Here is a 57,172-nt window from a genome sequence, read left to right on the forward strand (position 1 = left end):
CCTCGCGATCTTTTGATCTTTTAAAAAGATCGCGAGGCGAGCTCGCTCCTACAGGCAAATGACAGGATTCTATTCATGGCTTTTGCAGCGCAAATCAAAATCCCGGCGACGTATATGCGGGGCGGTACCAGTAAAGGGGTTTTTTTCAGCCTGCTCGACTTGCCTGACGTGGCTCAGGTGCCGGGCGCGGCCCGTGATGCGCTGTTGCTGCGGGTAATCGGCAGCCCGGACCCGTATGAGAAGCAAATCGACGGCATGGGCGCCGCCACATCCAGTACCAGCAAAACCGTGATCGTCAGCAAAAGCCTGCACGCTGACCATGATGTCGACTACCTGTTTGGTCAGGTGTCGATCGACAAGCCTTTTGTCGACTGGAGCGGCAACTGCGGCAACCTGTCGGCGGCGGTCGGCTCGTTCGCCATCAGCAGCGGTCTGGTCGACCCGAGCCTTATTCCGCGCAACGGCACGGCGGTGGTGCGCATCTGGCAAGCCAACATCAGCAAAACCATTATTGCCCACGTGCCTATCACCGACGGCGCGGTCCAGGAAACCGGCGACTTTGAACTGGATGGCGTGACCTTTCCGGCTGCAGAGGTTCAGCTTGAGTTCCTCAACCCGGCGGCAGAAGAAGAGGGTGCGGGCGGTTCGATGTTCCCCACCGGCAACCTGGTGGACGACCTGGAAGTGCCGGGCGTCGGCACCCTTAAAGTCACGATGATCAATGCCGGCATCCCGACCATTTTCGTCAATGCCCACGACATCGGTTACACCGGCACCGAACTGCAGAACGACATCAACGCGGATGCGAAAGCGCTGGCGCTGTTCGAAACCATTCGTGCGTACGGTGCGTTGCGCATGGGCCTGATCGATAACCTCGACGATGCCGCCAAGCGCCAGCACACACCCAAAGTGGCGTTTGTGGCCAAGCCTGCGGATTACCTGTCGTCCAGCGGTAAGCCGGTGAGCGCGAACAGCATTGATTTGCTGGTGCGTGCCTTGTCGATGGGCAAACTGCACCACGCGATGATGGGCACTGCCGCCGTGGCGATTGGCACAGCAGCCGCCATTCCGGGCACGCTGGTCAACTTGGCGGCGGGTGGCGAATTGCGCAGCGCCGTGCGCTTCGGCCACCCGTCGGGCACCTTGCGGGTGGGCGCACAAGCGCAGCAGATTGACGGCGAATGGACCGTGACCAAAGCCATCATGAGCCGCAGCGCGCGGGTCTTGATGGAAGGTTGGGTGCGGGTGCCCCCGATTTGAAAGAACAATCTGTAGGAGCGAGCTTGTCTCGCGATCTGTTGGGTGGTTAAGAGATCGCGAGGCAAGCTCGCTCTTACAGCTGGTAATTAGAGCGGGCATTCAGACCTGCCAGCCTGACCCTGAGGATGGAACACGACACTCATTCACCCACTTGGAGTCACTCCACATGAGCGCCAACGTCGACCTCAACAACCGTCCCGACTATGACAAGGTCTTGCAGGACATTGCCGACTATGTCCTGACTTACCGCATCACTTCCCAAGAAGCCCTGAATACCGCCCGTAACTGCCTGATGGACACCTTGGGCTGCGGCTTGCTGGCGTTACGTTTTCCGGAATGCACCAAACACCTGGGCCCGATTGTCGAAGGCACGGTGGTGCCGTTTGGCGCCCGTGTGCCCGGTACATCGTTTCGCCTGGACCCGGTCAAGGCTGCGTGGGACATCGGCTGTATAGTGCGTTGGCTGGATTACAACGACACCTGGCTGGCGGCGGAGTGGGGGCATCCTTCGGATAACCTGGGCGGGATTCTGGCGGTGGCCGACCATCTCTCGCAAAAGCGTGTGGCCAATGGCGAAGCGCCGTTGACCGTGCGTGCGGTGCTGGAAGCGATGATCATGGCGCATGAGATTCAAGGCGTCATTGCTCTGGAAAACTCTTTCAATCGCGTCGGCCTTGACCATGTGCTGCTGGTGAAAGTCGCGTCGACGGCGGTCTGCGCCAAGCTGATGGGCGCTGATCGCGAGCAGTTGCTGGCGGCGTTGTCCCATGCGTTTGTCGATGGTCAGGCCTTGCGCACCTATCGCCACGCGCCAAACGCCGGCTCGCGCAAGTCGTGGGCGGCGGGGGATGCGTCGAGCCGCGGCGTGCGTCTGGCGGATATCGCGCTGCGCGGTGAAATGGGTATTCCGGGTGTGTTGACGGCGCCGCAGTGGGGCTTTTACGACGTGCTGTTCAGCCACACCAACAAGGACCTGGCGCTTAAGCCTGAAAGTCAGCGTCAATTCAGCCTGTCACAGCCCTATGGCACTTATGTGATGGAAAACGTGCTGTTCAAGATCAGTTTCCCGGCCGAGTTCCATGCGCAGACGGCGTGCGAAGCGGCTGTCACCTTGCACCCGCAGGTGAAAGATCGCCTGCATGAGATCGACAAAATCGTGATTACTACCCATGAATCCGCGATCCGGATCATTTCCAAGCAAGGCCAGTTGGCCAATGCGGCGGATCGAGATCACTGCATTCAATACATGACTGCCGTGCCGCTGGCATTTGGCAATCTGGTGGCGGAACAGTACGAAGACGACTTCCACGCCGCGCATCCGATCATTGATGAGCTGCGCGAGAAGATGGTAATTGTCGAAGAACCGCGCTACACCCGCGAATACCTGGAGGCCGACAAACGTTCGATTGCCAACGCCATTCAGGTGTTTTTCAAGGACGGCAGCCACACTGAGCAAGTAGTGGTGGAGTACCCGATTGGCCATCGTCGGCGCCGTGCTGAGGGCATTCCGTTGCTGGAAGACAAGTTCAAGGCCAACCTGGCCACGCGCTTTGTCGGCCAGCGCTGCAAGCAGATTTTTGAACTGTGCAAAGATCAGGCGAAGCTTGAAGCGACGCCGGTTCATACATTTGTAGATTTGCTGGTGATTTAACAGAGGTTCTGTAGCCGCTGCCGAAGGCTGCGATCGGTCGCGCTTCTAAGATCGCAGGAAGGCCCTGCGGTCCTTATCGCAGCCTTCGGCAGCGGCTACAGGGAATGTCAGCGCTTCACTTGAAGCGTCGCTCCACGCCTTTTTCGACCAGGATCTTGGCCGAGATTTCTTCTACCGAGAAATGCGTGGAGTTGATGTGCGGGATGTTTTCGCGCTGGAACAGGCTTTCGACTTCGCGCACTTCAAATTCGCACTGGGCGTAGCTGGAGTAGCGGCTGTTGGGCTTGCGCTCGTTGCGAATGGCGGTGAGGCGGTCCGGGTCGATGGTCAGGCCGAACAGTTTGTGCTTGTGCGCGCGCAAGGCCGCGGGCAGCTTCAGGCTTTCCATATCGTCTTCGGTCAACGGGTAGTTGGCCGCACGAATGCCGAATTGCATGGCCATGTACAGGCAGGTCGGGGTTTTGCCGCAACGTGACACACCTACCAGAATCAGGTCAGCCTTGTCGTATTTGTGTGTGCGCGCGCCGTCGTCGTTGTCGAGGGCAAAGTTCACCGCCTCGATACGCTCCATATAGTTGGAGTTATGGCCAATTGAGTGGGATTTACCCACCGAATAGGAGGAATGTTCCGCCAGTTCCTGCTCCAGAGGCGCCAGGAAGCTGGAGAAAATGTCGATCATGAAGCCATTGGCGGTGGCGAGGACTTCGCGAATATCCTGATTGACGATAGTGTCGAAGATTATCGGGCGAACACCGTCTTTTTCGGCGGCGTTGTCGATTTGTTGTACCATTGCCCGCGCTTTTTCCACGCTATCTATATAAGGGCGTGTGAATTTGCTGAAGGTCACGTTTTCGAATTGCGCCAACAAACTCTGGCCGAGGGTTTCGGCTGTGATGCCGGTGCCGTCGGATATAAAGAAAGCAGATCGTTTCATTTGCGCCTTGGGCCTTAAGCTGGTGACGTTTCTTGGATATGATAGGCGCGATTTTGTCGCCCGCAATGGCAGGCAGTGTCACTTATTTTCCAGGTCCAGGCCACAATCGCCGAGAGACTCCATAGACGGAGTGTCCGGCACCCTGAGCTTTTCCAACACAGTTAGTGGAGAGATCACCTTGGTAGAGTACGTAGTTTCCCTCGATAAGCTCGGCGTCCATGATGTGGAGCATGTGGGGGGCAAGAACGCATCCCTCGGCGAGATGATCAGCAACCTTGCAGGCGCTGGTGTATCGGTTCCCGGTGGTTTTGCGACGACTTCCCAGGCATACCGTGATTTTCTTGAGCTGAGCGGCTTGAATGATCAGATCCATGCAGCGTTGGACGCGCTGGATGTTGATGACGTCAACGCCCTGGCCAAGACCGGCGCCCAGATCCGTCAATGGATCATGGAAGCCGAGTTCCCTGAGAAACTCAACGCTGAAATCCGTGCTGCGTTTGCGACCCTCTCGCAAGGCAACCCGGACATGGCCGTTGCCGTACGTTCTTCGGCCACCGCCGAAGACTTGCCGGACGCCTCCTTTGCCGGTCAGCAAGAAACCTTCCTGAACATCCGTGGCGTTGAAAACGTGATTCGTGCGGCCAAGGAAGTGTTCGCTTCCCTGTTCAACGACCGTGCGATTTCTTACCGCGTGCACCAAGGTTTTGACCACAAGCTGGTGGCCCTGTCGGCTGGCGTACAGCGCATGGTTCGTTCCGAAACCGGCACCGCAGGCGTGATGTTCACCCTGGACACCGAGTCGGGCTTCCGTGACGTGGTGTTCATCACTGGCGCCTACGGCCTGGGCGAAACCGTCGTACAAGGCGCGGTCAACCCGGACGAATTCTACGTTCACAAACCAACCCTGGAAGCCGGTCGCCCAGCGATTCTGCGCCGCAACCTGGGTAGCAAAGCGATCAAAATGATCTACGGCGACGAAGCCAAGGCCGGTAAATCGGTCAAGGTCATCGACGTAGAGAAGGCGGACCGCGAGCGTTTCTGCCTGAGCGACGCTGAAATCAACGAACTGGCCAAGCAAGCGATGATCATCGAGAAGCACTACAAGTGCCCGATGGACATCGAATGGGCCAAAGATGGCGACGACGGCAAGCTGTACATTGTTCAGGCCCGCCCTGAAACCGTGAAGAGCCGCACCCAGGCCAACGTGATGGAGCGTTACCTGCTCAAAGAAACCGGCACTGTGCTGGTTGAAGGTCGCGCCATTGGCCAGCGCATCGGCGCGGGTAAGGTTCGCATCATTAAAGACGTCTCCGAGATGGACAAAGTCCAGCCGGGCGACGTGTTGGTGTCGGACATGACTGACCCGGACTGGGAACCGGTCATGAAGCGCGCCAGCGCTATCGTTACCAACCGTGGTGGCCGTACCTGCCACGCCGCGATCATCGCGCGTGAGTTGGGTATCCCTGCGGTCGTCGGTTGCGGTAACGCCACTCAGTTGCTCAAAGACGGCCAGGGCGTGACGGTTTCGTGTGCTGAAGGCGATACCGGTTTCATCTTTGAAGGTGAACTGGGCTTCGACATCAAGAAAAACTCCGTCGATGCCATGCCGGAACTGCCGTTCAAAATCATGATGAACGTGGGTAACCCGGACCGTGCGTTTGACTTCGCACAACTGCCGAACGCCGGTGTGGGCCTGGCCCGTCTGGAGTTCATCATCAACCGTATGATCGGCGTGCACCCAAAGGCACTGCTGAACTACGACGGTTTGCCGCAAGAAATCAAAGACAGCGTCGACAAGCGCATCGCGGGTTACAGCGACCCGGTTGATTTCTACGTCGACAAACTGGTTGAAGGCATCAGCACCCTGGCTGGCGCGTTTACCCCGAAAAAAGTGATCGTGCGTCTGTCGGACTTCAAGTCCAACGAATACGCCAACCTGATCGGCGGCAAACTGTACGAGCCGGAAGAAGAAAACCCGATGCTGGGCTTCCGTGGTGCTTCGCGTTACATCAGCGAAAACTTCCGCGATTGCTTCGAGCTCGAGTGCCGTGCCCTCAAGCGCGTGCGCAACGACATGGGCTTTACCAACGTCGAAATCATGGTGCCGTTCGTACGCACCCTGGGCGAAGCGAGCCAGGTGATCGACTTGCTGGCTGAAAACGGCCTCAAGCGTGGCGAAAACGGCCTGCGCATCATCATGATGTGCGAGCTGCCATCCAACGCGATTCTGGCTGAAGAGTTCCTTGAATTCTTCGACGGCTTCTCGATCGGTTCCAACGACCTGACTCAGTTGACCCTGGGCCTGGATCGTGATTCCGGCGTGATCGCTCACTTGTTTGACGAGCGTAACCCGGCCGTTAAAAAGCTGCTGTCCAACGCTATTCAGGCGTGCAACAAGGCTGGCAAATACATCGGTATTTGCGGTCAGGGCCCATCCGATCACCCGGATCTGGCGCTGTGGCTGATGGAGCAAGGCATTGAAAGCGTGTCGTTGAACCCGGACACCGTACTGGAAACCTGGTTCTTCCTGGCTGAAGGCCAAGCGCAAGCTTGAGTCGTTGAGAGAAGGGGCAGGGCAACCCATCGGTTGCCTTGCTCTCTATACGTGTTAGGGCGAGTTCGTGTTCGGATTCGCCCTTTTTTGTGCAAGAGCATTATGCAAAGCAGCAGTCATTTATTTCCCGTTGCCCTGATCAGCGCTGAGCGTCGGGGTGATTTGAGCGAAGACGTTTATCGCTTGAAACCCGCCAACAGCCCGGATATTTCCGTGGAGTTGGTGGTGACCCGTCTGGGCATGGCCGATGCGGGCCAAGTGCGGGGTGTGCCGGTCATTTTGTTGCACGGCAGTTTTTCCAATCGTCGCTTCTGGTATTCGCCCAAAGGTGTCGGGCTAGGGGCCTTTTTGGCTCGGGCCGGCTTTGATGTGTGGCTGCCTGAAATGCGCGGCCATGGCTTGTCGTCGCGCAATATTCACTGGGCCAAAAACCGGGTAGCGGACTACGCCCGCTACGATTTGCCGGCCATTGGTGCGTTTGTGCGTGAACAAAGCGGGCAAACGCCGCATTGGCTTGGCCATTCCCAAGGCGCTATCAGCCTGGCGGCGGCCCTGGGCGGTGAGTATCTGCAGGCGGCAGACGTGGCTTCGGCGGCGTTTTTCGGCTGTCAGATCAATCGCCGCTACTGGTCGCTGAAAATTCCGCCGGTGCAGTGGGGCGCTTACCTGCTGTTGAAGCGATTTGCGCAGTTGTCAGGCACCCGTCTTAAACGTGGCCCTGAGGATGAGCCGGTCAGCATCGCACTCGAAACCCTGCGCTGGAATGGCTTTATGGGCCGTTTTAAAGACGCGGATCGCGATTGGTGGGCAGGTTTGGCACAAGTTGAACTGCCGGTGCTGGTGGTGGCCGCGGCGGGCGACCGACAAACGCCAGAATGGGCTTGCCGCAAACTGTATGACCAGATGGGCGCCGCGCAGCGCCAGTTTGTGTGCCTTGGGCGCGAGCACGGGTTCAGCTCAGACTTTAACCATGTCGAGATGCTGGCGAGCCCGGCGGCTCAGCAAGAGGTGTGGCCGCGGGTGCTTAACTGGCTGAACCACGCTGAGATGCGTTGATTGAACTCGCTCGGCAAGGCATAGGGGGTTTCAGCGGGTAGTGGTTGCGGCTACTCTATGACGTTCGTGGTGTTTCTGGTCACATTTCGTGGCTGGTTAGCTAATGAGTTCTCGTTGGCGAGTGCGTGGCCTGTTTAACGCCAGCGCTCGTCAGAACGTCTATAACAGTAGTGCTGCCGTTTTTCATCTTGCTGTGCCCACCTTAAACAGGAGCTAGTTCATGAATCACTACCTTACCCCCGACTTGTGCGATGCCTATCCAGAGCTAGTGCAAGTGCTGGACCCCATGTTCAGCAACTTTGGCGGACGTGATTCCTTTGGTGGTGAGATCGTGACCATCAAGTGCTTTGAAGACAACTCGCTGGTCAAGGAGCAGGTTGAACTCAAGGGGGATGGCAAGGTGTTGGTGGTGGATGGCGGCGGTTCCCTGCGCCGGGCGTTGCTGGGCGACATGCTGGCTGAAAAGGCCGCTAAAAATGGCTGGGAAGGTTTGGTGATTTATGGCTGCATCCGTGACGTTGACGTGATTGCGCAAACAGACCTGGGCGTTCAGGCGCTGGCCAGCCACCCGATGAAGACTGACAAGCGCGGCATTGGCGATTTGAACGTGGCGGTGACCTTTGCGGGTGTCACGTTCCGGCCCGGAGAATTCATTTATGCCGATAACAATGGCGTTATTATTTCGCCTTCAGCTCTGAAAATGCCGACATGATTCAGGGCAAAAGCTCATCGCTCTAATCACAAGGACCACGGATGCAAGAGGAAGACAACGCACAATGGGGGCTGGTGTATGCCCTGGTGCTGGACGGTAAGGGCGGTGCTCGCCATATCCCGCGTACTGAGCTGGACACGCTGGAACTGCACAGTCATGAAAGCCTTTGGTTGCACTGGGATCGCAGTCACCCGCAAGCCCAGACCTGGCTGCGCGGTTCCAGTGGTTTGAGCGATTTCAGTTGTGATTTGCTGCTCGAAGAAAACACCCGTCCGCGTCTGTTGACCTTGCCCAACAACGAGCTGTTGCTGTTTTTGCGCGGGGTTAACCTCAATCCTGGCGCAGAACCTGAAGACATGGTTTCGTTGCGCATCTTTGGCAGTTCGCAGCGGGTGATCTCACTGCGTTTGCGAAGGCTGCGTGCCATTGATGAAATGCTCAATGATTTTGAGCAAGGCGATGGCCCTAAAGACCCTGCCGAATTGATCTTGTACCTGGCTCAAAACCTGACGTTGAAGGTCCAGGACTTGATCGGCGACCTGTCAGAAATCGTCGATGACGAAGAAGATAAGATAGATGCCGACGAACGGTATACCCCGGAGCACGGTGCTATTTTGCCGATCCGTCGAAGAGCTGCCGGTTTACGTCGTTTTCTGGCGCCGCAACGGGATATTTTCGGGCAGCTCGCGCGAACAAAAATCCCGTGGTTCAGCAGTGATGTGCTCGATTACTGGAACGAGCTCAACAACAGCCTGACGCGTTACCTGGAAGAGCTCGAACTCACGCGAGAGCGCGTGGGGCTGGTGCTTGAGGCCGTAGACCGGCGCATGAGCGAGCGCATGAGCCGCATCATGTACCGCTTCGGGGTGATCACCGGGATCTTTTTACCGATTACATTTCTCACGGGCTTGCTCGGGATCAATGTGGGCGGCGTGCCGTTCTCTAATAATCCCTGGGGTTTTCCCGTGGTTTGCAGCCTGATGGTGGTGATTGCCGTCGTGCAGTGGTGGTTTTATCGACGTTTGCAGTGGCTCTGAATGGGCGCGAAATGTGACCCGATTAAAGTAGCTTGCGTCTTTCACTGAGATACCGAGAGGTGCATATGCACGATCCGTTTGAACAGTCGCTACGTGAAATGCTCAAAACGCCGTCATCCAGCCGTGACGATGATGCGTGTTTGGGGCGAGTGCTGAAAACCGCCAATCGCCAGGTAGGCGCGGGCGATCTTTTCAGCCTGCCCGGTCGCTGGATGCAAGCGCTGACGATTGCATTGAATAGCGGTTCGGCCCATATTGCGCCCGTTTCGCGGCGCAAACCTGCTGCTCGCCCTGTTGATAAGGCTGATTGAACATGGAACTTGATCTCTGGACTCAGAGCCTGGTCACGGCAATGACTGCCCTGTGGACTAAAATTGCCAACTTCATCCCGAACCTTTTCGGGGCGCTGGTTGTCGTACTGCTGGGCTTCGTGGTTGCCAAACTGCTCGATACCCTGCTGTCCAAGTTGCTTGCAAAGTTGGGCCTCGATCGCCTCATGGGCGGCACCGGCCTGACCAAGATTCTGGCTCGCGTCGGCATCAAGGTGCCGATCTCGATCCTCATCGGCAAAATTGTTTACTGGTTCATCCTGCTGGTGTTTCTGGTGTCAGCGGCGCAATCGCTGGGGCTGGACCGCGTTTCTGCGGCACTGGATATTTTTACGGTTTATTTGCCCAAGGTTTTTGGTGCTTTGCTAGTGTTGTTGGCGGGTGTGCTACTTGCACAGTTGCTCAATGGCTTGGTGCGCGGAGCGGCCGAGAGCGTCGGGTTTGATTATGCAAGTGGCCTGGGGCGTGTTGCTCAGGGGCTGGTCATCATCATCAGTATTTCTGTGGCTATCAGTCAGTTGGAGGTCAAAACCGACCTGCTGAACCACGTGATTGTGATTGTTTTGATTACCGTTGGTCTGGCTGTGGCCTTGGCCATGGGCTTGGGAAGTCGTGAAATTGCCGGTCAGATTCTGGCCGGGATCTATGTGCGTGAGTTGTACCAGGTTGGGCAAGAAGTGCGAGTTGGCGAGGTCGAAGGGCAGATCGAAGAGATCGGCACGGTTAAAACCACGTTGCTGACCGAGGAAGGTGAGCTAGTCTCAATTTCCAATCGGATCTTGCTGGAGCAGCACGTGACAAGCCGCTAATGCGGCAAACCCTGCTAATGTATGCCGCCGTAAAAATGCCTGCTTTGAAGGCTGATACGGTGGCCATTGACCTGACTGTCGGCACGACTCGTTTTGAATAAAGCCCAATCGCTATCCATGCGCTACGATCCCCGCGAGCTCTCTGATGAGGAGTTGGTTGCGCGCGCGCATGATGAGTTGTTTCACGTGACGCGTGCTTATGAAGAATTGATGCGCCGCTATCAACGCACTTTGTTCAACGTTTGTTCAAGGTACTTAGGGAACGATAGGGACGCGGATGATGTCTGTCAGGAAGTGATGCTTAAGGTGTTGTACGGCTTGAAAAATTTCGAAGGAAAATCGAAATTCAAGACATGGCTATATAGCATCACTTACAACGAATGCATCACACAGTATCGAAAGGAACGGCGAAAGCGTCGCTTGATGGACGCATTAAGTATTGACCCCCTTGAGGAAGCGTCTGAGGAAAAGGCGCCGAAACCTGAGGAAAAGGGCGGACTTGATCGCTGGTTGGTGCATGTGAACCCGATTGATCGCGAAATTTTAGTGCTGCGTTTTGTCGCAGAACTGGAATTTCAGGAAATCGCAGACATAATGCATATGGGTTTGAGCGCGACGAAGATGAGATACAAGCGCGCTCTTGATAAATTGCGTGAGAAATTTGCAGGTCTTGCTGAAACTTAGTTCAGTGCAAATGGCTCTACGTGTAGGCAAGGTCTGATAGACTTGCCGCCGAGTTGTCCCCCGGTATGTGGGACTGCTTTACAATCACCAGATGGGGATTTAACGGATGAAACTGAAAAACACCTTGGGCATTGCCATTGGTTCCTTTGTAGCCGCAACTTCGTTCGGTGCCCTGGCACAAGGCCAAGGCGCGGTCGAGGGTGAACTGTTCTACAAAAAACAGTACAACGACAGCGTCAACCACGTTGAAGACGGTTACAACCCAGGCGCCTCGATCGGTTACTTCATCACTGATGACGTTTCGATCAACTTCGCGTACGACAAGACCAACCACACCCGTTCGAACGACGGCACTGGTCACCAGAAGCTGCAAGGTGACAACTTTGGTCTGAACGCTCAGTACCACTTCGGCACCGTAGGCGACGCTCTGCGTCCATACGTTTCCGGCGGTGTTGCTCACAAGAGCATGACCAACGTTGAGGCTGATGGCCACAGCGGTCGCGACAAGTCGACTTTCCTGACTGCTGGCGCTGGTGTTAAGTGGTACATCACTGACAACCTGTTCGCCCGTGCTGGCGTTGAGGCTGACTACAAACTGGACAACGGCCGTTGGGACTACGCTCCTACCGTTGGTCTGGGTGTGAACTTCGGTGGCAGCGGTGGCAAAGTAGCTCCTGCTCCAGTTCCAGCTCCAGCACCAATCGCTGAGCCAGAACCAGAAGCTCCGATCGCTGAAGTGGTTAAAGTTGAGCTGGACGTTAAGTTCGACTTCGACAAAGCCGTTGTTAAGTCTCAGTACCTGCCAGACATCAAGAACGTTGCTCAGTTCATGCAGCAGTACCCTGCGACCAGCACTACTGTGAATGGTTACACTGACAGCGTCGGTACCGATGCTTACAACCTGAAACTGTCCCAGCGTCGTGCTGACTCTGTGCGTCAGGCTCTGGTACAGCAAGGTGTTTCGGCTGGCCGTGTAGACGCAGTTGGTCACGGTAAGGCAGATCCAGTTGCTACTAACGCAACTGACGAAGGCCGCGCTCTGAACCGTCGCGTTGAAGCCGTTGTACAAGCTCAATCTAATTAATTTTAGATAAGCTGCCAGAAAAACCCGGCTCCGGCCGGGTTTTTCTTTGCCTGTGATTTGCCAGGCGGCGCGGCTATAATTGCGCCCACTTTCCGTCACCCTTCGAGTCCATTGCGCCCATGTATAACCTGGCCCGCCAGCTGCTTTTCAAACTGTCCCCTGAAGCCTCTCACGATCTGTCGCTGGATTTGATCGGGGCGGGCGGCCGTCTGGGGCTTAATGGTTTGTTGTGCAAGGCACCGGCGAAGCTGCCAGTGACAGTCATGGGGCTGAATTTTCCAAACCCGGTCGGTCTGGCTGCCGGTCTGGATAAAAACGGCGCAGCCATCGATGGTTTCGCCCAATTGGGTTTTGGCTTTGTTGAGATCGGCACGGTCACGCCGCGCCCTCAGCCAGGCAATCCAAAGCCACGTATTTTTCGCTTGCCGGAAGCGCAGGCCATCATCAACCGCATGGGCTTTAACAACCTTGGGGTTGATCATTTGCTGAGTCGCGTTCAGGCGGCCCGCTACAGCGGCATTCTGGGTATCAATATCGGCAAGAACTTCGACACGCCGGTTGAGCGTGCCGTCGACGATTACCTGATCTGCCTGGACAAGGTGTATGCCCACGCCAGCTACGTCACCGTCAACGTCAGTTCGCCGAACACACCGGGTTTGCGCAGCTTGCAGTTCGGTGATTCGCTCAAGCAGTTGCTCGAAGCCCTACAACTGCGCCAGAACGAACTGACGCAGCGCCACGGTAAGCGCGTACCGCTGGCGATCAAGATCGCACCGGACATGAGCGACGAAGAAACCGTGCTCGTGGCTCAGGCGCTGCTGGAGACCGGCATGGACGCTGTTATCGCCACCAACACCACGCTTAGCCGCGTCGGCGTTGAAGGTTTGGCCCATGGGGATGAGGCGGGCGGCTTGTCTGGCGCCCCGGTGCTTGAAAAAAGCACGCACACCGTCAAGGTGCTGGCCGCTGAACTGGCAGGGCGTTTGCCGATCATCGCGGCCGGCGGGATTACAGAAGGCAAGCACGCGGCTGAGAAAATCGCCGCGGGTGCGAGCCTGGTGCAGATCTACTCAGGCTTTATCTACAAAGGCCCGGCGCTGATTCGCGAATCGGTTGATGCCATTGCAGCGTTGCCGCGCAAGTAACGCGCAGCGCGTGGCGTGCGGGCATAAAAAAGGGCTCCTTTAAGGAGCCCTTGGGCCGAAGCCCGCCGCCTGGATAGGACGGCAAGGTTAAATCGTTGTCGCTTCAAGGTGATGTCGGAAGGTGTCCAGTGTTAGCCGACGGCGTTGATTTCGTTGAGTCTGTGGATGCCCGCAGTGCCAGTCATACCGTCCCAGTTGTCGCCGCGTCCTTCGCGCCAGCCGTTAATCCAGGCTTGACGTACCGACGGTAGAGTAAATGGGCAAAGCTCACGGGATTTACCATGTACGCCATTTTGATATCCGCGCAAAAATGCTCTTTCCAACGGATCACGCTTAAGTCTTCTCATAGGGTGTTTCCCTCACTTGTTGACTGTTTTATTTAGCGTCGACCTTCCAAAGGTCGGGGCAGACTGATCTGCCGTCGGGGGTGCTCGCTGCCGGCGTGGCGAGCCTTTCTGTTGTTGCCTGTGCGGCGACAACCTGAGTCCAGTTCTAACCAATGCACTCCGGTGAGGGAATGATCGTTTTGTCATAAGCACGTAACGAAAATGGTGTTACAGCCATAAGACAGGCTGTTTTTGCTCGTCCGGTTTCGGCAAAAGCCTGACAGGACGAGCGCTTGCAAAGATGATGAGTTTCATTCTCCGTTGCTAATAGCTGCCTGATCCACTCGGGCACTATTCGACGAAGGGTCTGAATATGACCAGTTGTTTCTTAATGAATGACCTGCCTCAGCGTCTAGACTCACTCTGCCTCAGGGTGGGTGTTGTCGCTGAAGTGGAACGGCACAGTTTCGTGCCACGCGAGCGCTCTTCAAGAAAAGCGCTTGATTGAAAACGGAGCAGGCGATGCGTTGCCTGCCCACAGAAAGCTAAAAGCTCAGGAATCCCATGTCGGATCGTAACGAACTCTTCCTTACCTGCCCTAAAGGCCTTGAAGGTCTGCTCCTCGAAGAGGCTATTGGCCTTGGTCTTGAGGAAGCTCGCGAGCACACCTCGGCCATTCGTGGCTTGGCAGATATGGAAACTGCCTACCGCTTGTGTCTGTGGTCACGCCTTGCCAACCGCGTGTTGCTGGTCCTCAAGCGCTTCCCGATGAAGAACGCCGAAGACCTGTACAACGGCGTGCTCGACGTTGACTGGCATGATCACATGGTTCCGGACGGCACCCTGGCCGTTGAATTCAGCGGGCATGGCTCGGGCATCGACAACACCCACTTCGGTGCCTTGAAGGTCAAGGACGCCATCGTCGACAAGCTGCGTACGCCGTCTGGTGAGCGCCCGTCGATTGACAAGTTCAGCCCGGATTTGCGTATCCACCTGCGCCTGGATCGCGGCGAAGCGATTTTGTCCCTGGACCTGTCGGGCAGCAGCCTGCACCAGCGTGGCTACCGTCTGCAGCAAGGTGCTGCGCCCCTGAAAGAAAACCTCGCCGCCGCCGTGCTGATCCGTGCCGGCTGGCCGCGCATGGCCGCAGAAGGCGCCGCACTGGCTGACCCGATGTGCGGTGTGGGTACGTTTCTGGTCGAGGGCGCAATGATCGCCGCCGACATTGCGCCGAACCTCAATCGCATTCATTGGGGCTTTGATGCCTGGTTGGGTCACGTACCGGCTATCTGGAAAAAACTCCATGAAGAAGCCACTGAGCGCGCAGAAATCGGCATGGCCAAGCCACCGCTGTGGATTCGCGGATACGAGGCTGACCCACGGCTGATTCAGCCTGCGCGCAACAACATCGAGCGGGCTGGCCTGAGCCACTGGATCAAGATTTACCAGGGTGAAGTGGCGACCTTTGAGCCGCGCCCAGATCAAAACCAGAAAGGCCTGGTCATCTGCAACCCGCCGTACGGTGAGCGCTTGGGCGATGAAGCAAGCTTGCTTTATCTCTACCAGAACCTCGGTGAGCGTCTGCGTCAGGCGTGTTTGAACTGGGAAGCGGCGGTGTTCACCGGCGCTCCGGATCTGGGCAAGCGCATGGGCATTCGCAGCCACAAGCAGTATTCGTTCTGGAACGGCGCCTTGCCGTGCAAGTTGCTGTTGATCAAGGTCACCCCGGATCAATTCGTGACGGGTGAGCGTCGTACCCCGGAGCAGCGTCAGGCCGAGCGTGAACAGGCTGAGTCTGTGGTCGAAGCGCCCGTGGAGCAGAAGTTCAACAAGAACGGCAACCCGATCAAGCCTGCACCGGTGGTGATCGAGCAACCGCGCTTGAGCGAAGGCGGGCAGATGTTTGCCAACCGTCTGCAAAAGAACCTCAAGGCACTGGGCAAATGGGTCAAGCGCGAGGGGATTGATTGCTACCGCGTTTACGACGCCGACATGCCTGAGTACTCCATGGCGATCGACCTGTATCACGACTGGGTCCATGTCCAGGAATACGCAGCGCCTAAATCGGTTGACCCGGAAAAAGCCTCAGCCCGTATGTTCGACGCCCTGGCGGCGATCCCGCAGGCGCTGAACATCGATAAGAGCCGGGTGATCGTCAAGCGCCGTGAGCGTCAGAGCGGTACCAAGCAGTACGAGCGTCAAAGCGCGCAGGGCAAGTTCACCGAAGTGATGGAAGGTGGCGTAAAGCTGCTGGTGAACCTCACCGATTACCTCGACACCGGCTTGTTTCTGGATCACCGTCCAATGCGCATGCGCATCCAGAAAGAGGCGGCCGGCAAACGCTTCCTCAACCTGTACTGCTACACCGCAACGGCGAGCGTGCACGCAGCCAAAGGCGGTGCGCGCAGCACCACCAGCGTTGACTTGTCCAAGACGTATCTGGACTGGGCGCGCCGTAACCTGTCACTGAACGGTTTCTCGGACAAAAACCGCCTGGAGCAGGGCGATGTGATGGCCTGGCTGGATGCCTGCCGTGAAGAGTACGACTTGATCTTCATTGATCCGCCGACCTTCTCCAACTCCAAGCGCATGGAAGGCATCTTCGACGTTCAGCGCGACCATGTGCAGTTGCTCGATCTGGCCATGGCGCGTCTGGCGCCGGGCGGCGTGCTGTACTTCTCGAACAACTTCCGCAAGTTCGTTCTGGATGAGCATCTGGCCGCGCGGTATGCCGTAGAAGAAATTACCGCGAGCACCATCGATCCGGACTTTGCCCGTAACAGCAAAATCCACCGGGCCTGGAAAATCACGGCCCGCTGATGCAGGCCTAGCTGTAATCAGTCCATAAAAAACGCCCCCTTTCTTGCGATCGGGGGCGTTTTTTTATTGCCTGCCTGACGTTATGGCGCGATGGACACTGCGCGGTTAGCCACGGCTGGCTGGCGATACAGGTCTAGCAGAACCTGGTCGAGAATCGAAGACGCACCCCATGGGCGCGGGTCGTTCAGAATGGCGACCACGGCCCAGGTGTCACCGTTGCTGTCGCGGCTAAAGCCGGAAATGGCGCGCACGGTATTCAGGGTGCCTGTCTTGATGTGTGCCTGACCGTTCATTGCTGTGGTTTTCAGGCGCTTGCGCATCGTGCCGTCTTTGCCCGCGATCGGCAGTGAGCTGATGAACTCGGCGGCGTAGGGGCTTTTCCAGGCGGCTTGAAGCATTTGCGCCATTTCACGTGCGCTCACACGCTCGGCACGCGACAGGCCGGAGCCGTTCTCCATAACCAGATGCGGCGCTGTGATGCCTTTTTTGGCCAGCCATTGGCGTATCACACGCTGCGCGGCTTTGGCGTCATCACCGTCGGCATCGGTACGGAACTGAGCGCCGAGGCTGAGGAACAACTGCTGGGCCATGGTGTTGTTGCTGTATTTATTGATGTCGCGAATGATCTCGGCCAGGTCTGGCGAGTAGGCGCGAGCCAGCAGTTTTGCCCCTTTAGGGACGCTGGCCTGACGGTCCTGACCCTGAATGCTGCCGCCCAGCTCTTTCCAGATGGCGCGCACGGCGCCGGCGGTGTAGGTCGCGTGATCAAGCAAGGATAGATACGTCTGAGAGTTGCAGCCGTCTGCCAGTTGCCCGCTGACGGTGACAATTACCGAGCCGTCGGCTTGGGTGACGGGGTTGTAGCGAACATCACCGGTGCATTGCTTGGCGTTGATGGCCTTGACCTGATTGTCGATGCGAATGCTCGCAATAGGCGGCTCCACCGAGACCAGCACCTTGCCCGAATCGTTACGCGCCACAAAGCGCAAGGCTTTGAGGTTGACCATCAGAGCGTCGGGTTTGACCAGGAACGGCTTGTTTTCGTCATTGCCGTCATCGTTGAACACCGGCAATTGCGGTTGTTCGAAGAAATTGCGATCCAGTACCAGGTCGCCGGTGATTTGCTGTACGCCGTTGGCCCGCAGGTCGCGCATCAACAGCCAGAGCTTCTCCATATTGAGCTTGGGGTCGCCGCCGCCTTTGAGGTACAGGTTGCCCTGCAAAATACCGTTGTTCAGGGTGCCGTCGGTGTAGAACTCGGTTTTCCACTGGTGGGTCGGGCCGAGCATTTCCAGGGCTGCATAGGTGGTCACCAGTTTCATGGTGGACGCCGGGTTCATCGATACATCGGCGTTGAAGACGGTCGGAACACCCGGGCCGGTCAGCGGTAGCAATACCAAGGACAGTGCGTCGTCTTGCAGCTTGTTGGTCTTGAGCGCTTGCTGGACTTTCGGAGTCAGGGTGGCGTTGACAGGGGCGGCATTGGCGCCGAAGGCGAGCGGCAAAAACAGGCTGGCCAGAAACAATGGTCGTAAAGATTTAATCATCAAAAGTAAAACCCTGCAGGCGAGGGGGAAAATAAGAGGGCATGAACAAAAAGTCCCTCGATGGTCATAAAAGTGTTGGCATTATGCCCCAAGGTTATCGGGCTTGTGCATCAGCGTAGGCCAGGGATTGACTTATTTAATGGATAAAACGATGAGTCGCTCACATGCAACCGGGCAGCGCCAGCCTGAAGCTGGTAAAGTGCCGCCGGTAATTACTTAAGAGGATTGTTCAATGGCTACTAATCGTTCCCAGCGTCTGCGCAAAAAACTGTGCGTTGATGAATTTCAGGAGCTGGGTTTTGAGCTGAACCTGGATTTCAAAGAAGACCTGTCGGATGAGGCTGTCGACGCATTCCTTGACGCTTTCTTGAAAGAAGCCATGGAAGCTAACGGCCTGGGCTATGTTGGCGGCGACGACTACGGTCTGGTTTGCCTGCAGAAGCGCGGCTCGGTCAGCGAAGAGCAACGTGCTGCTGTTGAAGCCTGGTTGAAAGCTCGTCCAGAGCTGACCAGCGTTGAAGTGAGCCCGCTGCTGGACGTGTGGTACCCGGAAAAGCCAATCAATCCGGTAGCCTGACGTCAAACATAAAGGCAGCCTGCGTGGCTGCCTTTGTGTGTTTCATACCTTTGCCCGTCCTGGGCGCTGCTTCAAAAATCCATGAGCTGACACTGTATGCGCCTCTCTGCGGACTTAGCCTCGCAAGGCTCGGCAACGACTACGGGCATGGCACAGATTTTTAGTCGTAAATGGCTTTCTTCTTCCAGTCGCCCTCAGCCTCATCGGTTTTAAGGCCTTCAGTCAGTGCGTTGACCTCATCGCTGCTGGGCTCCAGCGTGCTTTGCAGCAGGGCATTGGCGCGCACCAATTGTGCTTCAAACGCTTTGAGTGACTGGCCATACGGGGCAGGGTCGGCCTGTTTGCGCAAATACTGTACGCCGCGCTCATAGGCCAGGCGCGCCTGACCCGGCTGGTTTTGCTGGAAGGCCAACTGGCCAAGGTTATTGAAGAACTCAATATGCAGCACTACCAGCAGGTGACGGATCTCTTTAAGCCAGTGCTTGGCTTCATTGGCGGGCAGTACACGGTCTTTGGCGGCGCGGGTGATCTGGCCATGCAGCGTTTCCAGCAGAAAGCGCACATCTTTGGCCTTGGCTTCAGTCATGATCGGGTTGGGCGGGTTGTTGACCGGGATCGACTCACCTTGCGCAACCAGTGCTTCAAGCTCGGCAACCCGTGCTTTTAAGCTGGCGTCGGATTTTTGCAGCAGCAACAGACGTTGGGTGGCATTGAGTTCAAGGCGGGTTAGCAACAACTTGAGTGCCGACGTCATCAGTTGCCCGGGAAACGTCTCGTTGACTTCACTGCAACGGCGGATACGGTCATTAAGCTCGGTTTTGAGCCGGGCTTTTTCCACCTTGTTGTGTTCCACCATGTGGTTGATGTAGCCGATGGCGATCAAAAGCACGATCCCGGCAACGACGAGCAGGGTGATGATGGAAGGCGTCAACGTTAAAACCTCTTCGGGTGGTCTGCCTGCAATAGAGTGTGCCAGACAATGTTGCTAATAGGCTTGATCTTAAACAGGTGCGTTAGTTCATTGGGGTCAGGCGGTTGGCTATCTATAGAGAGGTCCATATTCGATAGGTGCATTTGGCCATCACTCAAGCCTGATCATCATAGCGCCTTGTAGGAGGCCGGAATATAGGCCTCAGGAGTCATACGTCACACTGTGTAGGAAAAGGCCTAGAAGGACGGGAAGTCATTGATTTCAATAAATTTTCATATTGGGGTTGACGACTTCCAAAACCATCCCTAGAATGCGCGCCAATTGCAGCGTAAAGCGAACAGCGAAACGCATGTAACCAGTGAAGTTGTAGTGTGTCCCCTTCGTCTAGTGGCCTAGGACACCGCCCTTTCACGGCGGTAACAGGGGTTCGAGTCCCCTAGGGGACGCCATTGCGGGAATAGCTCAGTTGGTAGAGCACGACCTTGCCAAGGTCGGGGTCGCGAGTTCGAGTCTCGTTTCCCGCTCCATTTTTAAGCAGCTTCGCTCTCGGGCGGGGTTGAGTGAAAGCCAAAGCGCACACTTCGGTGAGTGCAGTTGGCACTGAAATGTACAGTGTACGTTTCGGGCAACGTCCCCTTCGTCTAGTGGCCTAGGACACCGCCCTTTCACGGCGGTAACAGGGGTTCGAGTCCCCTAGGGGACGCCATTATTGCGGGAATAGCTCAGTTGGTAGAGCACGACCTTGCCAAGGTCGGGGTCGCGAGTTCGAGTCTCGTTTCCCGCTCCATTTTTAAGCAGCTTCGCTTTCGGGCGGGGTTGAGTGAAAGCCAAAGCACACACTTCGGTGCGTGAAGTTGGCACTGAAACGTACAGCGTATGTTTCGGGCAACGTCCCCTTCGTCTAGTGGCCTAGGACACCGCCCTTTCACGGCGGTAACAGGGGTTCGAGTCCCCTAGGGGACGCCATTATTGCGGGAATAGCTCAGTTGGTAGAGCACGACCTTGCCAAGGTCGGGGTCGCGAGTTCGAGTCTCGTTTCCCGCTCCATATTCTTGTTTTAAAGAGTGCTCAGCCACTGTTTAAAGCATTAAAAAAAGAGGCCTTATAGGCCTCTTTTTTTATGTCTGTACTTTTTACTCCCTACCCAAACAGGCATCCGCCCACTCAGTGCACCTCCCGCAGTGAGCGCTTGAGTAGTTGCGCCGCCGGATCGGTCTCAAAGCGCGCTTCGAGCACCCGTATATCGAGGTTATTGGGCAGGCTGATGCGATGGGTCAGCACCAGTGTCATGGCCTCGGTGTCGATGCGCAGGGTGTCGTCTGGCGTATGGTTTTGCGCGACGAATGCCTGGACACCCTCCAGATGTGGGCCGCTTTTGAACTCATGGCTATTTCATAAACTTGTCAAAATCGATGTTGGAGAAAGGAAGAGTCGGACTGTCGAATTGACGCAGAATGTGGAGGTGTGGATCCAGCTTAAGGCGTCGAAGGTTCTCCAATATAACGCTTCCACCCATAACGAGCGCAGGTTCGAAACCGTACATTTCATCGGGCTCAAGCGGGCCGTACTTTTTTATAGCGCGTTCAAACAGCAGTTTTCCGTTGGCGTCAGGGTAGTCGAAGTCATCTGGTTTTCGGGAGCCAAAAAATGATTGGATTGAAGAATCTTGATCATGCAGAGGTTTAGGTTTTAGCTTGTTTTTCAGTGCCAGTATTTCGTTATTTAGACAGGAAGTTGTCACGCTTCTCCCCGTTTTCTCGCCACATAAATAGAGGTTACCAAACGCGCTGCGCGCGATTACGTGGAAGTTATCAATGTTGACAAGCGGTGTCCCCTCAAGCCATGCATCCTTGATGTCTTCATATTCATCGGGATTAACTGTCCATACTCGTCCGTTTGCATACCCTGCCCAGCCTTCTTCACGCCAGTAAGTCATCAAGATGGGAGGGAGCTTGCCGGTCCATTGAGCAAGGGTGGCTTCTGAAACAGGCATGCTGTAAGTGGCTTCGCCAAATTTCTCGATGAAGTATTCGAAATGAGAGTCTCTCATGTTTATTTTCCTTTTTGGCTGATGGCAGATTGTCAGTTCCGTATTATTTACGTCTGAGCCATCACCGCGGGCGACTGCATTGAATTATTTCTAATAGTACTTTCGTAAATACCGTCATTAACTTGCCCGCTGAAAGGCAACTCTTTCTCTGGCAGATTGCGGCGTGTGGGCGCATTAGCGCGGCTTGTGGGCGACCATGCATCGAGCTTGCTATTCCTGACGCCGGAGTTCGTTCAGCTGTTCGAGCGGCAAGTCTATGTGTTAGTACACAGCTGGCACGGCGCATTTTTAATGACTTATGCGCGTAATCGTCCCGGGAGGTCATAAATCGGCAACAACCAGTAATCGACCTCGTGGTTAGTACTGGTTACTGTCCTATTACATCACGGAACTGAGGTCATACGCTTAGTATGCCGGGGTGCCTGCTCTAAGTTGGAGCGCAGCTCTGCTGCTCCAAAAAGAGTTGCGATGGGGTTTCAACAATGGCACAAAGTTTACTCAGGCTTATAAATAACCTTTGTCGGGTATTTATTGCTAACGAGGGACCATCAATTTAATTAGTACCAATCGATTTTTGCATCTTCGCCTAGATGGTTTTTTATCCATGTCTCGCGGCGCTCAGAGCTTTTTCCGAAATCCGAAATATCTTCGTAACCTAGATTTAGACTCATTTTAAATGTGTTTATCAGGTGGAATGTAGCCGAACTCCAAGGTTCACTGGTTTTGTCTTTGTAAAATGAGTGTAGTAATTTGATTTTTTTCTCTAAAGAATCTATGTCGTCATTTATATATCCATATGTTCCTTTGGGTTTCTTATAAAAAATGCTGATGCTCCACGCATCTTCGGATATTTCTGTTCTGATCCATGATTCTTTGAAGTCGTCAGGTATCAAATTTATCAGCTCTTGGCCAATCTCTGTATAGATTTCATCTAAGTCTATGATTTCATGTTTCATAGAGTTGGCTCCTGTGCTATCCGCCGAATTTGTTTCCGAATATTATAAAATCTTGAGGAATCCCGTCTATCCATTGTTTTGCTTTTAATGTGTCCGGTCGTAGGGAATCTTCAGTGTATTTTGGGGTTATTTCTATGGGTACATCTTTCCTATCTTTTAGCATTCGCTCCCAAGAGTTTTCTAATTTTCTATAGGAGCTATTATTGAAATTTCCATTTTGTGCAAAATGGTTTATTTCGTCTAATGGCGTATGCATAAAATCGGGACGCAGCAGGGTGTAATGGCTTCCCGGCCGAGGGTTTGATGCAACGCCTCAATGCGCAACGGATCTTCCGAGGTGCAGTCGGCCAACAGATCGAGCAGCACGTACAGCGTGTCGTCGGCGCATGTTGTTGCGCGACGAATGCCTGGACACCCTCCAGATGTGGGCCGCTTTTGAACTCATGGCTATTTCGTAAGCTTGTCAAAATCGATGTTGGAGAAAGGAAGAGTCGGACTGTCGAATTGACGCAGAATGTAGAGGTGTGGATCCAGCTTAAGGCGTCGAAGGTTATCCAATGTAGCGCTTCCACCCACAACGAGCGCAGGTTCGAAGCCGTACATTTCATCGGGCTCAAGTGGGCCGTACTTCTTTATAGCGCGTTCAAACAGCAGTTTTCCGTTGGCGTCAGGGTAGTCGAAGTCTTCTAGCTTGGCAGAACCAAACAGCGCCTGAATGGAAGGATCGTGATCTGGTAAGGGTTTGGGGTTGAGTTGGTTTTTCAGAGCGAGGATTTCATTGTGGATACAAGTGATGGTGACGCTTGCGCCTGTTGTTTCGCCGCACAAGTAGAGGTCGCCAAAGGCATCGCGGGCAATGACGTGGAAGTTATCTATGTTGACAAACGGTGTCCCCTCAAGCCATACATCCTTGATGTCTTCATATTCATCGGGATTAACTGTCCATACTCGTCCGTTTGCATACCCTGCCCAGCCTTCTTCCCGCCAGTAAGTCATCAAGATGGGAGGGAGCTTGCCGGTCCATTGAGCAAGGGTGGCTTCTGAAACAGGTGTGCTGTAAGTGGCTTCGCCAAATTTCTCGATGAAGTATTCGAAATGAGGGTCTCTCATGTTTATTTTCCTTTTTTGGCTGATGGCAGATTGTCAGTTCCATATTCTTTACGTCTGAGCCATCACCGCGAGCGACTGCGTTAACAGCAGCACCAGTGACCAGCGATACGCCGAATGATCGCCTTCGAAGAGCGGCAGGACCAGGCGGTATTCCAGTTGTCGCCTGAGGATTGTAGAGCTCTTGCCATGTTGCCCGCTGAGCTGGTTTCGACGAGTCGCAACTTGAAGTTGACCCCAACCTCTACACTCATGGTCGCGCAATTTAATTCTTGCTATGTCTTTCTTGCGCTGCTTCTAAACTCAGGTCCAATATTTGCGGGTGAATGTGATTGTCTATGGCCCGACGTATAGTGCCTTTGTATCTACGAAGAGCATAGGCGCGTATGACTCTTATGGGGGCGAACTCCAGCCCCTCTATAGGCGAATGACCAGTGATCACGGGGGTATTGAAGTTGACGTTTTTCTTATCCTTCAGTGGCAGGGTCCATTTTCCGCCATAGTTAAGTCTTATAAATTCTCCGAGATGTCTACCGAATATAACTATCAATTTTTCAATATCCTCTTCGTTCAGTTCTTCGGATATTAAGTCAAGTGATTTTTCGAGAAGCTCTGGTGTGTTGGGAGAGTTTATTAAAGCGATTTTGTGTTTTTTTGCTTCTTCAATTAGCCACTCTATTTGGTCATCCATTGCAAATAAAAAATCATCAAATACTTCGGCGGCCTGATCTTGGTTAATGTTCATTATCTATCCTTAATGTGGAATCTGCGGGGTTGTCTTGTAACTGATTCCGGCCTTTTCTAGCGCATCCAAATAAGGCTTTGAGGCTCCTTTCTCCAGAGTGTGTTCTACCGCCCATCCACCCATCCACCCATCCATCCATCCATTCTTTACTAAGAATGCGTTTTTCTTGGAGGCCATCGAAAACTTGTTCCCTTTTCGTGCAGTACCTCACTTATGTGAGGCGCTCCAGGTATGGATCTTCCGGCACCCATTCACCCTTAGTAAAAGCGGTTATCGACTTGTTGCCGTTATCTTCCCCAGAGAGTCCTGAAACTGCTATTCCATACTTGAAAAAAACTGTAATTCCAACAGTTTTCATGGCCGAAAGATCCGATTTTATTAATGAGTTGTAAGTTGTATTTGATGTGTTCCAGTCGAACTTAATGCCTGGAAGTGTTATGTTTCTAATGTTTGAATACATGCTGATGGATGTAAGGGTGTTATTTTTTTTTGAAAACGAAAGCTGTAGTCCATTGTTGTTCCAATATTGAGTGGTTGCATCGGTGTCTGGGTCGTAGTATGAGAAGTTTGGCTTGCCAAGAATTTTCTCGGCCATAGATGGGGATATTCCAAACTCTAATTCTCCTACGCCTACGTACGGAGAAATTTCGTAATTATTCATTTTATATCCTGGAGTTATGGGGTGAGGTTCTTTTGTCTGTGTGGTGGGCAGTGCAGTTGGCGCGGTTTCTCCCACCACACGCCCCAGCGTATTTGGGCTGTTCGTAGGGCGGCTGGTTGGCCTGACTGAAGGTTCTGCCGGTGGCAATGAGTTGGTCGGGGTTGCCATCGAGGCAGCTGATCATCAGTTCCTGGCCGATGCGCGGTACAACCATGGCGCCCTATAACGTGCACGCCGAGCCATGGGTGACGCGGATCCAGCAAGAACTGTGGTCGTTTTTCTGGCTGTCGCGGTCCCATGGGAATCTGATTATGCCCAGGCCCATTTGTCGCAGTAGATCTCTTCACCCGGCAGGCCTAACACGGTGGAGGTGTGCAGGCTGTCGATGCAGGGTTTGGGCAGCAACGGGGATTTCCACTAGGCGCCCAGCGGATGGCGCTGGCTTTTAGATGGTCGGTGCTTTGGTCGCTGTGTCCAGGTTTCTTGTAGAAGGCATTGACACGATCAATGGTCGAACGTTCAGGCAACGGCTGATGTCGCTATTCTAAATGCTAAGCAGTTCGGGTTTATTTAATGGAAGTCGCTGCACCAAGGTGCGATTTGAGACGATCGCGAAAAATTCGGCGGCGATGCTCCTCAATTTATACCCATGCCCTCTTTGTGCTGATGGGTTATTTTGTCTGCTTAGACTCAAATTGCATCTGTTCTTTGATTTGATCGAACCATTGGTCGAAGATATCTTCAGAGGTTAATGTTCTGTGATTTGTGTAAACAGGTTTATATTTGTATTCGGACTTTAGTTGGCCGGTGTCAGCGTTATAGTGGATCTTGATTTCTGTGGGTGTCGGTTGGCTATATTTGTCTAATTCAGTTTTGATTTTTTAAGATCTTGAATCTCGGTTTCTAAGAGTGCGCTTTGTCTTTCCGGGGATGTGTCGGAATTATGATGGTGCTAAGGAAGATTGGAATCGTTCAAGTTGTGCTTGTGGTAAAGAGATCAATTTATGCCATAAAAAACATCAAATGTATAAATACCCTCTTCGATGGAACAGTATGCGTATATATCGTTTACCTCCTCGTCTACATATTCAAGGCAGAGCGATACAATGTCTGCTTGTGATTCGGATAAAGTATCTTCAAAATCCATTGCCATGAGTTAGGCTCCTAAGGCATGCATAGCGCAGTGGTGGGCTTTGCCCTCAGACATATTCTGAGGGCTTGCCTTATTCGGATTTTATTAATTTTTTTAGCGATAATTCTTTTTTTAATTTATCAGTTACGTCTTTAAATAGATGAATGTTTGGTATGTTGAGAGTTGGAGGGTTTTTGGCAAGCGGGTGCTGCATTAATGGGTGATCAAAAGTTGTGGGGTTATTGAGGTTTGCCCATTCTCTGATTTTAAGAAATGCAAGAATTTCATATGGGAAAAGCATTCGCTCCTCATAATCAAACTCTAGTACATCATCATGTTCGGTGGTGAGAGTTTGTGATAGATGGAAATCAGCCATTTGTGAGATTAGGTCTTGTAAAACGGCTTGGTCTGAGGTGTCCCAGTTCTGAAGCACTCGATCATATGGCGAGATTTTTGTCGGGTACGAATATAGTGATGTATCGATATGTTGTCCGATACTTCTCGCATAAAGCTCTAGTAGAAACCAAAAGTGACCAAACAATTTTCCCGCATCATGTTTTTCATTTTTCTGAAGGTGCAGCAGCGGTGAATCTAAGCCTGTTTTCAAGATGTTGAACCGTGCAGCACATTCATTTTTCCAGCCAGAGATTGCTGCCAGTGAGAATGAGAGTGCTGATACTGCAAGCAGGATAGATCCTCCGCTATCAATGTCGGCCAATGATTTTTTTATCTCCAGCATTTGGCCGTAGTGGAAAGTGGCGTAAGCCAGTTCTTCGTAATTTGGCTCGCCCTTAAATGCAGTATTTTCATAATTTATAAGATGCCAAGTTGCCAGATTTTCTGATTGGTCTCCAAGAATGTATGAAATATCTTGACCATTAAAATAGTTAGTAAATGCGTTCATTGGCTCGACTAGGAAGAGCTCTCTTGGTGTTGGGGTGCTGACCCAATTAGATATCCACTTTTTGATTTTTTTGTCCAGTTTTTTTATGGTTTCAGTCGCATTCATTCGTTTGTTCACAATGCTCATTTTCGTCACCAAGTGGTAGCTCTTGAAGTTCTGCTTCGGTGCTTGCTACATCCTTTTTCGAGGTCGTCTAGAAATTCATAATTTTTCATAGGTTGCGTGAAGCTTGTTCTCTCTTACTTCTTGCAGCCAGCTTTGCGCCTTTCGCGCGTTGCGCATTGCTGTCGGACCTTTTCCGTATTTAGATGGTGACTTTGAATGTGGGGTTCGTGAAGCGGCTACGGCGCAGCCCTTGCATAAGTTCTGTCCTTTCATAAATATGGTCGAACGGTTGGCCAAGAAGCGCGTGGTGAGGCGGGCTTATTATTAGTTGACTGACGGGCTAGTGACCGTGCTGTCAAGGTCCTGTAGCTTGACCGTTTATTCTTTACGGCCGTGTTAGCGCAGGATCAGTTGGGCGTCATTTGCCGATTTTACGGACTTCTTTAGTCTGGCCGGAGTCCAGTGTTTCCATAAGATAAAAATCCTGCAGTTGAGAAATAATGGCAAAATGCTCGGGAGCCTTTAACCGACGCACATTGCTAATATCGGATTTCCCCCCTAATCCTAAGGCAGGAACAAATCCGAAACATTCACCTATGTTTAATTCTCCATATTTATTCGTTGCTTTTTTGAATAAGGCTTTTCCTGAGTGGTCAGTGAGGTCGAGTGATTCATCACTAAGGGAAAATGGCATGAAAACTGTATTGCCAATTAACGAGCTTGTTTCCGCCGAGGAAGTTAGGTCGTTGTTAAATATTTTCCCGGTTAGGAGTTCTATTGAGCCACATCCGTAACGATTGTTGTAAAAGTAGATATCGCCAAAGGAGGAATATGCAAATGCATAACTATTTTCATGGCTTATATCGGAGTCTGATTTAAGAACGAGTTTAAGAATTTTCTGAAGATCCATAGGGTGGCACATCTGGAGTCGTCCTTGTCTAAGAACGCATCGTCCATATTCTTGGTAGAATCCCACTAAATTCTCGGGAAATACTTGTCTTATGTTCTGCAGTTCGTGGCTGTTTAGCGGGGTGGATTTGTCTGGGGTACCATGCTTTTCTACGACGTATTTGAAAAAATCATGCAGCATGTTTTTAACTCCTCAGCATTTTTTTAATTTGACGTGCATTTTGTTTTCGCCTTTGCCTTCTTTAATCATTTCCTCAGCATGAGTTTTTAGGGAGTTAGAGCGCACCCCTTTCCACTGGGGACCAATGGAAGAGTTAACCCCTTTACCACCCATTCCTGATATATCCTTCGGGTCGCCGCCTGCAATTATATCTAGGCGATGAGTTGCCGCAAGATCTTTAAGCTCTAGAGCTAGTTGTTTTTCGGCTGCTTCGCCCCATATATTAAGTTTTCCTAGTTCTATCAATCGTTTCTGTTCAAAAGCCTTTCGTGCATATTCTTGTGCCTTTGGGGCACGTAGCGCTTTGGTACCTCCTGCGTCTTTGATTGCCAAATGCCGCTCAAGCATCTTGTCAGCATTCATTGAGTTAATCGCATCCTCTTGTTCTTTTAGTTGCCTCATAAACTCAGAATCATCTAGATGTTCTGGCTTTTTGAAACATTTCACATCTAATTGCTTGCTACCTTTTATTTTACCGCCGCTTTCTTCATCCTTACTCTCTTGGCCGCGCTTACGTGCCGCCTCTTCCCTAACCTTCCTCTCCGCCGCCTCTTTGGCTGCCTTATCAGCCGCTTCCTTCGCTGCTCTATCCGCCGCCTCCTTCCCGACTTTACCCGAAGCCTCAGCTATCTTCGCGCCATAGCGCGTGGCCTTGCCCGCAGTACCCGCATACCCCACAAACGGTATGGCCGACAGCAGTGACAGCCCAGCGCCTACATAGTCCCCGCGAGCAAGGCTGATGCCAGCGCTGATAATGTCTGCCGCTTCTCCCACCACGGGGATCAGGCCTACCACATCCAGGCCTAGCTGGAGGCCATCGAGAACTTGTTCTCCGGTGATGCTTTCCTCTTGGGTTTCGGCTTCTATCGCCGCATTGGCCTGTGTGGCGGGCACTGCGGTTGGCGCGGTTTCGCCCACCACACGCCCCAGCGTATTGCCGTTTGCATTTGTGCCGCCTTGGCGGCGCATGAGCGGAGCGGGGTAGTCGCGCAGTCCAAGTTCCGGGGCTTTTTCCCTGAATGTTGCGTAGTCGGTGTAGCTGAGATCGCGCTGGAGTTCGAGTTGTTGGTTTTTCCAGACCTGAACCGTAACGCCACCGCCGTTTTCATAGGTCGCCCATTGCTTGCCGCCATGCTCGACGAAGGATTTGCTGATGTTGATCTCTAGGGGCTCGGCCATGTTCTAGACCCCATTCATCCAGAACGTATCGCCATGGCGCACGATCAATTTGCCCTCAGCGCGCACGCTGCTGCTTTTTTCCAGCGGGTAGCATTTGCCGCCGACGGTGTTGCTCTTGATGCCTTTAGCCGCGCCCGCTTGGTCACCTTTGGTGGTGGGCACCAGGCTCATGTCGTAGACCACCACCGGTTTGCCATTGGCGCGCACGGAGTTGGCCACGCCGGTGGCGGTTTTGAGTTCGGCGGTGACGGGGTAGGGCACAGGCGGGATGGCGCTGCCCATCGGGGTTTTGCACACGTCCGGGACGATGCTGATCACCTTCCATTTGGTCTGTTTGCGGGCGATGACGTTATCGGCCATATCAATGCACCTCCCGCTGCGAGCGCTTGATTAGTTGCGCCGCCGGATCGGTCTCAAAGCGCGCTTCGAGCACCCGAATATCGAGGTTATTGGGCAGGCTGATGCGATGGGTCAGCACCAGGGTCATGGCCTCGGTGTCGATGCGCAGGGTGTCGGTGAGCATGGGCAGCGGCAGCAAGGCGCCGTTGAACAAACGCAGCAACACAAACGCTCGATGGCCGGGCATTTCCACCTGCGCGAATCCGCTTGGTGTCAGGTTCGGGTTGGTCAGGTTGAAGAGTTCGATGCGCAGGTTGGGCGGTGGAAATTCGATCTGTTGATCGGTGGGCGCACCGTTCCAGTAGGCGAAGTCAAAGTCATAAGGCAGACCCGGCCAGCGCTCTGCTTGCCATACAGCGTCGTAGTTACCGGCCAGAGCCAGTCGCGGTGCCCAGGCCCGGCCGACCACCCCAAAACCTGCGGGTTGGTATTTGTAGGTGCCGGCCACCTGCATCATTTGCGTGGAGTCGAGCAGTCCATCAGGGTGTTTGGCTTTATCCAGGTGCAACACGGGCCTGTCGATTGCTTCGATTTGCGGCGCGGGCAGCACCCGCAGGGGCGCATCCAGCTTGAAGCCCAACTGCTCCTGGCGTTTCTCGATCCAGCCGCTGCCCAGCGGGTTGCTGTAGCAGACCTCGTTGAGCAGATACTCCGGGCTGTCAGGCTTTAACAGGTGCTCGGGGTTGCGCACCACGCTGCTGCCGCCAAAGGCATATTCCCAGCGCAGCGGAACGCTCAGAACGGGCTGCGCTTGAGTCAGTTGCCAACCGCCAAACAGGCTGTCTTTAAATTGCCGTGGCCCGCTAAAGCGCAACTGCTTGTCCAGCAGATTGCGCCGGGTAGGGGCATTGGCGTGTGCCTTGGCGGCGGCCACGCGTTTCGCTTGCCATTCTTGAAGCTGGTATTCGTTCAACCGTTCGCCGGGGCTCAATGGTTCGGGCAGCGGCACGTCTATGTACTCGTGCGCGACCGGAATGCTCAAGCGCACACCTGCGTTCCACGACGTGGCCGGCAAGCCCTGCGGCGCATGTGCCAGTCCCACCACGATCACATCACAGCGCGGTTTAAAGGGGGCCAGGTCGCTTTCTTCGCTGACGCTGCTGGTCCCTTCTTCACCGTAATAGGCGTCATCGGTACACAACGCCACGGGCTTATCGTCCATGACCTCGGCGCGCAATTGCCCCGGTTGGCCATCCACCGGCAACAACCGATAACCGACCTTCATGGCCAGCACCGGATACTCTTGATCGTCCACACCCAGGGCGCTAAAACACAGCGCATCGAAGGGCGTCAGGTTACGAAATTCCATGACGCCTCCTCAGTTGATATCAACGTCTTTGCCGTTGATCTGCACCGCACCCGTGGCACTGAAATCGAAGGTGCAGCCATTGATCAGCACGGTGCCGTCGGACTTCATCACCAAGGTTGATTTACCCACCGTGACCTTGAATTCATCACCGGCATCAATGCTGTAGTTCTTGCCTACCACCACCGATTTATGGATGCCCACCTGCTCGCTCTGGCTCAGGCCGACGCTGGTGTTCATGGCTGCACCGACACTGGTCTGGTAAGCGGCACCGATGGTCAGCGTTTTGGCGAGCCCGATGGTTTCGGCCTTGGCCAGGGCGATGGTCTCGGTCTTGTTGGCACCAATGGTCACGCTGCGGTTGGCGCCGATCTGGATGGTTTCGTTTTGGCCGACGTCTTCGGTGCGGTGGTCGCCGATAGAAAGGGTTTCGTTGTGGTCCACCCGCTCTGTACGGTCATTCCCCACAAACGTCGTGTTGTCATGCTTGATGTAAACGTTCTTGTCCCGCTCGGCATGGATGTAAACCTCCTGTTGCCCCACCTCATCCTCAAAGCGCAGTTCGTTAAACCCCGTGCCTTTGTGGGTGCGGCTTTTGATGGTCATGCGGGTTTTGTGTTTGGGCAGTTCGTAGGGCGGCAGGTTGGCCTGGCGGTAGGCTCTGCCGGTGGCGATGGGTTGGTCGGGGTCGCCGTCGAGGTAGCTGATGATCAGTTCCTGGCCGATGCGCGGCACGGCCATGGCGCCCCATAAGGTGCCGGCCCAGCCTTGGGTGACGCGGATCCAGCAGGAGCTGTGGTCGTTTTCCTGGCTGTCGCGGTCCCACGGGAAGCTGACTTTGACCCGGCCCCATTCGTCGCAGTAGATCTCTTCCCCGGCGGGCCGACCACGGTGGCGGTGTGCGGGCCATCGATGCAGGGTTTGGGCTGCAACGGGGCTTTCCACTCGGCGTCCCAGCGGATGGCGCTGGCCTTTAAATGGTAGGTGGTGCTGTAGTCGCTGCCGCCGGCTTCTTCTTGCAGGCTGCTGTGTTGTTTGCCGGTGTGTTCAAGGGCGATGCTGCGCCAGCGGTCGTTGAAATCGGGGCGCGGGTGTTCGCTCAGGTCGAAGGCCAGACCGGGTTGCAGGCGGGCATCGTCGCCTTCGAGTTCGGCCATGCGCGCGTCGCTGCGCAAGGCGTGGAGGCGGGTCTTGGTAAAAGGTTTACCCGCCGCATCGCGCTTGTAGCGGCCGGGGTAGTCGTAGCGCTCGTAATCCTTGTGCTGATTTTTCAGGGCCAGGCCGCCATCGGCGGTGTGTTGCTGGTTGTAGCGCGGATGGGTGAAGGTGTAATCGCGCTGCACCTGACGAGAAGTGCGCACCTGCTCGGTGTAACTGAAGCGATGCAGGGCAGGCTCTGCCGAATCGCCGCCGCCCATGGGCTGGTAAAGCACCGGGCAGTCTTTGTGGGTGCCGATGGTGCCAAGGCCGCCAACACGATCGGTGAGGATCAAGGTGTGGCCATCGGTGCGGTGTTCGAAGGTGTAGAGCAGGCCTTCTTCAGCGGCCAGGCGGGCAATAAAGTCGAGATCGGTTTCGCCCGCCTGCACGCAGTATTCGCGGGTCTGGTGATCGAAACAGATCTGTTTTTCGAGGTCGGTGATGCGCTGGCCCTTGAGCACCAGAGTGATGATCTCGGGCACGGTTTTGTACTGAAACATCCGCCAGTTGGAGCGCAGGCCCGCGCGGGCCAAGGTCGGTTCGATCACCGCGTGGTAGCGGGTACGGCGAAAACCGGTGTCGCCCTGACGGAACAGACTGACCAGACCATGGACATAGCGCACCGGCGTTTCGCCGCGCCACACCGTGAACAGCGCGCCTAAATCGAGGACACGATTAAAGTCCACCGCCGGGTCGTGGCTGACCAGGTCCAGGGTTAATTTGAAGGGTTGCGACAAGCCTTCTTCGAGCTTGAACTCGACCACCTCAAAGGCATCGCCTTGCAGGGGCTCGAAGGTAAAACGCAGATCGCTTTGACGGGGCATGGGCGCTCCTGAGGCACGCTACCGCACGCCCCGTCATGGCGACGGGGCGTGCGCTGGCGAACACATAAAACTGCCTGCCAGAGCGGGCAGAAACAGCGGTGGGTTAAACCGGCTTGCGCCAGTCGTCTGAGGCTTCGGTCCCTGCAACCACGTGGCTCCAACTGACCTTGCGGTAGGCCAGGCTGGTCTTGATCAGTTGGGTGTAGTTGGCGTTATCGCTGTCCTGGGCGTGGGGCAGCAGGGTGTGGATTTCGACGACGGTGGCGTCTTCCAGCTTGGTGGTGAAGAAGTGCTCCTGTTTGCCATCGGTGGAGGTGCGGAACCACTTGACCTCAACGGTGGGCAGCATTTCGCCGGTGGCCAGCGCCTGGTAGAGCATGGGCGAGGCCTTGCTCAAAGCACTGGTGAAGATCAGCGGTTTGTGTACCCGTTGCCCCGAAGGCTGGCCGCTTTGCGGGTCGGTGGGGGTGCTGATCAGGTGGTCGACTTCCTGGGCCAGAATTTCGTCCTCATGGCCTTCCACATACACGTTGCCCACCGAGTCGCCGGTAAACGCGCCTTTGGTGATGTGGCCCTGGGTCTGGCCGTGGATGCTGATGTAGGCAGGTGTTGGCATGACAAACTCCTTGTAACGATCAATAGAACAACCCGATGGGGTTGCTACCGTCGGTGTGACGGCATGGGTTTATGGCCCGATAAGGACCAAGGGTTTACAGACGCCCGACGCGGGCGCGCTGAAAATCGGCTACAGCGTGAGAATCCGGTCGAGGGAAACCAGCACTTGCTGGGTGATGCCGTGCAGGCGCACGGCGTACACCGTGTACGCCACGACCAGCACCGCGCCCGCCATGGCCCAGGGTGTCCACAGCGGCCACGCGCGTTTGATGCGGTAGTTGCGCGGGGCGACGTGGGTCAGGGGTTCGGTCAGGCGTTTGGGCGTCTCGCCGCGCAGCGGGCGCAAGAGGCCGTGCAGGTGATTGATGATCCGTTGCAGTTCGTCATCGCCTCGGGGCACGTTGCCGTGTTTGCCCTTGAGGCCCGTGCACAGGCACAGGTACATGAACTCCAGCACGTGCTGGTATTTGGCGGCGTCGGTGGCCATGCGGGCGAGCAGGGTGAAGAACTTTTCGCCGCCCCAGGATTCATGATGAAACACGCTGAGCAGCGAGCGCGTGCTCCAGTTTGAACACCTGCCCCACGGGGTACTCATCACCACTTCGTCCACCAGCAGGCACAGGCTGTAGGAATACGCCTTGAGCGCGCCGGGGTCATAGTCCAGCGAGTTGAGCTCTTCCATGATCGTGCTGATCTGGTTATGCAGGTCGCGGTACAGCGCGTTGATATCGGCATGCCGGTCCAGGTGGCGCAGGCGTATCAGCAAGCCGATCAGGGGCATGGCCGGGTCGCACAACGGGTTCCAGGCCAGGCCGCGCAACTCGAATTCAGGGTCGGCCAGGTACGTTTGCGTTTGCTCTGTGATGACTGGCGGGGCGGGGGTAACCGCGTCCTCAAGCGCTTTGATGGAGGACTCAGGCGTGGTGTCTTCACTCATTTTTTTCACTCCTGATCGCCCAGAACTGCAGCTCCAGTTCCGGGAAGTCGCCGGCGACATGGAAGCCAAACCCGCTGCCCGTGCTCAGGCTCTGCCAGCCAGGGTGATGACGGTCGAGTTCGAAGTAGCTGAAGCCGGCATGGAATGGCAGATGGCGCGGTGCCACGGGCAGCGGGATCAGGGCAATGCCCGGCAACTGCAAGCTCACCAGTTCGCCCAAGGCTTCGGTGGCGCTGATCTTTATCTGTTTGGGCAACTGCTCGCGCAGGGTTTCCAGCGGCAGATTGGCGCGTACCGCGAGGATGAACTCGGCAGTGTCCAGCAGGCGCTTGTCGCCCAGCAGCGCAGTGAGCACGCCGAATTCCTGGGCGACGATGGGCAGCGACACGGCGCGCGGCTGCAAGACGGTCCCCAGCGCCCGGCGCAAGGTGTGCTCCAGGGGTTTGAAGCAGGCCCGCAAGTTGTCGTGCTGGTAGGCCGGGTACTCTTGGGGCAGGTGGCCCTCGTCGGTAAAGGTCACCAGTTCGCCGCAGGCCTGGGCGAAGGTGATGTACAGCCGCTCCGGGTGGACATGGCGTTGCCGGGCCAGGTGCTGGAACAGCGGGTACATCCGGTTGAGGGTTTGCAGCAGGTTGAAATCGGTGACATCGGCCACCCCCGATTGCCCCGACGAGCCGATGCGTTCGGCCAGGTTTTTGGCCCGCTCGCGGATCTGCCCGGCCACTTCACCGAGGTAGCGTTGCAGCACCGGTACGGCCTGCAAGGACACACAAGTGGGGTAAAAATGCTCGTCCATTACCAGGCTGCCGTCCGGGCGTTTATCGAGGATTTTGCCCACGGCAATGCAGGTGAAGGCGCTGCGGTCTTCGTCCTCAAGCATCAGCTTGAGGTTGGGCACGGCCACATTCATCGTGGTCACATCGCCGACTTCGCTGTGGGTGTCACGCACATCCACCTGCTGGGCCAGGTAACGGCTGTTGGCATAGCCTTCGGGCCAGCGTATTTCCAGGGCCTGAGCCGACTTGAGCGGCAGCGTCAGGAACACGGTCTGGTTGGCCGCACTGCTGTGGGTAATTTCCAGCGGGGTGGGCGGCGCCTGATCAGTGGGGATATCAAAGGCGCTGCCGTCGGGCATGATTCCGCGTGCCCGGGTCAGGGCGATCTTGCCAAAGCTCAAGTACTCGCTGTTGAGCGCCAGTTCGCTGAAACCATAGAGCGTGTCGTTGAGGCTGTTGAGGCGTTGCTGCACGGCCGCTTCGGCGGCGCGGGCCTGTTGCTGGAAATGCTGGGGTTTGACAAACAACCCCTCGTACCAAATGACCGGGTGACGTGAACTCATCAGTGGGCTCTCTGCGTGAAAGGGGGTGAAAAGGCATTCATCGGGTTTCCCCTTTGAGCTCAACGCTGGCGGCGTCCAGTTGCACCAGCAGCGCGTATTGATGGCCCTTGGGGTCTACGCGCAGGGTCTGCTTCCACTGGGCGTTGTCGGCGTCGTAGTAGTGGGCGATCACCGCGATAAACCGCGTGTCTTCGTCCAGGCTCTGCGGGTCGATAAATTTGAATTGGCCCGGCTGCAGCAGGTAGTCGTCGGCGCGGATCCAGGTGCTGCCCAAGGTCTTTTTCAGGTCATCCGTCAGCGTCTGGAGACTGGCGTTGCGCAGCAGGCTGTCATCGCTCAGTTGCAGCACCTTGAACCCGATGGGGCTGGCGATGGAGCGCGGCGCTTCAGTGTCTTGCGGGGTAGACAAACTGACACCGGGGGCGTCGTAGTCACCAAAGGGCGAGGCTTCAACCACAGACATTTGTGTGTCCGCGCCGGGCTCTGGCAGGCCCGCTGACTGTGGCGTGACGGTCTCGTGAACGTGATCCAGCAGCGCCTGCAATTGCTCGGTCAGCGCCTGCGGGCTGGCGGCCTCCACGTTCACGGTATAGGGCGAACGAATCGGCGTTTCGGCGGGGCCGGCTCCGGGGATGATCAGGCGCTGATTGACGCTGTGGCTGGCATACAGGCTCAACGAGTAGCGGCTGGGTTGATCATCAGGTCCGCCCACCGGGATCGACGGTGTCCAGATCACCTGGCCGATCTTGCCGAGCAGGGTGCAACCGACCAACGCCAGGCAGCCGAGCAGCAACAGGGCGAAGCGGATATGGCCGCCCATGTGCGTGCTGTCGAGGTGCACGGCGCGGTGGGGTGTTGCGCGCTCGACGCGGGGTTTGTCAGCGCTGGCGTGGGCTGCAAAATCCAGCACGTCGTGCAATGGCGGCGCTGCGGTGATCGCCTCCAGGGCCAGCAGCGGGTCGCTCTCCCGGGCGGGGTCCAGGGGGCGACTCAACTGCTCGAATTCGTGGCAGATGTGCGTGTTTGTGTCTGCCGGGGGCAGAAAAGGCAACGTGTGGGCGTTCCAGTCTTCGAGGCCATCCCGGCGACCGGTGAGCAGTTCATTGAGCGAGCGCTGGCTCAGGTGGCGGCGGTCGTCTGCCAGCTCATGGGCATCCAGGTGCACGGCGATTTGGTAGTCGCCGATGTGTAAAAAATCCCCCTCATTCAACTGCACGGTGGTGCCACGGCCCAAGGGCAGGGCATGGCCGTTGGCATAAGTGTGGCCGCAGTGATCGGTGACGCAGGCGCGATTGCCCAGCCAATGGATCTGGCAGTGGTAGGGGCGAACGCTGCGGCTGCGGTCGTTGAGCCGCCAGTCGCAGTCCGCACTGCCGATGCTGCCGCCGTGCAAGGCAAAACGGTGGGTGGGCTGGCAGCCGTGGAGCAATTGCGCGGGGTTGCTGATGACCAACGTAAGGTTCATGCGCGCCCCCTGATCCGTACCACGGCGGGGTGACGGTGTGCCTGGCACTCGATGAAACTGGTCCAGCCCAAGTGAGTCCCGCCTTCGCGGCGCAGGTTGAACGGCGGCACGTCTTCTTCGCGCAGGCCCAGTTCCACGTAATAAGCCGGTACGTCCCGCGCCAGAAAATCCAGCAACTGGCGCAGCCGTGCGCATTGGCCGCCGCTGGGCAGGAACTCCCGGAAGCGCTTTTGCGACAGGTTGGGGATCACCAGGGTGAATTGGCTGGCGCGTGTGCGGGCACGGTCGCCGATGGTGAAGTTCTCCCCGAGTACACCGTTAAGTGAGCCGAGGGCCACGCGATGGCGCTTGAGCAAGGGCACCGAGCGCGGTTCAAACTCACGGATGTAAACGCCGTGCAGATCAAAACAATGCTCCACAATCCCGCTCACCACTGACGGCGCACGGCTGCGGCTGGCAATCAACCCGGCAAAGCTCAACAGACGCCCCCAGGGCAGCGGTGTCGCGCCGCGCAGGTCGTTGTCATTGAGGCCAATCAGGGAAAACACATAGCGCGAGAAGCGGTCGCGAGCGTTTGCCTGGAAGCGGATGTAGTAGCGATATTTTCGCCAGCTGTGGTGCAGCAAGGTCAGCAGGCGATGATTGAAAAAATCGAGGAACTCGGGGCGAATGCCACGGCCCTGCGCTTGCTCATAGGCCAGGCGGTCCAGGTAATAACCGGGCAGCGGCGAGTCGGCACCCTGCAAGCCCAGAAACGTGGTTTGCACGCGGTAGCGCTCGTTGCCGAGCGTTTCATCGACACGCTCGGCAACGGTCAGGTCAGAGGCCGGAAAGCCCATGCCCGCGTGGCTTTGCAAACGAATTCGGCGACGGCTGGCGTGGCTTGCAGGCTGGGCTTCCAGGTCATCGTCGTGCAGCGCGTGCAGGTGTTCCAGCAGACGATGGAACGAGTAGTTCCGCGCATCGGCCAGGAGCGTGTCGGCTAGATCACGGGTTGTCTGCCGGTCAACAGTGGCCATTCATAGCACTCGTTGTTAGTGGTATTAATCACTTCCAGCATGTGGAAGGAGTTGATGCTTGCGTAGAGCGCGAAGAAGTACGAAAGCACGCTGGCGAACAGGTACAGCTCGCCCTCGCAGAGGAACGCCTGCTGGTCCAGCTTCAAGCGGGTGTGCAGGCCGCGCACGGGCAGGCCCTTCATCAGCCAGTCAATGGGCGTGGTGACGGCTTCGCCAATCCCGTCAAGGCGCTTGCGGGTGGCGCGGGTCTGTTGCAGGTCGTGCAAGGCGGCAAAGTCATAGGCGCGGATCACCGCCTTGAGCGGTTCTGCCGAGAGCAGTGACAGGTAGTTCAGCGACAGGTTGGAAATCAGCGTCCAGTGCAGGCTGGCGTCCAGCACCGGGCGATACGAGCGCGTGGGCGCGATCAGATTGGTGTAGGTGGCAAAGGACGGCGTGGTTTCGGTCGACAGCGACACGTCATCAATGCCCAGCGCCTGGGGTAAATCACGGTTGCTGCAGGTCAGTTCGATGGACGCGGTTTCATGCTCGCCGATGTAGTCGCGTTCATCGCCACGCACAAAGGCTATGCGCTGCTGCAACCCTTCACGGCCGTGGGACTCTTCGATGTGGGTGCGAAAGTACAGCGCCGTGCGGCCCTGGGCGTGTTCGATCTCATGCTGAAAAGACTCAAAGGGCGTGAAGGTGCGCAGCGGGTCACCCTTGTGTTCTTTGTCGCTGGCGCTCCAGCCAGCCACGCGGTCAACACTGAAAATCTCATAGGCGTCTGGGCGCTGCCCGGTGGGGATGACCCGCTGTTCCAGGCTGCGCCCGTCCAGGGCAATGGGTTCGGCGTCGTGGCTGAACAGGTTGACCGCCGGGGCGCAGAACAGGTGCAGGTCGTGGGTCTGCAAACGAATGTCGCCGGGCATGGGCCGGGAGAACTGGAACTCGAAGCGGATCTCATCGGTGCTGATGGCGGGCCAGGCTTTGCCCAGGCGGGTCAGGCTGAAGAAGTGAAAGCGCTGCGGGAACACGAAGTATTCCTGCAAGATCCGGTAGCCGTCGAAGACATTGCGCGGGTAGGGCAGCAACGCCTCTTGCGGGGTAAACCCCGGAAAACCGATGTCTTGGGGGTTCAGCCCGTAGGCGGTGCCATTGACGTACAGGGTCACGCTTTTGAGGTAGTGGGCGATCCACAGGTACAGGGTTTGCGCCGTGGCATTGCCACCGCCAAGGTGAAAATCCAGTTGATCGCAGCCCAGGCTGCTCAGCGGTTGCCGGGTCAAGACGCTGAGGTCGATGCGCACCACCGAGGCTTCACGGCTATGGGCATCACTCACGCACTTGACCGCCAGCGGGTACAGGCTGACCTCGGTGCAGGTGCGAAATTCGCAACTGATGCCGTCCACCGGTTTGGCAAACAGCGGTGTGCCTTTGGGCAGCACCTGGCGCTGGCTGATGGCGTCGGGCAGCGGTTTGAAACGCACGATGGTGCAACTGGGCAATGGCCGCAAATAGTTGGGCCAGAGCATCTGCAGCAGCGGATGCGTCAATTCCGGCAGGTCATCGTCTATCTTCATGCCGAGCTTGGCGGTGAGAAACGCAAAGCCTTCCAGCAGCCGTTCCACATCCGGGTCATTGGCCTTGTCACCCAAAAACTGCGCCAGTTGCGGGTTGTCCTCGGCAAACTCACGGCCCAGCTCACGCAGGTAACGCATCTCTTCGGCAAAGCGTTCTTTCAAGCCCATGGCGTCCCCCTTTATTTAACGCGGGTGTAGCCGTCGCGGCCGTGCATGGCCACGTCGATCAGCACCCTTTCGTCCTTGTGGTTGAGCTGCACCTGGCAATCGAGGCGAAAGTTCAGCTCCAGCGGTAAATCCGGGTCGGGCTGATAGCGCACGCCAACGACCTTGATCCTCGGTTCGAATGCTTCGATTGAGCGGCGTATGTCGGCGCTGATAGCGATCACCAGATCAGAGCTGCCCTGGGCTGCGCCATTGAAGTCGCGCAGGCCCAGTTCAGGGCTGCTTTGCGAGCAGCCCTGGCGGGCATTGAGTACGTGCTCCAAATGGCGCTTGATCGCGTCGATACGCTGGCGGGCCTGTTCGTCCGCGGTGCCCGGGCGGTAGCGCGGTGCGTCAGGCTCCAGACGTTCGAACAGGCTGGCGCGGCCCAATTACTGGGTGTCCAGCCGACCGACCAGTGAGATCTCGAAGTTGGCGCCCATGTACTTGAAGTGCGGGCGGATCGACAGCGACACCTGATACCAGCCCGGGTTGCCGGCCACGTCCTGCACATCAATCTGGGCCGCGCGCAACGGGCGACGGCTGCGCACATCGGCTGAAGGGTTGTCTTGATCGGCGATGTATTGCTTGAGCCAGGTGTTGAGTTCGCGCTCCATGTCCTGGCGTTCTTTCCAACTGCCGATCTGCTCGCGTTGCAGGACTTTGATGTAGTGGGCCAGGCGATTGACGATAAACAGGTAGGGCAATTGCGTGCCGAGCTTGTAGTTGGTCTGGGCCTCCTGACCTTCGCGGGTCTTGGGGAAGGCTTTGGGTTTTTGAATGGAGTTGGCCGAGAAAAACGCCGCGTTGTCGCTGTCCTTGCGCATGGTCAGCGGGATAAAACCGGCTTCTGCCAGCTCATATTCCTTGCGATCAGAAATAAGCACTTCGGTGGGGATCTTGGCTTGCAACTGGCCCAGTGATTCATACAAATGCACTGGCAGATCTTCTACCGCGCCACCGGATTGCGGGCCGATGATGTTCGGGCACCAGCGGTAACGGGCGAAGCTGTCGGTGAGTCGGGTGGCCATCAGAAAGGCCGTGTTGCCCCACAGGTAGTTGTCATGCTGGCCGTCGATGGCTTCGTCGTAGCTGAAGCTGCGCACCGGGTTTTCCAGGCCGTCATAGGGCGTGCGCAACAAAAAGCTGGGCAGGGTGGCGGCGATGTATTTGGAGTCTTCCATCTCGCGCAAGCTGCGCCATTTGGTATGGCTGGGGCCTTCAAAGATGTCGTTGACCTCCTTGATCGACGGCAGGTCCTGGAAGCTTTTGAGGTTGAAGAATTCGGGGCTGGCGGCCATGACGAACGGTGCGTGAGCCATGGCGCCTACAGAGGCCACATAGCTGAGCAAACGGATGTCCGGTGACGAAGGGCCGAAGGTGTAGTTACCGATCATGGCAGCGATGGGTTCGCCACCAAACTGGCCGTAACCTGCGGTGTACACGTGCTTGTAGAGGCCGCTGCGGGTGATGTCGCCGGCGTTGTCGAAATCGTCGAGCATTTCTTCTTTGGTGACATGCAGCACGTCGAGCTTGATGTTCTCGCGAAAGTCCGTGCGATCCACCAGCAGTTTCAGCCCGCGCCACGCCGATTCCAGTTGCTGGAACTGCGGCTGGTGGAGGATTTCATCCATCTGCTTGCTCAAGGCAAGGTCGATTTCGCTGATCATCTGATCAACCCGGAACTTGTTCACGGGCTGTTCGTGATGGCCGCTTTGCAAGATCTCGCTGATGAACGCGGCCACGCCTTGTCTGGCGACCGCATAGCCTTCCTGGGCCGGGGTCATCATGGTGTTGGCCAGCAGTTGATCGAGTAGCGAGGTGGGGGCATCGGTCACCCGGATTTGGGCGTTGGCACTTTCCATCGGCATGGGTGGTACTCCGTTTTATGAACTCGGTTTCGGCAGTCGCAGGGCAGTGAACAGGCAGGTAACGCTTGGCGTTTGGGCCTAGGCGTCAGGCGAATCCTTGGGGGCAGGCAGGGTCAGGTTCAGTTCGCGAATAAGCCGTTGGCGCGAAGCATCGTCAGCCAGCAGGCTTTGCAACTGTTTGCGGAAGGCGGGGGTATTGCCCAGCGGGCCTTTTAACGCCACCAGCGCGTTGCGTAACTCCAGCAGTTTGTTCATTTCAGGCACTTGGCGAACGATGGCATCGGGGCCGAAATCGTTAATCGACTTGAACTGCAAATTAATGCTCAAGTCGTTCTCGATATCGTTGGTCAAGACGCAAGGCACTGCCATTTCTAATGACACTTCGGCTTTGGTCAGTACATCATTGAAGTTGTCTTTGTCGATACGTACGGGTTGTCGGTCTTCAAGGGCGGACTCTTCGTCGTGGCCTTTAAAATCACCGGTTATCAGTAACTTTAACGGTAATTCAACTTCGGCCTGTTGATCGCCTGTGGCCGGAATGTATTTGATGTTAATGCGTTCTTTTGGAGCTACGGAACCGTGAGCTTTCGACATGGGAAAAGTCCTTTTCATTCGAAGGTAGCCCTATTAGGACCCGATTTCTCTAGGTCTGTCATGTCGGCCAAAGCCGTTAGTTGTGTGGCTTTTATCTGTAGGAAATTACGATTATGAGTTTGGTAGTACTTGCCCTACATAGTTGCAGGAAGTCGCTGAGAGATATGTCTGTTAATTGCACTAATAACGTTAATTGTGGAGTGTTTAACTTGCTACTTAATTGCCGGTTAGTCCACGCTCCGGACAATTAAGGCGTTATACGTCGAACTTTTTATCAGCGAGAAAGGATCTTGCGCGTTATGTCATGCCCATCATTCATACAGGAGGTGCAAATGCGAATAAGCAGTGGGCGGGCATGGGCGTTAGGCGCCTTTCTATTAGTGCTGGCGGGGCAACAGGCATTGGCCATGCCTGCAGCGCGAGACTGTACGACCGTTGTGTCGTCGTTAAAGCGTCTGGAATGTTTTGATCAGGCGGCCGGAACGCCGATTCGCACCATGGCGCCACAACCCATCGCTTATGTGGGGCGGATGTTGCCCATCGTCGATCTGGTGCAGCGCAATGAGGCCAAACGCAGCCCCGGCGACTTCCGCTTTTTGATCTCGCACTGGCCAGAGCCGGATAACGAACGAGCACAACGGGTGGTTATTTCCGCACCCGCTTTGGGGGCGTTTGCACCCCGGCCGACCCTGGCCATCAGTTGCGAGTCTTCTATCACGCGTCTGCAACTGGTGCTCGATGAGCCGGTCAAGCGCAACAAGCTGCACATCCAGTTGCTGGCCGATGACCAGCCACTCTCAACCGCGACATGGCAAGTGATGGATGAGGCGGGGCTGGTGGTCGAGTTCAGTCGTGGGTTACCGACCATTGCGCTGTTACGCCAGATCATGGGCAGCCAGCGTCTGGAACTGAAAAGCACGCAGGATCCCGCGCTGAATGGGCTGGTGTTTGACGCGCAAGGCCTGGACGCGTTGATTGCGCAGGAGCGTCAAGCATGCCGCTGGTGATCGAGGTCCCGGCCGATATCGTCCCGCTGTTGCTGGCGCCGATCGAGCCGGAGCAACCCGCCGGGTATTTCGATATCGAGGACGAAACCTATCAGGCGATTGATCAGGAAATGATCAAGCTTGGCGGCTTGCGCGAGGCCAGCATCGACTGGCCGTATATCGATGAAGCGTCCCGTCAGTATTTGGCCAGACAGTGCAAGCACTTGCGCATCCTCGGGCATTTGCAGGTGGTGTGGCTGCGCACCCGGCAGTGGGCGCGCTGGGCCGATGCCGTGGGCTTGCTGGCGGGTGTTGTCGAGGTGTATTGGGACAGTGCGCACCCCAAGCCGGGGCCGACCGGCTACCTGGCCAAGCGCAAGCAGATCAAGCGCCTGCTTGAAGAGTTGGGGCAAGCCTTGTCGAGCCTCGACCGCAGCAGCTTTGCCCCGGTGCATCAGGCCACGGCGGAGCAGGCGTTGCTCGACCTTGCGCGCTGTGCGGTGGCGGCCAAGCTCGACCCGGCACCCATTGAGGCGCTGCAACGGCAGTTGGCCAAATACAGTGAACCGCCGGTGCCTGAGTCGGCCAACCAGGCTCCGTCTTCCGGCGTCCTGAACCCGACCTTGTTCACCCGCACCAGCGCGCCGCCAGTGGGCAGCGAACGTGAGCAACGGCGTGCCTTGCTGGCAATGGCCGAGCAACTCAATCAACAAGACCTCTATGACCCGGTGGGCTATCAACTGCGCCGTTTTGGCCTGTGGGCGCACCTGCATGCTGCCCCGGCCATCACCCGCGACCGCCGCACAGAATTGAGCGCGGTGCCTCAAGACATTGTTGACGCGTATCAAGAAGCGCTGGGCGCCAATGCCCTTGAGCCCGCCTTGCTGTTGCGCATTGAAAAAAGCGTCGCGGCCTCGCCGTACTGGTTGCGTGGCAGCTACCTCGCGGCCCAGGTGGCCTCGCGTCTGGCGATGGATGATGTGGCCTTGGCCGTGCGCCGCTGTTGTGAGCGGCTGGTGTGTCGGCTCCCGGCTTTGCTTGAGCTGAATTTCAGCGACGGCACGCCCTTCGTCGACGCGCCAACCCAGGCCTGGATCAGCGGTGCCGACCAGCGCGAGGGCACCAGCAGTGCGGTGCCTGAGTACGCGGGCCTGCGCGACGAATTGGTGACTCAACTGAATACCGAAGGCGTTGAGGTGGTGCTGCTGCGATTGCAGGCATTGCACGCAGCCCATGAAGCCCCGCGCCAGCGCAGCCACACCACGGTAATCGCCGCTGATTTGCTAGGGGCCCGTGGCCTGTCCTGGCTGGCCGATGACCTTTACGCCGGGGTGGCCCGGGTGATGCGCGAAACCAGCGCCCAGGCGTGGGAACCCGAGTTGTATCAGAAGTTGGCCCAGCACCTTGGCAACCCCTCGTTGATCAAGGCCGTTCAGGAGTAGGAGCAGTTTATGGAAAGGGTCTGGAGTTACATCAAGCGCTGGGGGTGGCCCGTGCTGCGGCATTTCAAACAGGCGCTGGCGCTGATGGTTGTCCTCGGCGTGGTCTTTGCGCTGATCGGCATCTGGTGGCTGGGGCCGCACTGGACATGGCGCGAGCATCAACCCTTGGCGGCACTGGCGATGCGCGTGTCGGCCAGCGTTGTGGTGGTGGTCGTGCCGTTGCTGTTCTGGGCCTGGCGGGTGCGTCAACGCTTGCTCAGGCTCAATGCCGGGCACGCGCGTGAAGCGGCGGTTGTGCTGGATCCCTGCCTGCCTTATGTCGAGGCGCAGGAGCGTTCACTTGATCAAAGCCTGAGCCATTTATTGAACAATATGGAGCGTCGCCGTTCGCTCTATCAATTGCCGTGGTACCTGGTGCTGGGCGAAGAAAACGCGGGCAAGACCAGCCTTGTCACCCGTTCGAATCAGAGCTTTTCCCTGTCCCATATCAACAGGACGGGGGCCCGCGCGCAGCCGGAAGAAAAACTGGCGTATGCCATCGACTGGTGGATCGGTGATGAAGCCGTCTTGATCGACCCACCGGGAGAGTTGCTCACGCAACCGAAGCCCTTGACGCAAGAACAGCGCGCCGAGCAAGCGCAAGAACCGGTGGCGGCCAAAGGTAAAGTCAGGCCGGTATTGCCGGCGGACACTCACCCGCGCCTGTGGCTGCACCTGCTGGACTGGCTGGGGCGCAATCGCAGCCGCCGCGCCCTGAATGGGGTGGTGCTGGTGATCGATGTACAAGCCTTGCTGATGCAGCGCCCCGAAGCGCGCAAGGCTCGCGCTAACGTGCTCCGCACGCGGGTGTATGAATTGACGCGGCACTTGGGCACACGCCTGCCGGTGTATGTGGTGCTGAGCAAATTTGATCTGCTGGAGGGCTTTGAGGAGTTCTTTTCTCAGCTGTCGCGCCGGGGCCGTGAAGACTTGCTCGGCTTTACCTTCAGCCTGGACGCTGTCGACGATTTCGATGCCTGGCTGGCGGAGTTGGCGGAACATTACAGCGCATTTGTCGAACGCCTCAACGAGCAGGTTTTTGACAGCCTCAGAGGCGCCCGCTCACTGGAGGACCGTGACCGGCTGATGGGTTTTCTGCGCCAGTTGGCAGGGCTGCGCCCGGCACTGTTTGGCTTCTTGAATGAAATGCTTGGCACCGACCGTTTCACCACACCGGCGCTGGTCCGGGGCGTGTATTTTTCGTCAGTCTTCCAGCAGGGCACCCTGAGCAATGCGTTCGTTAGAGAGGCGGGCCAGCCCTACCACCTGCCGCCACCACCTGCCGAGGTCAAGCCTGCGCAGGGCAAGGCCATCTATTTTGCCCAGCAACTGTTCAAGCAAGTGATCTACCCCGAAGCGGGGCTGGCCGGTGACAACATCAAAGTCGCCCGCAGCAAGCAACGACTGCTGATCGCAGGTTGTGGCGTGGCTTCGCTGGGCTGTTTGCTGGCGGTGGGCTTGTGGCAGTACTACTTCACCGTCAACCGTGACAAGGCCGCGAACGTTTTGGCCAGAAGCCAGGAGTTCAGCACCGGGGACATTGACGCCAGCCTCGATGCCACCGGGCGCAATTTGCTGGCACCGCTGGACCAGATCCGTGACGCCGTCTCGGTGTATGGCGATTACCGTGAGGCCTGGCCGTTGCTGTCCAATATGGGGCTGTATCAGGGCAGGGCGATTGGCCCGCGGGTTGACGAGGCCTATTTGAATTTGCTGTCCCGACGCTTTTTGCCCGCCATCGCCAGCAGCGCCCTGGAGGCGATCAACATCGCGCCTGCGGGCAGCAATCAGCAATTGGTGGCGTTGCGGGTGTACCGCATGATCGAAGACCGCCAGAACCGCCGCCCGGAGATCGTCGAGGACTGGGTTGCCAAGCAGTGGCAGCGCGCGTATCCGGGCCAGGGGCAACTGCAGGCAGACCTGATGCGCCATCTCAATTACGCGTTGAAATATGCCGACGCAGACTTGCCGCATTATCGCGAACGGATCGCCCAGGTGCAGCAGCAACTGCGCCAGCGGCCCATGGCTGAGCGGGTGTACAGCACGTTAAAACAGGATGCCCAAGAGCGCTTGCAACGCCCGCTGGACCTGCGCAATGAAATCGGACCGGCTTTCGATATTGTTTACCGCCCGTTGGTGGTCAGCGCGGACACCGATGGCAGCGAGTTGCAGTTGGCGCCCTTGCTCACCGCCAAGGGGTTCAAAGAGTACTTTGAGCCCGGTACACAAGACATTATTGAGCTGGCCATGATCGATCAGTGGGTGCTCGGTGAGCGCCAACGCCTGGACTACTCGCCAGAAGACCGCAAGGTCCTGACCCAGCGGGTTCGCGCCCTGTACAGCGCTGACTACGTGGACAGCTGGCGGCGGGCGCTTAACCAGTTTGTAGTCACTGATTTTCGTGACCTGAGCCATGGGGTTGCCGTGCTGGAGCAGGTCACCGGCCCGGCGGCGCCCTTACGGCGTTTGCTTGAAACGCTGCGCGACAACACCGTGATCTACCCGGCCGTGCCGTTGATCGAGGGCACAGCGGTGGTCAGCCTGGACAAAGTGCCCGAGGGCCAACAACAGGCGGCGGGTATTCGGCGGGCTTTTACCGGCTTGGCGCAGTTGATCATCCCCCAGGGTGAACGGCCTTCCTACTATGAAGAGACCCTGCGCGCCATCGGCGCCGTGCATGACTATGCCAAGGCCGTGCACGACAATCCGGACCCCGGCAAGGCCGCGTTGAAGACCGTCCTCAATCGTTTTTCGCTCAGCGGCAGCGACCCGATTGCCAACCTGCAACGGGTTGCTGTGGGCTTGCCGGAACCGATGAACCAGCAGGTCAAAAAACTCGCGGACCAGACCTCGCAAGTGCTGGTGGTAGCCGCCCTGCGCGAGCTGGAAAAGCGCTGGGACAGCGAGATCTACAGTTTCTATCGTGATCGGCTGGCCGATCGTTACCCGTTCAAAACCACGGGCGAAGACGCCTCGCTGGACGACTTTGAAGCCTTTTTCGGGCCGCAAGGGCGGTTGCAACAGTTCCATGACCAGTACCTGGACATCTTCCTCAAAGACAACCTCGACGTGCTCTACTCCGAGAGCCTGGGCGGCTACCTGGTGCGCAGCGACGTGCTGGAACAGTTGAAAAAAGCCGAGCGTATTCGCGACACCTTCTTCAACCATCGCGGGCATTTGGCGGTGCAACTCACCATCGAACCGCTGGCCCTGAGCACCACGCGCCTGAGCAGCCTGCTCAGCGTCGACGGCCAGTTGATCCCCTACCAGCACGGCGCGCCACAGCGCACAGGGCTGGTGTGGCCCAACGACCTGGGCAATGCCAATGGCAGCCAACTGACCCTGGTCAACAGCAGTGGCAACACCGCCAGCCTGAGCTATCGCGGGCCGTGGTCGTTATTTCGGCTGCTCAGCCGAGGCCACCTCAACGGCCGCACCGACACCAGCGTCGACCTGACCTTCGCCATTGCCGAGGGATTGATGCGCTACCGCGTGGTGGCCGAAAAAGCCAACAACCCCATCACCCAGCGCACCTTTGAAGGCTTTGCATTGCCCAGAACCTTGCTGGAGGAACGCCGACAACCCAAGGACGGCGACAACGTCACGCAGTTGTGAGGGCGGTCCAAGCCTCTAGCCTTATCTATGTAGCACCTGCCTTTGTTCTCCCTGAGTAGGTTGTTGGCTCCGCCCACCCACTCAGGAAGCGCATATGCTCGATAACAATCCTCTGTTGAACACCTCAGTGCTGCCGCCGTTTTCAATGATTCGCGCTGAGCATCTGGTGCCCGCTGTTGAACACATCATCGCTAAGAGCCAGACGACCGTAGCTGGCATTATTGCCAGCCAGACTTCATTCCCCACCTGGGACGATCTGGTGCTGGCGATGGATGAGGTAAAGGCCCAACTCGAAGAAACGATTCAAATGATTGACGTGCTCAGCACTGTACACACCCATCAGGCGTGGGCTGATGCAGTCACCCTCTGCGGGGGCCTGATGACGCAATACAAAGGGCAGCTCGCGCAAAACACCAGGCTGTATGCGTTATACCAGGCCCTGGCCGACAGCCCGATTGCAGCGTTGTTCAACAGTGCGCGCAAGCGGGTACTGGAAAAAATACTGCTCGAATATCGCCAGGCCGGGCTTCACCTCGGTCCGGAGCACCAAGAGCGGCTGCGTGAATTAAAGGAGCAAACCGGTCTGCTGGAACAGACGTTCAGTGGCCATGTGCAGCAAGCCACTCAAGCCTGGGGCAAACACATTGAAAACGAGTCGCTGCTAGCGGGCCTTGCGGCACCGTTAAAGCAGCGCCTGGCGAGCGCGGCGCAGCATAAAAACCTGACCGGCTGGTGGCTAACACTGGATGACGAAGTGTTTCACGACGTGATGCTGCACGCGCAGAACCGGCCCTTGCGCGAGGAAGTATGGATCGCCCGCTACACCCTCGCCACAGCGCTGGGCCCGCAACCTGAGCAGTTGAACAACGATGATGTGTTATCGCGGCTGCTCAGCAACCGCCATCAAATCGCACGGTTGCTGGGCCATGAGCACTTTGCCCAATTGGCCTTGCAAGGGCAGATGGCGTCGTCGACCGACGAGGTCATGAACTTCTTGCGTCATGAACTCGAATCACAACGCGCCACGTTTACCCTCGAGAGAGCGCAACTCGAGGCCCTGATGGTGGAATACGACATTCCTCAGCTCGAACCCTGGGATTATGAATACCTTGCCCAAATACTGCGCCAGGCCGACGGCGTGTCCCAGGATGCGCTGAATGTGTATTTCCCGTTGCCGACGGTTGTGCAGCGTCTGGTGCAATTTACCCGGCGGTTGTTTGGCGTTGAACTGGTTGAACAGACGCAGTTCGACCGTTGGCACCCGGACGTGCGCCTTTACGAGGTCATGGAACATCAACAAATCCTCGGCTACTTGTTTATTGACCCTTATGGCCGCCAAGAGACTGATGGGGCCGTTGAAGTGCTGACGCTGCGCAACCGCCGAATGACGGCCGAAGGGCGACCCCGATTACCGATTGCTGTGCTGTCCGGCCGGTTCGCAAAAGGTGAGGGTGAGCAGCCCTGTTTACTGAGCCACACGCAGTTGCGCAGGCTGGTGCATGAGTTTGGCCATTGTCTGCAGCAGCTCTTGACGGGGCAAGGGTACCGGGACATTTCCGGGATCGGAGGCATGAGCCCTGACGCGATTGAATTTGCCAGTCAGATCATGGAGCAGTGGTGCTTTAGCGACGAGTTTCTGGTCTGGATGTCGGCGCATTATCAGACTAACGAGGCGATGCCTGCTGATGCGGCTCAGCGGTTAACGCGCGTGGTACATACCCAAACCAGTTGGGCCACGGCCAATGTTTTGCTGCTCATGCTGTTTGATATCGAGGTCCATCGCACCCAGGGCGATGGGCGCAGCCCCCACGAGGTGTTTGATGCCCTGAATACGGAAGTCGGGCACTTGAAGTGGCCACATGACGTGAGCCCCTACAACAGCAACGGATTGATGACATCACCCCATGTGGCTCGAGGCTATTCCTATAAATGGTCCGGTGTGTTGGCCAGCCAGGCGTTCGAGCAATTCAGTCGTCGAGGCTTGTTTGACGCAGAGACAGGGCAGGCCTTTCGCGATGCCTTTTTTACCTATGGCGATGCGCGTTCCTTGAGGGACTCCATGGAAGCCTTTATGGGCGCCGACAAGGCAGACCGTTTTTTTCCGCCATCCGCCGCGTTGCTGAGAGTCGATAACACCCGGGACGTTGTGACCTTGATGGGTCAATTGACGACTTCGCAGCAGCAGATGATTGAGTTGAATGACGCTTTGCCACGGCCTGTCGATATCGCGGCGCAGCACTTGAAGAACTGGTTTAAAACTACGTTCCCCGCGCAGGCGGACAGTGTGGCGGTGCAGGATGTGTTTGTGCGCACGGTGCATGAAACGCTCATTCCTGAAGCAGACCGAGTGTCTGATGGACCGCTGTTTAGCCGTACGATCATTTCCAGCGTCTCCCTGGATGTGTTGTTCTGGCAGGCGGCTGCCGGCCGCTTGAATACCGGCGAGCTCTTTCTCAACCTGCAAAATATTGAAATTGTTCATCAAACCGGCAGTGTCACGCAGGCACTGGCTGCCCTGAACAGCAACGATGCCAAGAGTGCCTTCGAGCGGTTGTTGGTAGAAACCCGGCCGTTGTCATTCGAACGCCAATGGGAACATGCCCTTGAACACTTCTGGAGCAAAGCAGCGGGTTTCACTCAGAACCGCCCTGCCAATGAATGGCTGGCAGATCAGTTAAGCCACCAGTTAATGACGCAGGCCAATCTTCATGCGCTGGACGGAACGCTGGAAGCGCCGCTGCACCATGCCGTGACCGACTACGCGCTCTCGGCACCCGAGGCAGAGGCACGCGCAAACCTGCTCGCAACCGTTCGGCCAGGTGTGTACTCACTGGCCTACACACCGCAGAGGTGGCGGGTCAGTTTGCCGGTCCGCAACTGTGTGGTGTTTACCGCGCGAGACAACGACGTTGAGCAGGGCGCAGCGCTGCTCTGGCGCCTGGGTGAGCCACTGGAAGTGTTCTACAGCCTGGCTCAACTGAAGGCGAGTTTGAAGGAAGGCGGCGATGCCATCGGCGAGATTAAGCATCAACCGTTGCCGGGGAACTTCCTGGTCCAGCAAGTCATGGCGCTGCGCCAGGCGCAAAACACCGCCGTGCTGCAAGCGCTGTCCGACGGACCAAATGAAGGGGAGCAGGTTAACGACTGGATACAGCGTGTGGATGAAGCCGCAGACCTTGGCGACCGGCTGGACCTTGCCGTCCCAATGAATGCCCGGCAACTCAAGCAATCACTGAGTCAGTTGAATACCTGGCTACATGGCAGCCGCCACGCTACCGCAAAGGATCGTGTGGCCTGGTGGAAGGCTTGCAGGGCCTGGCAACAGGCCGTAACGGAGGCGCAGTCTCTGCCAGCAGACCCGGTAACGCTGGCAACACCTGAGGCCATCGAGGGGTGGACGCGCACTGAGCTTGAGCGATTGATCAAGGAAAAATACCCGCCAGCCGATCCGGATCGGGTTTTCCTGACGATCGAGAAACGCGTTGTAGATCCTCATGCTCCTTCGGGGTCATCTGTGTTCGGGTCGGGAGTGGCACTCTCAGGGCATCAAAGGATTATTTTTGACCGGCGTTCTTTGACGCAATGGGCCATCACCAATATGACGCCGGATGAGAGCAATGCGCGTGATTACGTTGAGGAGGGCCCACTGAACTTTGACGCCATACGCGATCTGGTGAAATCAGCTAATGTCGGGGTAATGCTTGACTCATGGATTATTGGCGCAGCCCGCCGTACGCAGACGTTATGGATGTCACTCAAAGCCAAGCAGATGCGGGTTGAGGTACTTGCCGCCCACTTGTCAGGTGATCTCAAGCATGACGCCAGCAATACCCGGTTAAACCTGGTGCTTGCCGCTCTTGATGGACGGCAACCTCAGGAGCGTAGCAAGGTCAATGATCAAGAGGTGGTGGTCTATCAGATTAAATGGGGGAGCGGGACCCTGAAGGATATTCTGGCGTTTGGCGTCAAGAACCTTGAGAACCGCCCCTCATTAACGTTGTACACGCCTGGGGCTCCGGATGCCCGGGTGTTTCGGGATGCCGATGCCGAAGCGTTTGAAGGCCTGATGGGTGCAGTGGATACGGCACTCACCGCAACACGTGAAATGACACTGTGGTTGATATCTAAATTACCGCTGTCAGAGCAAGCTGATCTGGAGTCGGAGGACCCCGACCTTCCTTTGGGTGAAAAGATTGGGCTGTTTGTGCTGAATGTTTTTTCGCCCGTCAAGTTTCGTGCTAACCGCAGTTTTCTTGCTCGGGGTGCCATTGCCGCTGTGGACATCGACCTGTGCGAAGCCTTGTATGAAACACAAATTGCTCATGCGCGAGATGCTGCCAACGTGTTGACGGTTTCCCATGCCGAGCGTGACAGCGAAGCGGCTCAAGTCGGGCGCAGCAAAGGGTTAGTGATGGTGCTGGGCATGATCTCGATACCTCAGGTAAACCGGCTTGGCGGACTTCTGGGGCGGGCTATTATTCCGACCATGATCGGCGGTGCTGCGGTGGTGTCCATCAAGGATGAAGGCGGCAGTAGCAGTCAGTGGCTGAGTGATTTTATCGGTGCCATGGGGGAGGTAGTCGCAGAGGCTGGCGAAGACCTCATCATGAGTCGAGCATCGGGCAGGCGCGGTAACAAATACGCAGGCAAGCGTTATATGACGCTGACGACTTTGCCTCGCATGGTGGATCCATCATTGCGGCCTTTTCTTCTGGAGGGGGTTGATGGAAGCGGCCTTCAACCCGAGGGTCGGAATGTGTATCGCGGTCGAGACGGGCAAGGCTATGTAAAGCTTGACGGGGGCTTTTACAAAACCACTGTGCAGGGCGGTGAGCGGTTTGTTTACAGCCCCGGGAACATTTCTAACAGGCGCACCGTGGTTTGGGAAAATGGCCGTTGGCAAGTCGAGGCTACGAATCGTTTATTGGGGGGCGGTCCGGTGATGAGCCTGTTCAGAGCCCCGGAAACGCCTCAACAGAAAAAATACAATGCACTGCTTGAGGGTTACCTGGTAGACCATTACAACCCGCCCGGTGACATGGTGCGAGAGGCTGCAAACGTGATCGGGGCCATGCCGGAGGTGCTGGCTCAGCAGGTGCTGGATGAGAGCATCATTGATGCACGGGTGAGCGGTATTGAGGCTTACCGATCGTTAATGAAGCTGCTGAACCGCCAGCGTCGGCTGCCACCTGAATACAAGGCCTCGAGCGATACGCTGGTGTACAAGCTGGACGTGTGGAGTGCGGTCCACTCGGCAACGCGGGACTTTGAAGGCAGTGTGCCAGGCTTGAAATTTTCCGATGTCCAAAAAATTAAAATATTCGATATGGCATTGCCCTACAGAAATGCTTATTACGAAACGACCGGTATGAACATAGCCGCGATGCCGGACAACGCGACAGGTGCTGTATTTATTGGCATTACACCTCTGCGCGGAAAAAAAAGGCGCGAAGTGGACAAAATCAACAAGGATTACAACGACCTTGCCCTTTCACTGAATCCGAAGATTATCAGTGCGCTGCAAGCGCAGTTTCCGGGGCAAGGGCCAGAATCAGTGGCTGCACTGGAGCGTTATCTCGCAGTCCCTGAAAATGTTGAGCGTCATCGAATAATCGCTCGCACGTTATTCAGAGAGGAAATGCAAGCGCGGGGCATGCCAGGTTTGCTGACTGAGATCAGAAACAAGCGCATCCCTTACTTTGTTGCCATCAAGGGGACAGCGCAGCAAAAAATCATGGTGGCCACTGCCCAGGACATTGATCACTTCTCACAAAGCCTGATCAAATACACAGAACCTTTTGATATCCAGGCCGTTACTCAGACGGCGACGCATAAAGTGACAGGCAAATTACCAGCTGCATCAACAACTTCCACGATACCTGCTGCATCCGAAGGGCCTGCTACAGACAGGTTTTCGATCAACGTAAGCCCGCTGGCTGAAGCGCAAATGGCTTACGACAGCTTCCCGGAAGCCGCCCGGATCAAAATGACCAGCATCATGGATGACATTCGTGCGGGCCGTGTGACCAGCAAGCGAATCAATGGTTATTACTGGTATGACATGTCCCAGTTGGATCCAGGCAGTGGCAGGGGGGCCTGGCGCGCTGCGTTTGAGCGCAAGGGCGATACGTGGGAGTTGCAGGGGTTTTATGACTATCACACCCATCGGGCTGCCACGGTTTGGAGTTACTGACGCGTAATAAAGTCGATAAACGCCCGCACGCGTTGAGGTACGTGGCGCGCGTGCGGGTACAAGAGGATAAAAGGGCGTCGGGCACCGCCGAAGGCACTCAGTACTTCACACAGCTCGCCGCGCTCCAGTGCCTGCTGCACGGTGAAACGGTAGGTCTGCATCAGGCCTGCGCCGTGTTTGACCAGTGTCACTGCGCCCAAGTAATCATCCAGGCAGGCGCAGTTGCCTGAGGTTTCCAGCTCAACCCACTGACCGTCCCGCTGAAACGCCCACGGCAAATTGCGCCCACTGCTGGGGAGCTGGTACTGAATGCAGTCATGTTGGGCCAGTGCTTCCAGCGAGGTGGGCGTGCCCGCTTCGCGCAAGTACTCAGGGGTTGCCACCACCACCAGTTCGGCCTCTTCCAGCGTACGGGCGATCAGCCCGGAATCGGTCGGCGCCTTGCCTCTGATCGCCAGATCAAAACCGTCATCGGCAAAGTCGATGTTGCGGTTGCTGATGTGCACATCGACTTGAACGTCAGGGAATTGCCGGCGAAACGCAGGCAACTTCGGCAGCAACCGGTAGTGAGCATAGGGCGTGGGCACACTGATGCGTAACAAGCCGGAAGGCTGGCTTTGCTGGCCGGTGACTTCACGTTCGGCATCGACCAATTGCGTCAGCGCCTGACGGCATTGCTGGTAGTAAAGCCGCCCGCTGTCGGTGAGGCGCATCTGGCGAGTGGTGCGCACAAACAAACGCACCCCCAAGCGCTCCTCCAGGCGGGCCACCGAACGACTCACCGCCGCTGGTGTGACCCCGGCCAGATTGGCCGCGGCCGTGAAGCTGCCGGTCTCGGCTGCCAGGCAAAACAGTTCAATACTGCCCAGTTGAACATCATCGAAGTGACGGGTCATGGCACGGCCAATTGATTACATGAGGTATCTATTCAAATGCCATGGGCCTCATTTTTCAAGTGTAAAACCTGGCCTAGAGTGCCTCCACCTGTAAGGCATACGCCTTGAACCTGCGGAGAAGCATCATGAGTTCAGCTAAAACAGTCATCGTTACCGGCGCCTCCAGCGGGCTTGGCCTGGCCATCGCCAAGGCTTATCTGGACCTGGGGTTTAATGTGGTGGGCAATGCGCGGACCCTGGCCCGTTTGCAGCAGGCCGCCGACTCGCTCGGCAACCCGGCCAACTTTTTGTTGGTAGAAGGCGATATCGCCTTGGCGAGCACCGCCACCCGTTTGTTTGAACGCGCCATCGAAGCGTTTGGCAAGGTCGATATCTTGATCAGCAACGCCGGGATCTTCGTGCCAAGCCCTGTGGCGGATTACACCGAGGCGCAACTGGAGTCGATTGTCGACACCAACCTCAAAGGCTTTTTCTACCCGGCTCAGGCAGCAGCCCGGCATATGACGGCCAACGGTGGCGGTCAAATCGTTGCCATTACCGCATCCATTGCCCTGCAACCCAACGTCAAAGTCCCGGCCTTGTTGCCGGTGTTGATCAAGGGCGGCCTGAACAGCGCCGTGCGTGGTTTGGCGCTGGAACTGGCGGCCTCCCAAGTGCAGGTCAACGGCGTGGCGCCCGGCATTATCGCGACCCCGATGCACGGTACAGACCAACCGACCCGCGACTTCCTGAAAACCCTGTCGCCGAGCGGGCGCATCGGTACGCCTCAAGACATCGTTGATGCGGTGCTTTACCTCACCTCATCGACCTTTGTCAGCGGCGCCATCATCCCGGTCGACGGTGGCAGCACCGGCGGCACCTGGTAATCAACGAGGAAACCGACATGCCATACGTCAATATCAAAGTGACCGATGAAGGGGTTAGCGCCGAACAAAAGCGCTTGCTCATCCAAGGGGTTACCGAGTTGCTGGAGCGGGTACTGAACAAGGCGCCGTCGACCACCTACGTGGTGATCGACGAAATCTCGACCGATAACTGGGGCGTGGGCGGCGAAACCACCACCCAATTGCGCGCACGGCAAAAGCTCAACCCTCAGAAATTGAATTAAACAGTCGGCATCTGCCCGACTGAACACTTCAACCCGTAGGAGCGAGCTTGTCTCGCGATCTTTTGATCTGCTGTGGCTTTTGAGCGGGGCAACCTGAGGTTTGCCACCACGTCGAAAGCGCCAAGATCAAAAGA

General features: G+C 56.6%; 45 protein-coding genes, 6 tRNA genes and 1 pseudogene. 26 read left to right on the forward strand and 26 right to left on the reverse strand.

Translation table 11 applies throughout. From position 1 onward, the window contains the following. The first annotated feature begins 75 nt into the window (after window positions 1-75). The gene (gene prpF, locus QMX84_RS09685; RefSeq protein WP_282363713.1) at window positions 76-1,260 is read left to right on the forward strand and encodes a 2-methylaconitate cis-trans isomerase PrpF; all 1,185 of its coding nucleotides are present in this window, start codon (window positions 76-78) and stop codon (window positions 1,258-1,260) included. 166 nt (window positions 1,261-1,426) lie between these two features. Beyond that, window positions 1,427-2,911, forward strand: coding sequence for a 2-methylcitrate dehydratase (gene prpD / locus QMX84_RS09690; RefSeq protein WP_262126826.1), 1,485 nt, complete (start codon window positions 1,427-1,429; stop codon window positions 2,909-2,911). A gap of 115 nt (window positions 2,912-3,026) precedes the next feature. Here prpD and QMX84_RS09695 read toward each other — a convergent pair whose 3' ends face one another. Beyond that, a complete protein-coding gene (locus QMX84_RS09695) occupies window positions 3,027-3,845 on the reverse strand; it encodes a pyruvate, water dikinase regulatory protein (RefSeq protein ID WP_048386835.1) in 819 nt (272 codons plus the stop codon). 178 nt (window positions 3,846-4,023) lie between these two features. On the opposite strand from QMX84_RS09695, the gene ppsA reads away from it, so the two are divergent. From ppsA to QMX84_RS09740, 9 genes are all read left to right on the forward strand, one after another. Then, complete coding sequence (gene ppsA / locus QMX84_RS09700; RefSeq protein WP_048369825.1) at window positions 4,024-6,399, forward strand: phosphoenolpyruvate synthase; 2,376 nt, start codon at window positions 4,024-4,026, stop codon at window positions 6,397-6,399. Window positions 6,400-6,501: 102 nt separating this feature from the next. Further along, complete coding sequence (locus tag QMX84_RS09705) at window positions 6,502-7,455, forward strand: lysophospholipase (protein WP_262126825.1); 954 nt, start codon at window positions 6,502-6,504, stop codon at window positions 7,453-7,455. Window positions 7,456-7,675: 220 nt separating this feature from the next. Then, the gene (rraA, locus tag QMX84_RS09710) at window positions 7,676-8,167 is read left to right on the forward strand and encodes a ribonuclease E activity regulator RraA (RefSeq protein ID WP_262126824.1); all 492 of its coding nucleotides are present in this window, start codon (window positions 7,676-7,678) and stop codon (window positions 8,165-8,167) included. Window positions 8,168-8,208: 41 nt separating this feature from the next. Further along, on the forward strand, window positions 8,209-9,204 hold the full coding sequence (locus QMX84_RS09715) for a zinc transporter ZntB (protein WP_262126823.1): 996 nt from the start codon (window positions 8,209-8,211) through the stop codon (window positions 9,202-9,204). A 65-nt stretch (window positions 9,205-9,269) separates the two neighbouring features. Continuing rightward, window positions 9,270-9,515, forward strand: a complete 246-nt coding sequence (locus tag QMX84_RS09720; protein ID WP_048369831.1) for a hypothetical protein — start codon at window positions 9,270-9,272, stop codon at window positions 9,513-9,515. A 2-nt stretch (window positions 9,516-9,517) separates the two neighbouring features. Next, on the forward strand, window positions 9,518-10,342 hold the full coding sequence (locus QMX84_RS09725) for a mechanosensitive ion channel family protein (RefSeq protein ID WP_262126822.1): 825 nt from the start codon (window positions 9,518-9,520) through the stop codon (window positions 10,340-10,342). 93 nt (window positions 10,343-10,435) lie between these two features. Next, the gene (gene sigX, locus QMX84_RS09730; protein WP_088500243.1) at window positions 10,436-11,026 is read left to right on the forward strand and encodes an RNA polymerase sigma factor SigX; all 591 of its coding nucleotides are present in this window, start codon (window positions 10,436-10,438) and stop codon (window positions 11,024-11,026) included. Window positions 11,027-11,132: 106 nt separating this feature from the next. Continuing rightward, window positions 11,133-12,110, forward strand: coding sequence for an OmpA family protein (locus QMX84_RS09735; RefSeq protein ID WP_048369836.1), 978 nt, complete (start codon window positions 11,133-11,135; stop codon window positions 12,108-12,110). 119 nt (window positions 12,111-12,229) lie between these two features. Next, the gene (locus QMX84_RS09740) at window positions 12,230-13,255 is read left to right on the forward strand and encodes a quinone-dependent dihydroorotate dehydrogenase (protein WP_048369838.1); all 1,026 of its coding nucleotides are present in this window, start codon (window positions 12,230-12,232) and stop codon (window positions 13,253-13,255) included. Window positions 13,256-13,386: 131 nt separating this feature from the next. On the opposite strand, the gene QMX84_RS09745 is transcribed toward QMX84_RS09740, so the two are convergent. After that, a complete protein-coding gene (locus tag QMX84_RS09745) occupies window positions 13,387-13,602 on the reverse strand; it encodes a ribosome modulation factor (protein WP_082148720.1) in 216 nt (71 codons plus the stop codon). Between the two features lie 543 nt (window positions 13,603-14,145). Between QMX84_RS09745 and rlmKL the strand changes: the two genes are divergently transcribed. Further along, entirely contained in the window at window positions 14,146-16,401 is a 2,256-nt protein-coding gene (gene rlmKL, locus QMX84_RS09750; RefSeq protein WP_282363714.1) for a bifunctional 23S rRNA (guanine(2069)-N(7))-methyltransferase RlmK/23S rRNA (guanine(2445)-N(2))-methyltransferase RlmL, read from the forward strand. Between the two features lie 80 nt (window positions 16,402-16,481). On the opposite strand, the gene dacB is transcribed toward rlmKL, so the two are convergent. After that, window positions 16,482-17,948, reverse strand: coding sequence for a D-alanyl-D-alanine carboxypeptidase/D-alanyl-D-alanine-endopeptidase (dacB, locus tag QMX84_RS09755; protein WP_048386840.1), 1,467 nt, complete (start codon window positions 17,946-17,948; stop codon window positions 16,482-16,484). Between the two features lie 232 nt (window positions 17,949-18,180). On the opposite strand from dacB, the gene QMX84_RS09760 reads away from it, so the two are divergent. Further along, window positions 18,181-18,525 carry a YggL family protein gene (locus QMX84_RS09760; RefSeq protein ID WP_048369844.1) on the forward strand — a complete coding sequence of 115 codons (345 nt, stop codon included), beginning with the start codon at window positions 18,181-18,183 and terminating at the stop codon, window positions 18,523-18,525. A 160-nt stretch (window positions 18,526-18,685) separates the two neighbouring features. Here the strand turns inward: QMX84_RS09760 and QMX84_RS09765 are convergent, their stop codons facing one another. Continuing rightward, window positions 18,686-19,456, reverse strand: a complete 771-nt coding sequence (locus QMX84_RS09765) for a hypothetical protein (RefSeq protein WP_048369846.1) — start codon at window positions 19,454-19,456, stop codon at window positions 18,686-18,688. 373 nt (window positions 19,457-19,829) lie between these two features. Here QMX84_RS09765 and QMX84_RS09770 point away from each other — a divergent pair. The 6 genes from QMX84_RS09770 to QMX84_RS09795 all read left to right on the forward strand — a co-directional run bounded on the left by QMX84_RS09770 (window position 19,830) and on the right by QMX84_RS09795 (window position 20,503). After that, window positions 19,830-19,905, forward strand: a tRNA-Glu gene (locus tag QMX84_RS09770). A 2-nt stretch (window positions 19,906-19,907) separates the two neighbouring features. Further along, window positions 19,908-19,983, forward strand: a tRNA-Gly gene (locus QMX84_RS09775). A 103-nt stretch (window positions 19,984-20,086) separates the two neighbouring features. Beyond that, a tRNA-Glu gene (locus QMX84_RS09780) sits at window positions 20,087-20,162 on the forward strand. 5 nt (window positions 20,163-20,167) lie between these two features. Next, window positions 20,168-20,243: transfer RNA gene (locus QMX84_RS09785), tRNA-Gly, on the forward strand. A gap of 103 nt (window positions 20,244-20,346) precedes the next feature. After that, window positions 20,347-20,422: transfer RNA gene (locus QMX84_RS09790), tRNA-Glu, on the forward strand. A 5-nt stretch (window positions 20,423-20,427) separates the two neighbouring features. After that, window positions 20,428-20,503, forward strand: a tRNA-Gly gene (locus QMX84_RS09795). A gap of 117 nt (window positions 20,504-20,620) precedes the next feature. On the opposite strand, the gene QMX84_RS09800 is transcribed toward QMX84_RS09795, so the two are convergent. From QMX84_RS09800 to QMX84_RS09825, 6 genes are all read right to left on the reverse strand, one after another. Beyond that, window positions 20,621-20,746 (reverse strand): hypothetical protein, encoded by a 126-nt coding sequence (locus QMX84_RS09800; RefSeq protein ID WP_282363715.1) that lies wholly within the window; start codon window positions 20,744-20,746, stop codon window positions 20,621-20,623. A 97-nt stretch (window positions 20,747-20,843) separates the two neighbouring features. Further along, window positions 20,844-21,506, reverse strand: coding sequence for a GAD-like domain-containing protein (locus QMX84_RS09805; RefSeq protein ID WP_282363716.1), 663 nt, complete (start codon window positions 21,504-21,506; stop codon window positions 20,844-20,846). 557 nt (window positions 21,507-22,063) lie between these two features. Continuing rightward, complete coding sequence (locus QMX84_RS09810) at window positions 22,064-22,462, reverse strand: immunity protein YezG family protein (protein ID WP_282363717.1); 399 nt, start codon at window positions 22,460-22,462, stop codon at window positions 22,064-22,066. Between the two features lie 447 nt (window positions 22,463-22,909). Continuing rightward, window positions 22,910-23,572 (reverse strand): GAD-like domain-containing protein, encoded by a 663-nt coding sequence (locus tag QMX84_RS09815; RefSeq protein ID WP_282363718.1) that lies wholly within the window; start codon window positions 23,570-23,572, stop codon window positions 22,910-22,912. A gap of 262 nt (window positions 23,573-23,834) precedes the next feature. Further along, window positions 23,835-24,314, reverse strand: coding sequence for a hypothetical protein (locus QMX84_RS09820; RefSeq protein WP_282363719.1), 480 nt, complete (start codon window positions 24,312-24,314; stop codon window positions 23,835-23,837). A 211-nt stretch (window positions 24,315-24,525) separates the two neighbouring features. Further along, window positions 24,526-24,975, reverse strand: coding sequence for a hypothetical protein (locus tag QMX84_RS09825; protein WP_282363720.1), 450 nt, complete (start codon window positions 24,973-24,975; stop codon window positions 24,526-24,528). A gap of 40 nt (window positions 24,976-25,015) precedes the next feature. Here QMX84_RS09825 and QMX84_RS09830 point away from each other — a divergent pair, with 40 nt between their 5' ends. After that, window positions 25,016-25,201 carry a hypothetical protein gene (locus QMX84_RS09830; RefSeq protein ID WP_282363721.1) on the forward strand — a complete coding sequence of 62 codons (186 nt, stop codon included), beginning with the start codon at window positions 25,016-25,018 and terminating at the stop codon, window positions 25,199-25,201. A gap of 997 nt (window positions 25,202-26,198) precedes the next feature. Here QMX84_RS09830 and QMX84_RS09835 read toward each other — a convergent pair. From QMX84_RS09835 to tssB, 15 genes and pseudogenes are all read right to left on the reverse strand, one after another. Then, window positions 26,199-27,137 carry a hypothetical protein gene (locus QMX84_RS09835; RefSeq protein ID WP_282363722.1) on the reverse strand — a complete coding sequence of 313 codons (939 nt, stop codon included), beginning with the start codon at window positions 27,135-27,137 and terminating at the stop codon, window positions 26,199-26,201. A 397-nt stretch (window positions 27,138-27,534) separates the two neighbouring features. Further along, a complete protein-coding gene (locus QMX84_RS09840) occupies window positions 27,535-28,206 on the reverse strand; it encodes a T6SS immunity protein Tdi1 domain-containing protein (protein ID WP_282363723.1) in 672 nt (223 codons plus the stop codon). Window positions 28,207-28,218: 12 nt separating this feature from the next. Beyond that, complete coding sequence (locus QMX84_RS09845) at window positions 28,219-29,424, reverse strand: polymorphic toxin type 15 domain-containing protein (RefSeq protein WP_282363724.1); 1,206 nt, start codon at window positions 29,422-29,424, stop codon at window positions 28,219-28,221. A 3-nt stretch (window positions 29,425-29,427) separates the two neighbouring features. Beyond that, window positions 29,428-29,784, reverse strand: a complete 357-nt coding sequence (locus QMX84_RS09850; protein ID WP_153336892.1) for a DUF4150 domain-containing protein — start codon at window positions 29,782-29,784, stop codon at window positions 29,428-29,430. A gap of 1 nt (window position 29,785) precedes the next feature. Continuing rightward, window positions 29,786-31,132 carry a DUF2169 domain-containing protein gene (locus tag QMX84_RS09855; RefSeq protein WP_282363725.1) on the reverse strand — a complete coding sequence of 449 codons (1,347 nt, stop codon included), beginning with the start codon at window positions 31,130-31,132 and terminating at the stop codon, window positions 29,786-29,788. A 291-nt stretch (window positions 31,133-31,423) separates the two neighbouring features. Continuing rightward, window positions 31,424-33,153, reverse strand: a pseudogene (gene tssI / locus QMX84_RS09860) (type VI secretion system tip protein TssI/VgrG); the annotation flags it as partial. A gap of 103 nt (window positions 33,154-33,256) precedes the next feature. Continuing rightward, window positions 33,257-33,769: an Hcp family type VI secretion system effector gene (locus QMX84_RS09865; RefSeq protein ID WP_048373680.1), complete on the reverse strand. Its 513-nt coding sequence runs from the start codon at window positions 33,767-33,769 to the stop codon at window positions 33,257-33,259. Window positions 33,770-33,898: 129 nt separating this feature from the next. Further along, window positions 33,899-34,705, reverse strand: a complete 807-nt coding sequence (gene icmH / locus QMX84_RS09870) for a type IVB secretion system protein IcmH/DotU (protein ID WP_082148807.1) — start codon at window positions 34,703-34,705, stop codon at window positions 33,899-33,901. After that, window positions 34,698-36,044: a type VI secretion system baseplate subunit TssK gene (gene tssK / locus QMX84_RS09875; RefSeq protein WP_282363726.1), complete on the reverse strand. Its 1,347-nt coding sequence runs from the start codon at window positions 36,042-36,044 to the stop codon at window positions 34,698-34,700. The genes icmH and tssK overlap by 8 nt, the downstream gene beginning before the upstream one ends. A gap of 37 nt (window positions 36,045-36,081) precedes the next feature. Beyond that, a complete protein-coding gene (gene tssJ / locus QMX84_RS09880) occupies window positions 36,082-37,509 on the reverse strand; it encodes a type VI secretion system lipoprotein TssJ (RefSeq protein WP_282363727.1) in 1,428 nt (475 codons plus the stop codon). Further along, a complete protein-coding gene (tssG, locus tag QMX84_RS09885; protein ID WP_282363728.1) occupies window positions 37,506-38,528 on the reverse strand; it encodes a type VI secretion system baseplate subunit TssG in 1,023 nt (340 codons plus the stop codon). The genes tssJ and tssG overlap by 4 nt, the downstream gene beginning before the upstream one ends. Beyond that, a complete protein-coding gene (tssF, locus tag QMX84_RS09890; protein WP_282363729.1) occupies window positions 38,492-40,258 on the reverse strand; it encodes a type VI secretion system baseplate subunit TssF in 1,767 nt (588 codons plus the stop codon). Before tssF ends, tssG begins: the two co-directional genes overlap by 37 nt. Window positions 40,259-40,269: 11 nt before the next feature. After that, window positions 40,270-40,686 carry a type VI secretion system baseplate subunit TssE gene (tssE, locus tag QMX84_RS09895; RefSeq protein WP_048373670.1) on the reverse strand — a complete coding sequence of 139 codons (417 nt, stop codon included), beginning with the start codon at window positions 40,684-40,686 and terminating at the stop codon, window positions 40,270-40,272. Beyond that, window positions 40,687-42,159 carry a type VI secretion system contractile sheath large subunit gene (tssC, locus tag QMX84_RS09900; RefSeq protein ID WP_088500278.1) on the reverse strand — a complete coding sequence of 491 codons (1,473 nt, stop codon included), beginning with the start codon at window positions 42,157-42,159 and terminating at the stop codon, window positions 40,687-40,689. An 84-nt stretch (window positions 42,160-42,243) separates the two neighbouring features. Beyond that, window positions 42,244-42,759 (reverse strand): type VI secretion system contractile sheath small subunit, encoded by a 516-nt coding sequence (gene tssB, locus QMX84_RS09905; RefSeq protein WP_282363730.1) that lies wholly within the window; start codon window positions 42,757-42,759, stop codon window positions 42,244-42,246. A 332-nt stretch (window positions 42,760-43,091) separates the two neighbouring features. Here tssB and vasI point away from each other — a divergent pair, with 332 nt between their 5' ends. The 4 genes from vasI (at window position 43,092) to QMX84_RS09925 (ending at window position 55,034) form a co-directional block, all read left to right on the forward strand. Further along, a complete protein-coding gene (vasI, locus tag QMX84_RS09910) occupies window positions 43,092-43,766 on the forward strand; it encodes a type VI secretion system-associated protein VasI (protein WP_282363731.1) in 675 nt (224 codons plus the stop codon). After that, complete coding sequence (gene tssA, locus QMX84_RS09915; RefSeq protein ID WP_282363732.1) at window positions 43,754-45,187, forward strand: type VI secretion system protein TssA; 1,434 nt, start codon at window positions 43,754-43,756, stop codon at window positions 45,185-45,187. Before vasI ends, tssA begins: the two co-directional genes overlap by 13 nt. A 9-nt stretch (window positions 45,188-45,196) precedes the next feature. Then, window positions 45,197-48,841, forward strand: coding sequence for a type VI secretion system membrane subunit TssM (gene tssM, locus QMX84_RS09920; RefSeq protein WP_282363733.1), 3,645 nt, complete (start codon window positions 45,197-45,199; stop codon window positions 48,839-48,841). A gap of 94 nt (window positions 48,842-48,935) precedes the next feature. Next, window positions 48,936-55,034, forward strand: coding sequence for a M3 family metallopeptidase (locus tag QMX84_RS09925; protein ID WP_282363734.1), 6,099 nt, complete (start codon window positions 48,936-48,938; stop codon window positions 55,032-55,034). Here QMX84_RS09925 and QMX84_RS09930 read toward each other — a convergent pair. After that, window positions 55,028-55,930: a LysR family transcriptional regulator gene (locus tag QMX84_RS09930; protein WP_282363735.1), complete on the reverse strand. Its 903-nt coding sequence runs from the start codon at window positions 55,928-55,930 to the stop codon at window positions 55,028-55,030. The genes QMX84_RS09925 and QMX84_RS09930 overlap by 7 nt on opposite strands. Before the next feature lie 125 nt (window positions 55,931-56,055). Here QMX84_RS09930 and QMX84_RS09935 point away from each other — a divergent pair, with 125 nt between their 5' ends. Both QMX84_RS09935 and QMX84_RS09940 read left to right on the forward strand, forming a co-directional pair. Next, the gene (locus QMX84_RS09935; protein WP_282363736.1) at window positions 56,056-56,796 is read left to right on the forward strand and encodes an SDR family oxidoreductase; all 741 of its coding nucleotides are present in this window, start codon (window positions 56,056-56,058) and stop codon (window positions 56,794-56,796) included. 17 nt (window positions 56,797-56,813) lie between these two features. Further along, entirely contained in the window at window positions 56,814-57,038 is a 225-nt protein-coding gene (locus QMX84_RS09940) for a 4-oxalocrotonate tautomerase family protein (protein WP_282363737.1), read from the forward strand. Window positions 57,039-57,172: the final 134 nt, after the last annotated feature.

The sequence above is a fragment of the Pseudomonas sp. PS01297 genome, from assembly GCF_029959305.1.
In the GTDB taxonomy this organism is placed as follows: domain Bacteria; phylum Pseudomonadota; class Gammaproteobacteria; order Pseudomonadales; family Pseudomonadaceae; genus Aquipseudomonas; species Aquipseudomonas helleri.

Coding starts and splice junctions, on each gene's coding strand:
- rlmKL (WP_282363714.1), top strand. CDS start 14,146: ATGTCGGATCGTAACGAACTCTTCCTTACCTGCCCTAAAGGCCTTGAA.
- QMX84_RS09825 (WP_282363720.1), bottom strand. CDS start 24,975: ATGAATAATTACGAAATTTCTCCGTACGTAGGCGTAGGAGAATTAGAG.
- QMX84_RS09810 (WP_282363717.1), bottom strand. CDS start 22,462: ATGAAACATGAAATCATAGACTTAGATGAAATCTATACAGAGATTGGC.
- icmH (WP_082148807.1), bottom strand. CDS start 34,705: ATGAGTGAAGACACCACGCCTGAGTCCTCCATCAAAGCGCTTGAGGAC.
- tssM (WP_282363733.1), top strand. CDS start 45,197: ATGGAAAGGGTCTGGAGTTACATCAAGCGCTGGGGGTGGCCCGTGCTG.
- QMX84_RS09865 (WP_048373680.1), bottom strand. CDS start 33,769: ATGCCAACACCTGCCTACATCAGCATCCACGGCCAGACCCAGGGCCAC.
- QMX84_RS09835 (WP_282363722.1), bottom strand. CDS start 27,137: ATGAGCATTGTGAACAAACGAATGAATGCGACTGAAACCATAAAAAAA.
- QMX84_RS09735 (WP_048369836.1), top strand. CDS start 11,133: ATGAAACTGAAAAACACCTTGGGCATTGCCATTGGTTCCTTTGTAGCC.
- QMX84_RS09800 (WP_282363715.1), bottom strand. CDS start 20,746: ATGACACTGGTGCTGACCCATCGCATCAGCCTGCCCAATAACCTCGAT.
- rraA (WP_262126824.1), top strand. CDS start 7,676: ATGAATCACTACCTTACCCCCGACTTGTGCGATGCCTATCCAGAGCTA.
- QMX84_RS09695 (WP_048386835.1), bottom strand. CDS start 3,845: ATGAAACGATCTGCTTTCTTTATATCCGACGGCACCGGCATCACAGCC.
- QMX84_RS09820 (WP_282363719.1), bottom strand. CDS start 24,314: ATGAACATTAACCAAGATCAGGCCGCCGAAGTATTTGATGATTTTTTA.
- prpD (WP_262126826.1), top strand. CDS start 1,427: ATGAGCGCCAACGTCGACCTCAACAACCGTCCCGACTATGACAAGGTC.
- QMX84_RS09815 (WP_282363718.1), bottom strand. CDS start 23,572: ATGAGAGACCCTCATTTCGAATACTTCATCGAGAAATTTGGCGAAGCC.
- QMX84_RS09745 (WP_082148720.1), bottom strand. CDS start 13,602: ATGAGAAGACTTAAGCGTGATCCGTTGGAAAGAGCATTTTTGCGCGGA.
- QMX84_RS09805 (WP_282363716.1), bottom strand. CDS start 21,506: ATGAGAGACTCTCATTTCGAATACTTCATCGAGAAATTTGGCGAAGCC.
- QMX84_RS09725 (WP_262126822.1), top strand. CDS start 9,518: ATGGAACTTGATCTCTGGACTCAGAGCCTGGTCACGGCAATGACTGCC.
- QMX84_RS09925 (WP_282363734.1), top strand. CDS start 48,936: ATGCTCGATAACAATCCTCTGTTGAACACCTCAGTGCTGCCGCCGTTT.
- QMX84_RS09850 (WP_153336892.1), bottom strand. CDS start 29,784: ATGGCCGATAACGTCATCGCCCGCAAACAGACCAAATGGAAGGTGATC.
- QMX84_RS09715 (WP_262126823.1), top strand. CDS start 8,209: ATGCAAGAGGAAGACAACGCACAATGGGGGCTGGTGTATGCCCTGGTG.
- tssK (WP_282363726.1), bottom strand. CDS start 36,044: ATGAGTTCACGTCACCCGGTCATTTGGTACGAGGGGTTGTTTGTCAAA.
- tssB (WP_282363730.1), bottom strand. CDS start 42,759: ATGTCGAAAGCTCACGGTTCCGTAGCTCCAAAAGAACGCATTAACATC.
- prpF (WP_282363713.1), top strand. CDS start 76: ATGGCTTTTGCAGCGCAAATCAAAATCCCGGCGACGTATATGCGGGGC.
- QMX84_RS09705 (WP_262126825.1), top strand. CDS start 6,502: ATGCAAAGCAGCAGTCATTTATTTCCCGTTGCCCTGATCAGCGCTGAG.
- QMX84_RS09855 (WP_282363725.1), bottom strand. CDS start 31,132: ATGGAATTTCGTAACCTGACGCCCTTCGATGCGCTGTGTTTTAGCGCC.
- QMX84_RS09940 (WP_282363737.1), top strand. CDS start 56,814: ATGCCATACGTCAATATCAAAGTGACCGATGAAGGGGTTAGCGCCGAA.
- tssJ (WP_282363727.1), bottom strand. CDS start 37,509: ATGAACCTTACGTTGGTCATCAGCAACCCCGCGCAATTGCTCCACGGC.
- tssF (WP_282363729.1), bottom strand. CDS start 40,258: ATGGGCTTGAAAGAACGCTTTGCCGAAGAGATGCGTTACCTGCGTGAG.
- QMX84_RS09845 (WP_282363724.1), bottom strand. CDS start 29,424: ATGGCCGAGCCCCTAGAGATCAACATCAGCAAATCCTTCGTCGAGCAT.
- tssG (WP_282363728.1), bottom strand. CDS start 38,528: ATGGCCACTGTTGACCGGCAGACAACCCGTGATCTAGCCGACACGCTC.
- QMX84_RS09930 (WP_282363735.1), bottom strand. CDS start 55,930: ATGACCCGTCACTTCGATGATGTTCAACTGGGCAGTATTGAACTGTTT.
- QMX84_RS09760 (WP_048369844.1), top strand. CDS start 18,181: ATGGCTACTAATCGTTCCCAGCGTCTGCGCAAAAAACTGTGCGTTGAT.
- QMX84_RS09740 (WP_048369838.1), top strand. CDS start 12,230: ATGTATAACCTGGCCCGCCAGCTGCTTTTCAAACTGTCCCCTGAAGCC.
- QMX84_RS09840 (WP_282363723.1), bottom strand. CDS start 28,206: ATGCTGCATGATTTTTTCAAATACGTCGTAGAAAAGCATGGTACCCCA.
- tssA (WP_282363732.1), top strand. CDS start 43,754: ATGCCGCTGGTGATCGAGGTCCCGGCCGATATCGTCCCGCTGTTGCTG.
- vasI (WP_282363731.1), top strand. CDS start 43,092: ATGCGAATAAGCAGTGGGCGGGCATGGGCGTTAGGCGCCTTTCTATTA.
- tssC (WP_088500278.1), bottom strand. CDS start 42,159: ATGGAAAGTGCCAACGCCCAAATCCGGGTGACCGATGCCCCCACCTCG.
- QMX84_RS09935 (WP_282363736.1), top strand. CDS start 56,056: ATGAGTTCAGCTAAAACAGTCATCGTTACCGGCGCCTCCAGCGGGCTT.
- QMX84_RS09720 (WP_048369831.1), top strand. CDS start 9,270: ATGCACGATCCGTTTGAACAGTCGCTACGTGAAATGCTCAAAACGCCG.
- dacB (WP_048386840.1), bottom strand. CDS start 17,948: ATGATTAAATCTTTACGACCATTGTTTCTGGCCAGCCTGTTTTTGCCG.